The sequence below is a fragment of the Paraburkholderia sp. AV2 genome (assembly GCF_054968425.1).
Genome location: NZ_JBANLK010000044.1, coordinates 1 through 54,774 on the forward strand (window position 1 = coordinate 1; position 54,774 = coordinate 54,774).

The window sequence follows — 54,774 nt, forward strand, 5'->3', positions numbered from 1 at the left end:
CAGGTTGCGTTACGGGTTAACAGCCCCTACGAACTCTTTTTGAAACCGTTTCTAAAGGCCTGGCGAACGGCCCCTGTGGCGGGACCCGGCTCAATCGTTGCGAATTTGACGACCGGGAGTGCGTGCACAGTGTCAAATACCGGATTGCCAAATCTGCCAATCAGTTACCTGTGCTGGCGCAGACGTTGATTCCTTGCGTCGAAGCAGAAAGCAGGCACCGCAGCTCCTGGCCTGAATGGTTTGAGGCAGAAGATGCGACGTCAAAGCGCTAAATCGAACCCCGGAGAATGATGGCTGGCCAGACGACCTTCGCGATGCCGAAAGTGATCAGCGGCCGAAAGCGCTTCTCGAACGGTCATCCAATCTGCTTTTTTGAGTGGCTGTTGGTGGCCGACTACTGCGCGACACAGTGCGGACGGCGACCCGAACTGGCCACGTAGTTTAGCGACATGGCGCGCCGCGCTCAGAGGAAGTTCCTGATCAGCATCGTCACCCACCGCCAGGCACCGCCGCAGCCGGCGGCCCGGCAGCGTGCATCGGGATCCGCCAGAAGGCGGCCATTGGCGTCGCTCACCGAACTCGAGTTGCGCAGGAAGTACGCCACGCTGTCTTGCAAGGGATCGAGCCCGTCTTCAGGGATATCTATCCACAGGCCGTTTTCGGTATTCAAGTGAGCCGACAGCGAATCGAAATTGAAACTGCCGAGATAATATCGATGGCCGTCGATGAGGACCAGCTTGGCGTGCATCATGCGGTTGTCCCGGTCGGAATATTCGCGCACCTCGATCCCGGCATTCACCAGGCCGGGCAGATCGTCGGCATAGGCGCGCCCGACTGCGGGGAATTCCTGCGTGATGCTCGCCAGCGAAGCGCTCACCAGGATCACGTGGACACCTTCGCGCTGCTTGCGCTCAAGCGTCTCGCGCAATTCCGGCACCAGGATCACGTAGGGGTTGATGATCAGGATCTCGTGCTGTGCCGTATCGAACGCTTGTAGCATGTCCTGCAACGTGCCTGGCGAGCGCTTGTCGGGCCAGTCGTGGACATAGTGCAGGCGCTCGCAGGCGATCGGCATCCAGGCGGGATCGAAAGCCGCCCCGGGAGCGGGCGGAGCGTCGGGATCGTTGGGCGTATCGGAGGCAGTGGGTGTATCGATAGCGGCCGGGTCTGGCGCCTCGGCTTCAGCATCGAGCGGAGCCAGCAGCCATTCGCGCCAATAATGGATGCGCGCCGGGTCCAGCGTCGCATAACCCTGTGAGTCGCGATAAGGACTTTCGACTTTGAGGAATTTTTCCGGCTCGGGACGAACCACTTCCGGGCTATTCCAGAACAGGGCGAAATGCTGGTACATGGCGTGCAGGGAGGAAGCGTCCTGGCCGGGGTCGCCCGACACCATCAGATCGCGCTCGCTAAGCCAGTTGCGGAAGCTCGCATCCCAGATCGAGGTACTGCCGATCACGGCCGTGTCGCCAACCAGGAACAGCTTGTCGTGCATGCGATGCGAAATCTCGACGAGATCGGATCGTGGATGGAAGATTCGGAGTTCGATGCCGGGAGCCACCTCGTGCAGGGCGACGATGAGCTCGTCCTCGAACGGGTAGTGCGGCTCGGGGCCGATGCCGTCGATCAGCAGCTTGACCGGCACGCCTCGGCGCGCGGCCTCGACCAGATGACGCAACAGCAGGCCGCCGGTCTGATCGATTTCGAAGATGTAGGCGAGGATGCGGATCTGCTCGGTAGGCGTGGCACGGTCGACCAGCGCAATCCGCGACTGCATCAACTGACCGTCGTCAAGACTGGCGACCAGGTCGACACATTGCGCGTGGCCTGGCTGAGAAGAGGCAAATACGCATGCCAGAATGAGCGCGAGGCTTCTTGTTGTGGTCATGATGTGGCGAACTGATTCGATGTGTCTCCGGCCCTACGTCCTTGAAGGTCTGGAAGGCTTTGTCGCGTTAGCGCGGTGAAGTAGCCCGCTGTTTGAAGAGAAGGTGAACAGAACGGCGAGCCCGAGATAGTTACCGTGGACAAGAGCGGCGCGAATCTGGCTGCACATTGAGCACTCAGTGGACAGGACATCGGCGCAGTTGAAAGCATGGCTTTCCAGAATGTCCGATTGTCGCCGATCTATGAGCACTGTTCCAACGACCGCTCTGGGCCAAACTCAGAAGTCAGCACACGGCGTACGATTTCCTGTTACTTCGCGACTCCCCTCAAGTTAATTTTCAACCAGTTCGGAATCGCTGGTGGAAGATGTGCACCCGCGTCACATGCGCTCGAATAGTTTGTGCCGGGCGGAAAACCGATCTCATTTATTTCGGTTAGTTCACCATCTTCCTTGAGCCCCCGCGCCAGCATCCACTGGACGTACAGATCACCGATGCGCGTCGCAGGACCGATAATCCCCCGAGCCTGCAACCAGGTCGTCATTCGTTGTGCTTCTCCCGGCGCTGCATTAAGCGATATCGCGGGATCAACGAAATAAATATGGTTATCGCTCATCAGGTTGTATTGGCTCTGATCGCCTGAAGCTCATTTTCATCTCAGGCGATTGGTTATCGGGTTGAGGTTCTGTCGGTTTTTCGCCTGTTGATGGGCTGGATTGTTAGCAATTCAGATGGTTATGTCGAATGTCGCTTGTTGGCGCCGACTACAACCTGTCCGCAATCGTTCCCCTCAGAAATCCGCAAAGAGCCTAAAAAAACGGGGCGCACCGCAGTGCGCCCCGTATCGTTCTTGCCAGGTTCTTGCCCGACCCAGGCAGTGCTTATGCCTTCTTGCCCGCTTCCACCTTCCAGACCCAGTTCGCCGGATCCGCGACCTTGCCGCGCTGGATGCCGGTCAACAGCGTGCGGATGCGGCGCGTGACTTCGCCTTCGCCGCCGTCGCCAATGGTGAACTCGCCGCCCGCGTGACGCACCTGGCCGATGGCCGTGACCACGGCCGCCGTGCCGCACGCGAAGCTTTCCTTCACCCGGCCGCTGGCAGCGCCTTCACGCCACGCATCGAACGCGACCGGCGCTTCCTTGACCTCGATACCTTCCTTGCGGGCCAGCTCGATGATCGAAGCGCGCGTGATCCCCGGCAGAATCGTGCCCGAGAGCGGCGGCGTGACGAGCGAGCCGTCGTCCATCGCGAAGAACACGTTCATGCCGCCCAGTTCTTCGATCCAGCGGTGCTCGGCCGCGTCGAGGAAGACCACCTGGTCGCAGCCCTTGGCCGTTGCCTCGGTCTGCGCGATCAGGCTGGCCGCGTAGTTGCCGCCGCACTTGGCCGCACCCGTGCCGCCGGGCGCCGCGCGCGTGTACTGATCCGACACCCACACGGTCACTGCCGACTTGCCCGACTTGAAGTACGGGCCGACCGGACACGCGATCACGCAGAAGATGTATTCCGACGAGGCGCGCACGCCGAGGAAGCTCTCGTTCGCGAACATGAACGGGCGGATGTAGAGGCTGCCGTCGCCGCCGGGCACCCAGGCCTGGTCGATGCCGACCAGCGCGTCGATGGCCTGCATGAAAAGCTCCTCAGGCAGTTCCGCCATCGACATGCGGGCGGCCGAGGCGCGGAAGCGCTTCGCGTTTTCCTGCGGGCGGAACAGGGCGATCGAGCCGTCTTCGCGGCGATACGCCTTCATGCCTTCGAAGATTTCCTGGGCGTAATGGAGCACGGCGCAGGCCGGGTCGATCTGGAACGGGCGGCGCGCCTCGACCTTGGCGTCGTGCCAGCCTTGCCCTTCGCTCCAGCGGATCGTGACCATGTGGTCGGTGAAGACCCGGCCGAACACCGGGCTTTCGAGGCGCGCGGCGATCTGGTCGGCGGGCGTGGGGTTGGGATGCTGTTCGACGGCGAATTGCAGGCGACTGCTAGTGCTCATGTTTCTCGGTCTCGCGGTTGTTGATTGCGGTTGTCTGCGTATTTTCGGTCTTTTTTCGGGTTTGGTGCAGATTTTCCGGCAGGCGGGCGCTCGGCCATCTCACGGCGGCGTGCAAGTCCGAAAAAGTATGGTGACGTGGGGTTTCTTCATACATGCCGGTCATAGCATACCTTTAAGGTATTAAAAGCAGCTAGCAAAAGTATTGGACGCTGTCAAGGCCGGCGCGTATAAAACCACTCCATGAACTTCACACACGCAGTTTCCGCCATGACTTCAGTGACGATTGAACGTATCGAAACCTGTCTCGTCGATCTGCCGACGATCCGCCCCCACAAGCTTTCGGTCGCCACGATGCATGGGCAAACCCTGATGCTCGTGAAGGTGTATTGCAGCGATGGCGTCGTCGGCATCGGCGAGGGCACCACGATCGCAGGTCTCGCCTACGGTCCGGAAAGCCCCGAATCGATGAAGCTCGCGATCGACGCCTACTTCGCGCCGGCCATGATCGGCGAGGACGCCACCCGTATCCAGGCGTTGATGGCGCACCTCGGCAAGCTCGTAAAGGTCAACCACTTCGCGAAGAGCGCGCTCGAAACCGCGCTGCTCGACGCGCAAGGCAAGCGCCTTGGCGTGCCGGTGAGCGAATTGCTGGGCGGGCGCCGCCGCGAGCGTCTGCCGGTGGCCTGGACGCTGGCTTCGGGCGACACGTCCCAAGACATCGCCGAAGCCGAAGCGATGCTCGAAGCGCGGCGGCACAACGTCTTCAAGCTGAAGATCGGCGCGAAGGAACTCAAGACCGACATTCGCCACGTTGCCGAAATCAAGAAGGCGGTTGGCGAGCGCGCCGCGGTGCGCGTGGACGTCAACATGGCCTGGAGCGAGACGCAGGCAGCATGGGCCATTCCGGCGCTGGCCGAGGCCGGCTGCGAACTGGTCGAACAGCCGGTGGCCTCCGCGGCGGCGCTGGCGCGACTGACAGGCCGCTTCCCGGTCGCGCTGATGGCCGACGAAATCCTGCAGGGCCCGGAAAGCGCCTTCGAGATTGCGAAGAACCACGGCGCCGACGTGTTCGCGATCAAGATCGAACAAAACGGCGGGCTTTTTGCCGCGCAGCGCGTGGCCGCGATTGCCGATGCGGCAGGTATCGAACTCTATGGCGGCACGATGCTCGAAGGCGCGTTCAGCACGATTGCCTCGGCGCATCTGTTCGCCAGTTTCGCCAACCTGCAGTGGGGCACCGAATTGTTCGGACCGCTACTGATTACCGAACAGATCCTGACCCGCCCGCTGGATTACCGCGACTTCGAACTGACCGTGCCGAACGGGCCGGGTCTCGGCATCGAACTGGACGAAGCCCGGGTCAAGCGTTTCACCCGCGACGGGCTCATCAAGGTTACCCGGTAATACCGGCAACAAAAAAAGGAAGTTGACGATGCTTTACCACGTACGAATGGATGTGCATCTCCCGAACGACCTCTCCGCGGATGCCGCAGACGAGATCAAGGTGCGCGAGAAGGCCTATTCGCAGGCGCTGCAAAAGAGCGGCAAGTGGCGCCATATCTGGCGCCTCGCGGGCGAGTACGCCAACTACAGCATTTTCGACGTGGAGAGCAACGCCGAACTGCACGACATCCTGACGGGTTTGCCGCTGTTCCCGTACATGAAGATTTTGGTGACGCCGCTGTGTCGTCATCCGTCGTCGATTCGTGACGACGACGTTTGAACCCGAGAGCCGTGTGCTTTCGGGAGCAAGTGCGTCCCGAGTCGTTTTTCCCCCGAGAACTATGTGGAGACAGTAATCATGAACGCCAAAGTATTCGACACCCAGGAAGTGCAGGACCTGCTGAAGGCCGCGACCAACGTCGACGGCAAGGATGGCAACGCACGCTTCAAGCAGATTCTCAATCGCCTGCTGAACGATCTGTTCAAGGCGATCGATGACCTCGACATCACGCCCGACGAAGTCTGGGCCGGTGTGAACTATCTGAACAAGCTCGGCCAGGACGGGGAAGCGGCGCTGCTCGCCGCCGGCCTCGGTCTGGAAAAGTACCTCGACATTCGCATGGACGCCGCGGACAAGGCGGCCGGTCTCGACGGCGGCACGCCGCGCACGATCGAAGGCCCGCTCTATGTGGCCGGTGCCACGGTGCGCGACGGCGTAGCGAAGATCGACATTAATCCCGACGCCGATGCCGGCCCGCTCGTGATTCACGGCACGGTCACCGGCACGGACGGCAAGCCCGTTGCCGGCGCCGTGGTGGAATGCTGGCACGCCAATTCGAAGGGCTTTTATTCGCACTTCGACCCGACCGGCGCGCAAAGCGATTTCAACCTGCGCGGCGCAGTCAAGACCGACGCGAACGGCAAGTACGAGTTCCGCACGCTCATGCCGGTGGGCTACGGCTGCCCCCCGCAGGGCTCGACCCAGCGGCTGCTGAACGAGATCGCCCGCCACGGCAACCGTCCGGCGCACGTGCACTTCTTCGTGACGAGCGACGATCACCGCAAGCTGACCACGCAGTTCAACATCGAAGGCGATCCACTGATTTGGGACGACTTCGCCTACGCCACCCGCGAGGAACTGATTCCGCCCGTTACCGAGAAGACGGGTGGCGCGGCGCTGGGCCTCAAGGGCGACATCTATAAGGACATCGAATTCAACTTCGCCCTGACGCCGCTGGTCCAGGGCAAGGACAACCAGATCGTCCATCGCCTGCGCGCCGAAGCCACGGCGTAACAGTCCGACACGGCGGCGGTGCGGGGTCGCACCGCCGCCTGTCAAATCCCCCAAGACCCGTTCGACACCGATGCAGGCCATGCCTGCAGGGGCCGGTGCGCGCATAGGGAGAGGAACCATGTCCGTCATTCACGACCAAGCCAACGAACTCGATCATCTGCTCGCCACGGCGGTGCAGGACGACAAAGAGGCCGGTGTATTCCGTTGCCGTCGCGATATCTTCACCAACACCGATTTGTTCGAACTGGAGATGAAACACATCTTCGAGAGCAACTGGGTGTACCTGGCGCACGAAAGCCAGATTCCGAACAACAACGACTACTACACCACGTGGATCGGTCGCCAGCCGGTGGTCATCACGCGCGACAAGAACGGCGAGCTGCACGCGGTCATCAATGCTTGCGCGCACAAGGGGGCGATGTTGTGCCGGCGCAAGCACGGCAACAAGGGCAGCTTCACCTGCCCGTTCCACGGCTGGACCTTCTCCAACACCGGCAAGCTGCTCAAGGTGAAGGACGAGAATACGACCGAGTATCCCGTGCAGTTCAACACGCATGGCTCGCACGACCTGAAAAAGGTCGCCCGCTTCGAGAACTATCGCGGCTTTCTGTTCGGCTGTCTCAATGCGGACGCCGCGCCGCTGGAAGACTACCTGGGCGAAGCGCGGGTGATCATCGACCAGATCGTCGACCAGGCGCCGAACGGGCTGGAAGTGCTGCGCGGCAACTCCTCGTACGTGTATGACGGCAACTGGAAGATGCAGATGGAGAACGGCTGCGACGGCTACCACGTCAGTACCGTGCACTGGAATTACGCCGCGACGATGGGCCGGCGCAAGGAAGACGGCACGCAGGCCGTGGACGCGAACAGTTGGAGCAAGTCGGTGGCGGGCGTCTACGGTTTCGACCACGGGCACATTCTGTTGTGGACGCAAACGATGAATCCGGAGGTGCGTCCGGTGTATCGGCAGCGCGACGAAATTCGGGCTCGCGTGGGCGAAGTGAAGGCGGATTTCATCGTCAACCAGACGCGCAACCTCTGTGTGTATCCGAACGTGTTCCTGATGGATCAGTTCAGCACGCAGATTCGCGTGGTGCGGCCGATCAGCGTGGACAAGACCGAAGTCACCATCTTCTGCTTCGCCCCGAAGGGCGAGAGTGCCGACGATCGCGCGATTCGCGTGCGCCAGTACGAGGACTTCTTCAACGTTTCGGGCATGGGCACTGCCGACGACCTGGAAGAGTTCCGCGCCTGCCAGTCCGGTTATGCCGGCATCACGGCGATGTGGAACGATCTGTCGCGCGGCGCGCCGTTGTGGGTGGAAGGCGCGGACGCCAACGCGCAGAAGATGGGCCTCAAGCCGCTCATTTCGGGCGAGCGCAGCGAGGACGAAGGGCTCTTCGTGTGCCAGCACGAATACTGGGTGCGCACGATGCGCGAGGCGCTGAAGAAGGACCGCGAGGAGGTGGTGGCATGAGCTTCGATTATCCAACCATCTGCGCGGCGCTGTACCGCGAAGCGCGCCTGCTCGACGATCGCCAGTGGGACGAATGGCTGGCCTGCTACGCCCAGGACGTCACGTACTGGATGCCGGCATGGGACGACGACGACCAGTTGACCGACGATCACGAGAGCCAGATCTCGCTGATGTACTACCCCGACCGGGGCGGGCTGGAAGATCGCGTTTTTCGCATCAAGACCGAGCGCAGCGGCGCGTCGACGCCCGAGCCGCGCACGAGCCACAACGTCACGAACGTGGAAGTGCTGGCCGAACGCGGCGACGAAGTGGATGTGCGCTACAACTTCCATACGCTCAGCCACCGCTACCGGACGAACGATCACTTCTTCGGAACGATGTTCGTCACGTTGCGCCGGGCCGGCGACGATTTGCTGATTGCCTGCAAGAAGATCGTGCTGAAGAACGACTATATCCGGCAGGTACTCGACGTCTATCACGTTTGACGTCGAACGTTATATCCCTGAAGGGAGTTGGAGGAGGTTCCATGTCCAGTTACAAGATTGCGCTGAACTTCGAGGACGGCGTAACGCGTTTCATCGAATGCAAGGCAGGCGAGAAGGTTCTCGACGCCGCATTTCGTGCCCGGATCAATTTGCCGATGGATTGCTCCGACGGCGTGTGCGGCACCTGCAAGTGCCGCGCCGAAAGCGGGCGTTACGACCTGGGCGACGACTATATCGAAGACGCGTTGACCGAGGACGAGAAGGACAGCGGCCTCGTGCTGACGTGCCAGATGGTGCCGCAGAGCGACTGCGTGATTGCCGTGCCGGCGGCTTCCGCCGTGTGCAAGACCGGACAGAGCAAGTTCGGCGCGAGCGTGGCGAAAGTCGAGCCGCACAACGACGCGGCCATCGTGCTCGAACTGGATGTGAAGGCGAATGCGCCGGTCTTTCTGCCGGGTCAGTACGTCAATATCGACGTACCGGGCAGCGGCCAGCATCGTTCGTATTCCTTCTCTTCTGCGCCGGGCGAATCGCGGGTCAGCTTTCTGATCAAGAAGATTCCTGGTGGCGTGATGAGCGGCTGGCTCGAATCGGCGCAGCCGGGCGACAAGCTCGATCTGACCGGGCCGCTCGGCAGTTTCTATCTGCGCGACGTGCAGCGGCCGCTGCTGTTTCTCGCGGGCGGCACGGGGCTTGCCCCGTTCCTTTCGATGCTCGAGGTGCTGGCGCGCGACGGCTCGCAGCAGAAGGTGCATCTGATCTACGGCGTGACGCGCGACCTCGATCTCGTGCAGGTCGAGGCGATCGAGGCGTACATGGCGAAGCTGCCGGGTTTCAGCTACGCCACCGTGGTGGCCGACGCGGCTTCGAGCCATCCGCGCAAGGGCTGGGTGACGCAGCACATTCCGGCCGATGCCCTGAACGACGGCGACGTCGACGTTTATCTGTGCGGGCCGCCGCCCATGGTCGACGCCGTGCGCAAGCATTTCGACGACGAAGGCGTGAAGCCCAACAGCTTCCACTACGAGAAGTTCACCCCCAACGTTGCACCGAAGGCGGCATGACCATGCAACGATTCTCAGGCAAGGTCATGGTCGTCACCGGCGCGGCCCAGGGCATCGGTCGCGGCGTGGCGCTGCGCGCGGCGGCGGAAGGCGCCAGAGTGCTGCTGGTCGATCGCGCCGATTTCGTCTCCGAAGTGGCGGCCGAGGCGGGAAGCATGGAAACGGCGGCGGATACGGCGGCGAATGCGGCGAGTTTCGTTGCCGACCTCGAAACCTACGAAGGCGCGGCAGCGGCGATGGCGTTCGCCGTGCAGCGATTCGGCGGTATCGATATCCTGATCAACGGCGTGGGCGGGGCGATACGCATGCGTCCCTTTGCGGCGTTCGAGCCGGCCCAGATCGACGCCGAAATCCGCCGTTCGCTGATGCCCACGCTTTACACGTGCCATGCCGTGCTGCCGCATCTGCTGGCGCGCGGGGGCGGAACCATCGTCAATATTTCGTCGAACGCCACGCGCGGCATTCGTCGCGTGCCGTACTCGGCGGCCAAGGGCGGCGTCAATGCGCTCACGCAGTCGCTGGCGATGGAATACGCGGAGCACAATATTCGCGTGGTTGCCACCGCGCCGGGCGGCACCAGCGCCCCCCCGCGGCGCGTGCCGCGCAATGCGGCCGGCGACAGCGAGCAGGAGAAGGCCTGGATGGGCGAAGCGGTGCAGCAGGTCACCGAATCGACCTTTTTCAAGCGCTATGGCAGCATCGACGAACAGGTCGCACCCATCCTGTTCCTCGCGTCGGACGAGGCCGGCTATATCACCGGGTCGGTATTGCCGGTGGCAGGCGGCGACACGGGTTGATTCGCGATCGAGTGTTGAGGAGCCGAGACTTGTCTAAAGAAATGCGTAGCGAAGCGGCACGTGAAGTCGTTTCCATGTTGCCGAACCGCGCCCGTGATCTGGCGCGGCTGCAGACCCTGGCCGGTCGCGCCGAACCTACGGTGACCGTGATCGGCAAATACAATCACGGCAAGAGCCGTCTGCTCAACGAACTGATCGGGCGTGACACGTTCGCCGTGGCCGACAGGCGCGAGACGATGCAACTGGCCGGCAGCGTGCACCAGGGCGTGCGCTGGCTGGATGCGCCGGGGCTGGACGCGGACGTCGGTAGCGGCGACGATCGGCACGCCTTGCAGGCGGCGTGGCTGGAGTCGGATATCCGCCTTTTCGTGCATGCCGCGAAGGAGGGCGAACTGGACACGCGGGAGCTGTCGCTGCTGAAAGCGCTGCACGTGGACAGCGCGCGGACGCAGCGACAAACCTTGTTCGTGCTTTCGCAGGCCGACCAGTTGGCCGACGACGTCGAACTGGCCAAGGTGGGCGACGCCATTGGCGCACAAGTGCCGGGCTTGACGCTGAACGTCGTGTCCTCTACGCGCCATCGCAAGGGGCTGGAAGGCAACAGGAAATTACTGCTGGAAAAGAGCGGCATTCCGGATTTACGCGTGGCACTGGCGGCGGCGCTTGCCAGCGTGCCGAACGCGCGTGCGCATGAAACCGCGTTGCTGTTCGGCGAGATTCGCGCAGAACTGCAAGCGCTTCGTGCCGGGCGGGAAGCTGCGCTTGAGGCTTTGTGCCGGACACAGCGAGAGCAACGGCAGGATTTCGATCAGGGTCTCGATGCTGTCGTCGAAAAGGTAGGCGGCACCATTGGCGCAATGCTCGATGCGCTTGGCACGGATCATGCCGCCGTACCGGATTCCGCAAGGGACGCCTATGCGATCACGGCGGGTAAGCTCGAACGCGCGCAGATCCAGATTGTCTACTCGCGTGCCTGCATCGAGATCGACGCCTTTCTGGCCGGGCACGGGGTCGTCGGCCTGCCGCAGGCGCAGCAAACGGCGGCGCGCAGCCTGAACTCGGTGATGGTTGCCGTCATGGGCGTGTCCGTGAAGTTCCGCAAGGACTTGCGCAGGATGTTCTGCGAAGCATCGGGGCGGCAACGCATGCAGCGCGAGTTCACCCAGTATTTCGAAGTGTCGGCGGACAGACAGACCCTGGCCACACGGATCGTGGATATCGAGTCGATCATTGCCGCCCTGGACAAGGCTTTGGCCGCATTGGCAACGCTGGAGGCGGTTGCATGAAAACCGACGTGAGCCACGAACAGCGCTTGATCGACGAGATCGATTCGTTCGAGTTCATTGCAAAGGATGTCGAAGGAATCCTGCAATCGCTGAACGATTGGCTCGCGCGGCTGAATGCGGATCTTCATGGCAGTCTGCTGACGTGCTCGGGTTTCAAGGAGCAGGGCGTGCTGGCGCGTCAAGCCGGGGCCATCAACGCCGTGGTGCGGAACGCCATGCAGGTGTGGTCGCGACAACGGGCCAGCATGGAAGCGGTGCACGCGCTCGCCGATACCTTCGACGACAAAGTCTTGCTGCTGGTGTTCGGCAAATTCAATGCCGGCAAGAGCTCGTTCTGCAATTTGCTTGCCGATCGTTTCGCGGCGCACGGCAGGACTGTCGAGTATTTCCACGTCGAAGCCGGGCGTATCGTGGAGACGCCCAAACGCTTCAGGAAAGGCGCGACCGAAACCACAGCGCGGCTGCAAGGCGTGCGTCTGGGCGAAAAGCTCGTGCTGCTGGACACGCCGGGTCTGCATTCGGTGACGCCGGAAAACGCGGCGCTGACGCAGCGCTTTACCGAAAGTGCGGACGGCGTGCTCTGGCTGACCAGTTCCACCTCGCCCGGGCAGGTCCAGGAACTGGACGAACTGGGCCGCGAACTGCATCGGAACAAGCCGCTGCTGCCGGTCGTGACTCGCAGCGACCTGTACGAGGAAGACGAGGTGGACGGCGAGATACGTAAAGACTTGCGCAACAAGACCGCGCAGAATCGGGCCGAACAGGAAGCGGACATCAAGACCCGGGCGGAACAGAAACTGCTGGCAATGGGCGTGGATGCCGCGCTGCTGGGCGCGCCGGTTTCGATTTCCGCGCTCATGGCACGCCAGCAGGGGCAAACGCCGGCGGCGATGAACGAGGCTGGGTTCGAGAGGCTCTATGCCGCGCTGCTCGCCATCGCCGAGCCCACGCTGGTCTACAAGCGGCGCAAGGTGGCCGAAGTCGTGCTGCACCATCTGGAAGAGCAGGTGCTGGGTAGGTTGCACCATGAGGTGCTGCCTTTGCTGGCGGACTTGAAGGTAGCATTGCGGGACGCACTCGAATGGATCGAGCGACAACGGGAGCCGATTGCCGCCGCCGTGTGGCGCGGCGTGATGCCGGCGCTGCCCGGGTTGCTGGAAAAGCATTCGGTCACGCGCGATGTGGGCGCGATCCGTAACAGCTTGTCGCAAGCGATCCTCCAGACGTTTTCGCGCGAAGCGAACAAACAACTGACTGATCACGCGATTGCGCCCACAGCCTCGCTTGCACAGATCGAACTGGCCGATGGCGCGGAGTTCGAGGATATCGTAATCGACTCTCCGGGAGAGGCTGGCAACCTGCGTCAGATCGTGGGTGTCGCCTACGAGCGTCTGTATGGGGCGATGGAGGTGGCGATTCGCCATAGCCTGCAGCGCCTTGGCGATGAGGCCGCCGAACAATGCCGCGTTTCGACGAGGCAGCTAGTCGATCAGGCAGGGCGCCTGGAGGACGCTTTGGCGCTCCACGAACGAGACCTCTTCGATCTCAAGGGCGATTTGCGGCGCGAGTCCGCATGAGTCCACACGGTCCCGCAGGCGTGGCGAGAGGTTCGGTCGATAAAGCAATGAGTTAAACTATTTTTCCGAACCGGACCTGATACCAGGACGAGAAGCAGGACGAAATCTCACCGTCATGAACATCGAACTGCGACACCTGCGCTACTTCGTGGCGGTAGCCGAAGAGCGCAACTTCACGCGTGCCGCCCAGCGCCTGCATATTGCCCAGCCGCCGCTCTCGCGCCAGATCCAGCAGCTCGAAGAGGTGCTCGGGGTGCAGCTCTTCGAGCGCAATTCGCGACCGCTCAAGCTTACCGATACGGGCCGCTTCTTCTATTCGCACGCCATCCAGTTGCTCGCGCAGAGCGCCGAGCTCGAATCGATGACGCGGCGCGTGGGCCAGATTGAGCGCAATCTTTCTATCGGCTATGTCGGCTCGACGCTCTACGGCATGCTGCCGAAGATCATCCGCCGCTTTCGTCAGGAGAACCGCGCCGTCGAGATGAGCTTGCACGAAATGACCACGATGGAGCAGATCAAGGCGCTCAAGGAAGGCCGCATCGACGTGGGCTTCGGGCGACTCCGGCTGGAAGACCCCAGCATCCGTCGCGTCGTGCTGCGCGAGGAGCGCATGATCGTGGCGCTGCCGCTGGGGCATCCGCTCATCGAAGCCAAACCGGTGCTCTCGCTTACCGACCTCCTCGGCGAAACGCTCATCATCTTCCCGAAGGCGCCGCGCCCGAGCTACGCGGACCAGGTGCTGGCCGCCTTTCACGACCGCTCGCTCAAGCCACATCGCATCTACGAAACGCGCGAACTGCAGATCGCGCTCGGACTCGTCGCGGCGGGCGAAGGCATTTCGATCGTGCCGAGCAGCGTGCACGGCCTCAAGCGCGACGACATCTTCTACAAGGAACTGGACGATCCCAGGCTCGTTTCGCTGATCATCATGAGCATGCGGCTGCTCGACGAGTCCGAGGACGTCACGCGCATGCTCCACCTCATCTACGAACTCTACGACGAAGAGGGGATGGCCTACATGGCCTCCGCGGAGCCCGGCGGGCAGGCAGCCGGACCGGATTGCGCCGACCCAGGTAGTTGAAATTTTCAACTACTTTGACTATAGTGCCCAGCATCGCCGGTTCAGCCCGCCGCGCAACGGGAGCTTGCGCTTGTCCACCGCCTCGTACGCCGATTTCCTCACCTTCCGGCTCGACCTCACGAGCGCGCTCCTGTGCGAGCGCGCTAACGCCGTTTACCGCGAGCGCTGGGACCTCGACGTGCGCGCGCTGCGCGTGCTGCGCATCGTTTGCGGCGAACCCGGCATCTCGCCCAAGGCCGTCTCGCAACAGGCGCTGATCGAAAAGACGCTGCTGTCGAAAACGCTTGCCGAGCTGGAGGCGCGTGGATTGATTGGCCGCGACACGCATCACGAGGACCGCCGCCGCGTCGCGATTCGTGCGACGCCCAAGGGTGCCAGAATAGCGCGAGACTCGGCGCAGGCCGGGGCCGAGCTCGAAGCCGAACTGGCCGTGGCGCTCACCGTGACGGAACGCAGGACGCTCGACCGTTTGCTCGAAAAGCTGTCGGGCAGCCTGCTCGGCGGCAAGGCGCAGGCGTAGCCGGGTTCCCCCGTTCCAGCCCGGTATGCGCACGCCCGAATCGTCATTACGTCAGCATGTATGCCTGCATTTGAGCGGGCATCGAAAGGAGTCTCCCATGTCCTCTCAAATCGAAACCCGGCTGCCGGAAACCGCCGCGCCCGCCATCGACGCACTTTTGCCCGAGCCCGAAGCGATCTGCAAAGAGCGGGGTCATGCCGGCGAGGCCGCCGCGTGAACGCAGACCTGAGCGCGCACGTGAGCGCGCACGTGAGCGCGCATATGAACGCTCACACGGCATACACGGCGCTCGATCTGATCGGCACGTTCGCCTTCGCCATCTCGGGCGCCGTGGCCGCGCGGCAGCGCCGCCTCGACCTGTTCGGCATCATCGTCGTGACCTTCATGGTGGCCTGCGGCGGCGGTATCCTGCGCGACGTCTGCATTGGAGCGATTCCGCCCGCGGGGCTCTCGAACTGGGCTTATCTCGGCGTAACGCTGCTGGCGGCGGTGCTGACCATCGCGGCCTATCCGCAAGTGCGGCGCTTGCGCCACCCGGTGCTGTTCTTCGATGCGATCGGGCTCGGTCTTTTCGCGGTGGCCGGCGCGCAGAAAACGTGGATCTGGACCGACAGCGCGGAAACCGCCATTGCGCTCGGCATGGTGAGCGCGGTGGGCGGCGGCGTGCTGCGCGATATTCTGCTTTCGCGCGTGCCTGCGATTCTCGAACGCGAAATCTATGCGTCGGCCGCGCTGCTCGGCGCGTCGTTGCAGGTAGGGCTCACGTACCTTGGCTGGTCGTCGTTCTGGACGCCGTGGGTGGCCACCATCGCATGCGTGCTGCTACGCCTCGCCTCGCTGCATTACGGCTGGCGTTTGCCCGTGTTCCATCTGCGCGAATCCGCGAAGCCGCGCGGGGCGCCCGCAGTGCCTGCGGCGTCGACCCGATCCGCCACGGACGAGCGGCGCGACGCGTCGCGGTGAGGCGCGGTGGGGCGCGGGTGAGCCGCCAGGTCTCCTGCCCGTGTACGATGGCGCTTTCTGTTCAGGAGACGGCAAACGATGAACAAAATTGGGCATCTCGAAGTCCCGGGCTTTCCCGGTTCGGCGGCGCGGCGCGTGTGGCTCAAAGGCGTGAGCGCCATGGCGGCAGCGTCGGCCATGGGCACCTTTGCGGGTACGCAGCCGGCACGCGCGGCCAGTCAGTCCGCCGCGCCCACGCAGGCGGCGCAGGACGGCAACGCGCTCTTCGCCTATGTGGGCACGTACACGCCACATGGGCTCGGCATCCATCGCTTTCGCGTGGACCGCGCGACGGGCAAGCTCGAAGCGCTGCCGGCCGTGCAGGGTATCGAGAACCCGAGTGCGCTCGCCATCGACCCGCAACAACGCTTTCTCTTCAGCGTGAGCGAGGTGAAGAACTACAACGGCACGACGAACGGCTCGGTCAGCTCATATGCTATCGAACCGGGCACGGGCGAGCTGCGCCTGATCAGCACCGTCAACTCGCAGGGTGCCGGGCCGGTCTATCTGAGCCTGCATCCCAACGGCCGCTTCCTGCTGGTGGCGAACTACGTGAGCGGCAGCGTGGCCGTGCTCCCGTTGGGCGGTGACGGCGCGCTGGGCGACGCGGTTTCCATACAGGCCCCGCAGGCGCCGGCGGGCGCGGAGCATGCGGCCGAAGGCGTGCCGGGCAGCTTTGCGATCAGCGATCACGATGGCCCGCATGCGCACACCATCGTGTCCTCGCCGGATGGCCGTTTCGCGATCTCGACCGACCTTGGCGTCGATCGTACCTATGTCTGGAAGTTCGACGAGGCGAGCGGTGCGCTCACGCCGAACGATCCGCCGTTCGTCGCGGCGTCGGCCGGCGCGGGGCCGCGGCACGTCGCGTTTCATCCGAACGGGCGCTTCATGTACGAAGTCACGGAAGAGGCGTCTACGCTCGTCTGCTACGGCTACGATGCGGCGCACGGCACGCTCACGCAGCTTCAGTCGGTGTCGACGCTGCCGGCGGGCTACGAGGGTACGAGTTTCGCATCGGAAATCGTGCTCTCGCACGACGCCCGCTTCATCTATGTCGCCAACCGGCTGCACGACACGATCGCGCAGTTCGGCATCGGCGCGGACGGGCACGTGCACTGGATCGGCGAGATCCCTACGGGCGGCGACTATCCGCGCGTGATCCGCTTCGACCCGTCAGGGCGTTTCCTTTATTCGCTGAACCAGCGCAGCGACCACATTGCGATCTTCGCGGCCGACAAGGCGAGCGGCAAACTGCACTTCACCGGCAACTACGTGGCGGTTGGCAGTCCTTCGGATATCGCGTTCGCATCGGCGTGAGCGGATCCGCGGCTTTGCCGCGGACGAAAAAAACCGCACACGTGAAAAGCGTGTGCGGCTCGTGTCTGGTGCGACAGATCCGGCGCCTGGCCGCACCGCGTCATCAGAAGATGTTGCGCAGACCGATTGCGACGGCGGTCTGGTTGTTGCGACCCGGGTAGTCGATCGTGTAGGCGCCCGTGCCGTGCGTGAAGTCGACGGTGCCGTAGACTTCGGTGCGCTTGGAGAGCGAGTACTCGGCGAGCAGCGTGGCCGAGTAGTTGATACCTACGCCGAGCGTCGTGTCGCCGGGCATGACCGCGTTGCGGGCGTGGCCGTAGTAGCCGGCGGCCGTGAGCGCCAGCGGCGCCGTGACCTGCCATTGCGTGCCGACGTAGAAGTTGTCGTCGATACGGTTCGGGCTGAGGAGGCTCGACGTCGACGAGAGAACCTGCGAGGTGGCGAGGCCGCTCTGCTGCTCGTAGATGTCGGTGCCGCCGGTCTGATCCTGATAGTGCAGCCAGCCTGCCAGCAGCTTCATCGACGGGAGCACCGCGTAGACGGCGCCCACGTTCAGGGCGTTGAACTTCTTGCCGTTCACGTCGTTCTGCTGGAAGCCCACGAGCGTCTGCAGCGCGCCGACGTCGTACTCTGCCGTGAACGCGTACATCTCGTTCGTGCCGACGCTGCCCGCTACGCCGCCAAAGCCATACATGGCTTCGATCTGCAGGCCGCCGATCGTGTTCTTGTACTTGACCGAGTTGCTCTGGAACAGGTACGGGCCGATCGGGTTGTACGCCCAACTGTCCTGCCAGTAGTCGGCAACGGTGAGCGGGTCGAACGTGTTGCCCATCGCCTCGAAGAACGGCGTCTGCTGGTAACCGAAGGTCACCGTACCGTAGACATTGTTCGACAGACCTACGTAAGCGTTACGCGAGAAGAGCGGGGCACCGGGGGGCAGTGCGCCGTTGAAGAGGTTGAACTGGTTCTCCAACTTGAAGATCGCCTGCGTGCCGTCGCCCAGATCCTCGGACCCCTTCAAGCCGAAGCGGCTCGGCGTTTCCACGCCCTGGACCATCGAAGTGAGGCCGTCATTCTGCGGGTTGGCGTTCGTCTGGTAACGGATGGCCGTATCGACCAGGCCGTAAAGCGTAACCGAGCTTTGCGCGAAAGCCGACTGGGCCGAGAGGGCCAGCAGAGCGGCGCCGAGCGCTGCAGTAGTCTTTTTCATGAGAGTCCCCGACATTGTTTGACCGGCGGCGCGCACAGCGGGCGCCGCTATTACAGTTCAATCAGGCCGCTGGTTAATTCCAGCGACTGAACGGTCGGGATGATATTTCCATTCATTAAATTTCAATAATGAATTTGCAACGGTGTCGCCCCGTTGCAACATGCGGTTGACTCCCGATATCGGAACCGGCCAACCCCGACGAAGCGCCCGAGGGGCGGGCTTTCAGCTTGTTTTCAATATGTTTGCGCAACCCGGCCTGGATGGATCCTGGGGAGCGTGAATGGAAGTTTGGGTAACTTTCATTTAACCAATATTTCATGAAAGTGTTGTGTAAGGTGTGCCGGTTTCACGGCAACCGGGCCTGACGTCACGAAGGCGTTGCGGCTCTGGTTTCGGCGACTTGCGGCGCGCACTGGCCGCGGGCCCACAGAACCAGATCGCGCTTGGTTCGCACGCCGAGCTTGGCGAACGCGCGCTGCACGTACGACTCGGCCGAGGTTTGCCGCACGCCCAGGATCTTCGCCGTTTCGGGCGCGGTGCGTCCCGCGATCAGGTGGCGGCAGCTTTCGTATTCCCGTTTCGAGAGCCGGATGTCTTCGCTCGCAAGGCGCGCGTCGAACAGCACGAGCGAATCGGTTTCGCTCATCGCGTTGGCGGTCCGCTTGACGGCCGCCGTGGACACATGCAGTTCCAGCAGCGGAAACAGAAAATCGCCGAGATGCCGGAAGTGATTGAGCTCGGCCAGCGAAAACTGCGGCTGGTCATCGCGGCGCACGATCGCGAGCGAGTACTGCGTGTGGCGCGTGCTTTTCGTGAGCACGCACTCCTGGGCGATATGGCTGGGCTCGAAGATCAGCTCGCGAAACTCGCCGGCGGGCAGCTTGCTCATGTCGCGGACCACGAGATGCGTGCCCGTCGTGCTGCGTATGCCGGCGCACGAAATGAGGCAGGCCGACCGATTCGATGACCTCGCCCAGCGCCTTGATCGGCACGTTCAGGTGCCGGCTGTTTTGATTGAAAGGGTCGACGTTAAGCAGCATGGTGTCCCCCGTTGCTTCGGTCACCAACCTTATCAGATCACCTTTCTGCGCAGCGACGGCTCGTACGCGAAGGCGAACGACCTGCTGGGTACGCAGTTATCTATTCGTTCTGAGTCGATGGGGGATGCAAGCGGGCCGGCCGCAACAGTTGCCGCACCCATGAGCCCGCTCACGCGGGCTCATGTCGTTGCCGTTATGCCTGCACGAATGCGAGCAGATCGGCATTCAGGACTGCTGCATTAACCGTCAGCATGCCGTGCGAAAAACCGGGGTACGTCTTCAGCGTTCCGTTTTTCAACAGCTTGATCGACTTCAGCGCCGCGTCGGCGATCGGTACGATCTGATCGTCTTCTCCATGCAGGACCAGCGTCGGGACCGTGATGGTCTGGAGATCTTCCGTCTGATCCGTTTCCGAGAAGGCCTTGATGCCCTCATAGTGCGCCTTCGCACTCCCCATCATGCCTTGCCGCCACCAGTTCTGGATCACGCCTTGATGGACCGCCGCGCCGGGACGGTTGAAGCCGTAGAAAGGGCCGGCGGGGACATCAACGAAGAACTGGGCGCGATTGTCGGCAAGCGCCTTGCGGAAACCGTCGAAGACCTCGATCGGGAGACCTTCCGGATTGGCCCCGGTCTTGAGCATGAGCGGAGGCACGGCGCTCACGAGCACGGCCTTGGCGACGCGTCCGCTGGGCTGCCCGTGTCTCGCCACATAACGAGCCACCTCGCCGCCGCCCGTTGAGTGGCCGATATGCACCGCGTTATGCAGATTGAGCGCTTCCACGACGGCAAAGGCGTCGGCAGCGTAGTGGTCCATGTCATGTCCATCCGGGACCTGCGAGGACCGGCCATGACCGCGCCGGTCATGCGCGATGACGCGATAGCCTTTCTGGACGAAAAAGAGCAACTGTGCGTCCCAATCGTCGGAAGATAGTGGCCAACCGTGATGGAAGACGATGGGCTGGGCGTCCTTCGGACCCCAGTCCTTGTAGAAGATTTCGACATTGTCCTTCGTCATAACGTACGGCATGGTCATGCTCCTTTGACGTTATCCGGGCGATCGCCGGTCAGCAGGATCCGGCGCCCGGGTGACAGAAGTTACCGCTTCGGCGAGCAGTCGCCGAAAGCGAACGGTACTGCGAACGAAACAAAGCGATGGGAAGACCAACATCGTGACGGAACGGGACGGGACCACCCGTTCGAAATCATCCTAACAGTTCAGCAAAGAAAGCTATTCGCAGCGGACACTCGCGCTTTCTCATTCCTTGCCGGCCTGCGCTGCGGCTTGCTCGATCAGCTTCGCGACTTCGGCCGGATGCGACATGTAGGCCACGTGGCTGGAGTTGATCTCGACCGTCTTGCTGCCTGCTCGCTGGGTCATGAAACGCTCCAGATCGGGGTTGATCGCGCGGTCTGCGGTTGCCACCACAGCCCAGCTAGGCTTCGTTCTCCATGCGGCGTGCGTGATCGGAACGCCGAACGATTGCGCGGCCGGGGTCACCTGCGAGATGGCCATGAAGCTCGCTTCGGCGGCGGGCAGGTCGGCGGCGAAATCCTGGTGGAAATCGGCCGGATCGATGTACAGATGGCCGTCGGCAGTCGCCTTGATGGCCTTGGTGGCGGGCGGCATCTTTTTGGCCAGTTCGAGCGGGGTTTCGCCCGTGTCGGGCTGGAACGCGGCCACGTAGACGAGACCCGCGACCTTGTCGTCGTTGCCGGCCTCGGTCACGACCGCGCCGCCGTAGCTGTGGCCGACGAGGATGCTCGGGCCGTCCTGCGCATCGATCACGCGGGTGGTTGCCTTCACGTCGTCGTCGAACGAGGTTTCCGGCTCCTGTACCACGGAGACCTTGTACCCGTCGCGCGTGAGGATCTTCGAGACGGCCTGCCAGCCCGAGCCGTCGGCGAAATATCCGTGGACGAGGACGACGTTCCTGATGGGCGCGGCCGTGGCGGCTTGCGAGCCGAGGGCGGCGGCGGAAAGGGCAACGGCGGCGGCGATGCGGGTTACGTATGAGGAAAGCTTCATTTTCATGCTCCTGGGGATGAGGTAAGGGAGACATCGGCAGGACAGTCCCTGTTCGATGAAAACATCCTACTAGTAGGATGGCTGATGCGCAAGAAAAATTTCGGAGCTGGAAATCGATCTCCGCTCCGCGTACACTGTCGATTAATCAACCGACTAGATGGTAGGCTAAATGACGGCAACGGGAGACCTTACGGCAAACAGGATCATTGCGGCTGGACGGCAACTCATCATGCGTCGCGGCTATAACGGGTTCAGTTATGCCGATGTCGCAGAGGCGATCGACATTCGCAAGGCGAGCATTCACCACCACTTTCCCGCTAAAACCGATCTCGTGATCGCGGTGCTGAACGAGTGGCAGGAAGCATTTGAGGCCGACGTGGAGGCACTTCAGGCCAGCGGCGCCGACGCTATTGCCCAACTGCGGGCTTACGTCGGCCATTGGGAACGCTGCATTGCTGACGATTCGGCTCCGTTCTGCGTGGCGGGCATGCTTGGCGCCGAACTGCCTTCATTGCCGGAGGACGTGGCGCAAGGGGTGAAAGCGTTCTTCGATAGCCTGACTGCGTGGCTCGAACAGGTGCTTGAATCGGGTGTGAAGAGCGATCTCGTCAAGCTGGATTCGTCGGTTTACACCGAGGCCGCGACGCTCGTGTCGCTGGTTTATGGTGCCATGCTGGCTGCAAGGGCTTATGGTAGCGTCGCGCTATTCAAGGATGTCACCGGGGGGGCAGTGGAAAGGCTGGTGAAGCCGCGCAAACGCGCGCGAACCGGCTGATTGCCGACGAACGGGGGGGCGTATTCGTTCTTTTCTCCTCAATCCGTCTTCAACTTCGCCCACAGGCGGTTCTGCAGCCGCGTGAGTTCCGCCGTCATCGGCTTGCTCACGAACATCTTGCGGTATTCTTCGGGCGGCGGGAACACTGCCGGGTCGGCCAGCACGTCCGGGCGCACGAGTGCCTTCGCGGCCGGTACCGCAGTCGGATACGAGGTAGTGTTCGTCAGATTGGCGGCTTCCTGATTCGAGATCACGAAGTTGATGAACTTCATCGCGTTCCCGGGATGCGGCGCATCTTTGGGAATCGCCATCATGTCGAACCACATCGCCGTGCCTTCGTCGGGAATCACGTACTTGATGTGGTAGGGTTTCTTCGCCGCTTCCGCGGCGATTCGCGCCGAGTTCACGTCGCCCGACCAGCCAGGCGCAAGGCAGATGTCGCCGCCCGCGAGGTCGTTGATATAGCTCGCGCTGTTGAACTGCGTGATGTACGGACGGATGCTCTTCAGCAGTTCGTAGGCTGCCTGGTAGTCCGCAGGATTGTTCGTGTTGGGATCTTTCTTCAGATAGACGAGCGCCATGCCGCCCGCTGCCGATCATCCAGACCGGTGTGACGCGCGTGCTCGTAGACGAACCCGGCGGAACCCCGACGAACGTCTCGACCTCCTCACGATGCTCGAAGCCTATACGATCAACGCGGCCTATGCCCTGCGTTTCGAGGACTGCACCGGATCGCTCGAACCGGGCAAGGATGCGAGCTTCACGAGACTCGACCGCAATCCGCTGCTGTACCCTGTCGAGCAGTTGACGCAGATGCGGATTGTGGAGACGTGCTTTCGCGGCGAGGTCGTCCATGCGGCGCCGGACCGGTCGAACGGCACGGCGTCGAACACGCCGACGGCCGTCGCGAACGGCTGATTCCCTGAGCGGCCCGTCGTGGCAGCTACGGACCACTCCGGGCCAGCCGCCTTCATCGCATGTCTTCGAGGAACTCGGTGATCGAGTCGCGGTTCGGGGTGAGGCCTCTCAACTGGAGCAGCGCTCCGGCATTGCCCCGGTGGTAGGTGCCGTGCAGGCATACATGCAGGATGATCTCGCCCCGGCGCAGGCGCGCCGGCTTGCCGCTCGTAAAGACGAACTCGATGGGCTCTTCGAACGCGTGCTCCGCGAGGCCGTCCACGTAGTGCGCGTACCAGTCGTCGACCTCGCGTGCGCTGTCCGCCAGGGCTTCGAGCCTGGGCATGGCTTCCGACCGCGGTGCCCGATACGCATGCGGTTGCCCTTGCAGGTGGTGCTGGAAGATTCGGTCTACTACATGGATATGGTCGAGAATGCGTAGCATGATCGAGGCATCGTCGCTGCCAAGCCGGTCGAAGTTCTGGCTGAGGGTATCGTAGAGGCCACGATCGGCCCATTGCTTGATGGCGATAAGCTGGGAATAAGGCTGACAGGACATGGAGTGGCTCCAGACAGGGTGTTCCGTTGAGATTCGCATTGCCAGATGCATAATACGAGCAACGGCTCGTCTTACCTACTCGCATTGGGAGCGCAGGGCATGGCGCGAAAACCGCTCACGAAACCGAGGAAACACGCTTCCCAGGAGCGATCGCGCGCAACGGTCGACGCGCTGGTCGAAGCAACTGCTCGCATTCTGGTGAGGGACGGCTTCGACAAGATCAGCACCAACCGTATTGCCGAACGGGCGGGCGTGAGCGTGGGCTCGCTCTACCAGTACTTCCCCGGCAAGGAGGCGCTCATTGCCGCCGTGGTGGAGCGCCACCGGCAAGACCTCATGCAGGTCGTGCGCGGCGCGCTCGCCCAGGCCGCGGCACTGCCGATGGAGCAGGCCGTGCGTGCGCTCGTTGCGGCGGCGATCGAGGCGCACCGCGTCGATCCCGCGCTGCATCGCGTGCTGGCTGAACAACTGCCGCGCACACAGAGGACCGAAAACACGGAGGTCCTGAGCGGCGAGACCTACGCCTTGTTCAGGTCTTATCTGGAAACGCATCGCGCCGAATTTCGCGCCGTCGATCTGGAACTCGCGTCGTTCGTCTGCGTGACTTCCATTGAAGCACTAACGCACACGGCGGTCATTCACCATCCCGACAGCTTGCCCGACGAGGCGTTCGACGCACTCGTCGACGAGGCCACGCGGCTCGTCGTCCGCTATCTGCAGTAGCCGGAGCGGCATGTGGCTTGCCGTTCGGCTTGACATGAATATTCCTTACGAGGTATATACTCATTATGGAATCTGCTTTTGCCATCATCGCCGAGCCTAGCCGCCGCGCCATCCTGAGCCTGCTTGCAGGCGCCGAGTGCTCGGTTGGGGATATCGAGGACGCCTTGAATCTCCCGCAGCCCTCGGTTTCGAAGCATCTGCGCGTGCTGCGCGAGGCCGGATTCGTAGAGTCGCGTGTCGACGCGCAGCGGCGGCTGTACCGGATCAAGCCGGAACCGCTGATGGAGATCGATACCTGGCTTGCCCAGTTCCGCCAGTATTGGGAGGCGCACGTCGACGCGCTCGAACGCCATCTCGACCAACTGGATCCCGCACCCCGCACGAGGAGGAAGAAACGATGAGCAACCGTGATGCGTACAGGCCGGGCCCGGCGGCCGGCGCCGAAGTCAGAAAGGATGGGGAGAAGTGGACCCTGGTGGTGGTTCGCGAACTGCGCCACGCACCGGAGAAAGTCTGGCAGGCGCTGACCGACCCGGTCAGCCTGCGCGAATGGGCGCCGTTCGATGCCAGCCGGAGTCTGGCCGCCGTCGGTCCGGTTACGCTGTCGACGGTGGGCATGCCCACGCCGCACGTTTCGGAGACCCAGGTGACGCGCGCCGAAGCGCCGCGGCTCTTGCAGTACCGCTGGGGCGACAATGACATGCGCTGGGAGCTCGAGCCGCTCGGCGACGGCACGCGGCTCACCCTCTGGCATAACATCGACCGGAATTTCATCGCCATGGGCGCGGCGGGCTGGCAGATCTGTTTCGACGTGCTGGAGCGCTTCGTTGCCGGCGAGCCGATCGGGCGCATCGTGGGTGCGGAGGCGATGAAGTTCGACTGGCCGCGCCTGAACACGGAGTACACGCAGCAGTTTGGTCAGCAGTTTGGTCTCTAGGCGCGGCGCAGACCCATCAGTCGGGAGAACTACATGAAGCAGACGAATTCCGGGGGGAGCCAGGCGGCGTCGCAATGGATCGACGAGCGGATCGCCGAGCTTGGCGACTGGCGCGGCGCCACGCTGGGCAGAATGCGCCGGCTCATCAAGGAGGCCGTCCCGGACGTCGTGGAAGAGTGGAAGTGGCGCGGCACGCCCGTCTGGTCGCACGGCGGGATTCTCTGCACCGGCGAGTCGTACAAGGCGGTCGTGAAGCTGACTTTTGCCAGGGGCGCAGCGTTGCCGGATCCGGCCGGGCTCTTCAACTCCAGTCTCGACGGCAACGTCAGACGCGCGATCGATATTCGCGAGGGCGAAGAGGTCGACGCGCAGGCGTTCAAGACGCTGATACTGGCCGCGGCGGCGCTCAACGCGTCTGGCAAGAAGGCGAAGCAAACGCCGGCGAAGTAGGCCGCCGCATCGCTAATCGGATCGCCGGGTTCCTTTTCACTGGGCGGCACGTGTGCAGGCGCTGGCCTCGCGCGGCGGCGGAAGCGTCGCCTCCGGCAGCGTTTGCAGCGCGCCGTCCGTGACGAAGGGCACGATGTCGTGGGCGGCAATGTTCGCAGCGGTCTGCCGCGCGCATTCGGCGTCGCCCGGCGCGCAATAGTCGATCGAGATGACGGGCAGGCCGTATTGCGTCCGCACGGTTTGCGCCATGCCCAGCAGCCAGTTTCTATCTGCCTCGGGCACGGGAACGTAGCGCGATTGTGCCTGGTTCCAGCCGCTATAGAGCGATTCGAACGCAACGGCGGTCACCTCGCCGTGTATCTGCGGCAGCAGTTCGAAACCGCGATTCAGGATCAGTTGCGCGGCCGGGTGGCTTGCCTTGATGGCGCGGATCACGCGCACGATGCCGTCGCGCTGGCGCGCGCGTTCGGCGTCCGTGGCGGTCACGAGCTGATACGAGTCCAGTGTGTCGAGAAAGAAGCCGCGATAGCCGCGCGCCCATAATGGATCGATGACGTGGCGCACGAAGAAGGCCGGCCAGCCGGCACGGCTTTGATCGACCACGCGCGACCCCCAGCTCTCGTTATGGCCCAGCAGCCAGTCTTTCGGCAGCGCCGCATAGTACGGCCGTTGGGCCGTGATCTCGCCGACGCTCGCATACGCGAACCACTGCGTGCACGGCAGCGCATGATCGCGCGGGAGAAAGCCGCTGTCCGGCTCGAGCACGGCAATGTCGTAGCGGGCGAGCAGTTCGGTGGGCGGCGTCGTGCCGTAGTAGAGCGCCACGCTCGGCGCGGGAGCGTTCGTGTCCGCCGCGCGGGTCGCGGGCGCCGCGCACAAGGCGCACAGGGCGGCTGCGAGCAGGCGCGCGCCACGCGTGAGGAAGCCCGGGGAGCGTCGCGAGCGGGCTTGCGGCGCCGTGCGCCCGGAGGTCTTATGCATGGAGGGTTCCGCGCATCAGGAAGGAAGAAAGGGCCACCAGCATACCGTGTTGAGCGCCGAGGTCGCCACCGACGGGTTCAATCCGGCCGCGAGACTCGCGTTCCAGTCGCTTTGCGCGGCGCTCGTTTGCGTGCAGTCCGTCATGTAGTCGAGCGAGCCCGTGAAGAACGCGCTGCGCGGCAAGCCGGCTTCGACGCTGCGCCAGGTTTGCAGCTCCTGCACCTGGCCGGTGTCCACTGCCGGTGCGAAGACCTGCTCGCCGAAGTCGCCGTCCACGAGCATCGGGAACGCGATGCCACCGCTTGTGCCGCTCAGCGCCGTGACGGGCGCATGGTTGAGCACGATCGGCGCGTCGGGAAAATCGTTGCGCAGCCGCGCGACGAGGTCGAGGCCGCCTTGCGCGCAAGTCGCGTCGCAGGGTCCGTCGGTCGCGCCGGCGCCGTGGCCGACGATCTCGAAGTTATCGAGCATCAGGCCGTCCACGCCGGTCGCCATCAGTTGCGGCGCGACGTAGTCGGCGATCAGGTGCTGATAGTCGCTGTTGGCGGGGTTCATCCAGTATTCGCTGTAGCCCGCCATCTTGCCGAGCTGCGCGGCCGTGTTCGCCGAGCACGAGAGGAAGCCCGCCGGCGCGCTGCTCCAGTAGGTCCGCCATGTTTCGCATGCGCCGAAGTTCAGGTAGCTCAGGACGGTGGCGCCGTTGCTCCTGAGCGTGGCGATCTGCGCGGGCGTGACGGCCGGGCTGCCGTTGGCCGGATCCGCATCCACGACGATGAGCTTGAACGTCGATGCCATGCGCGCGAGGTCTGCCTGGGATCCCGAACCGTAGTACACCACCCAAGCCCCTTGCGGGTTCAGATTGCGCGAGGCGGCAATCGTCACGTTCGTCGAGCCGTTGATGGCAACGGCCGGTTGCGGGCTCGACGCGCCGCTGGCCGGCGACGCGGCCGATCCCGAGGCGCCGCCGCCGCCACCGCAAGCGGCGAGGAGTGCCGCGCAGGCGAGCGCGGCTGCGCGGCTGCGCAGCGAGTTCGTGTCACCGGTTTTCATTGCAGCATGTAGGTTTCGTATTCGAGCGCGGCGAACTTGGCGTCGAGCGTGCGGACCGCGACGATCGTCGCGATCAGAAGGGCCAGCGCGAAACCGTAGCCGTACGCGGCCGGTCCGAGACGGATCGAGAGTGCGGTGAAGAGCGCATTGAGCGCGACGAAGAGGCCGGTGAGCCTCAGGCCGTCGCGGCGCGTGTCCAGATAGAACATCACGTTGAGCAGGCCGAGGAACAGCACCTGCAAGCTGGCGGCGATGACGTCGACGAGCAGCAGCGGCAGGTACAGCGACGAGATGCGCAGGACGCCCAGCAGCGCGGCGCCGAACGCCAGCATCAGCAAGACCACGACGATCTGGACCTTGACGATTTCCGCGAGACCGGTGCGGACGCTGCGCACCATCATGTCGCGCATCGCGTTGATGCGCTGCAGGGTCGCGCCCGTGCGCACGGCGTCGTAGAACGCGTCGTAGTAGCCGGCGAAATCGGCCTCGATGCGCACGAGGAAGGCGGCCATGGCCGGCATCACGCACACGTAGGCGAGAAACACGGGAATGTCGTAGATGACCGAGGCATGGAACCAGCCGATCACGCGCGTGCCGGTGACGTCCGAGAACCAGAAGATGAACTTGTCGATCCAGACGCCGAGATTGAACATGATCCCGACGCAGGCCAGGCTCGGATAGACGTAGCGGCGGTCGAACATCTCGAATGCGATGTAGCGCGAACCCGGGTATTGCCGGTGCACGATCGTCGAAAGGCACAGGAAAAGAATGGCATGACCGGCGACGAAGCCGCCAAGCAGACCTTCGAGCCCATGGCGATTGAGCCCGAGTGCGAGCCCGACCACCGCGGTGTAGCCGATGGCGAACGACACCAGGATTTGCCGGTACTGCTTGACGCTCGAAAGAAAGATCACGGCGATCCAGATGTTGCTCACGATCACGAAGCCGCCGATCATCAGCAGCCGGTAGGCGAGCGGCGTCTGGCCGAAGCCGAAGCTCATCGCGAGGGTGCCGAGCACGCCGGACATTGCCGTGCAGGCGAGCTGGACCGCGCGGTAGTTCGGCAGCACGAGGTCGTCGCGGCGCTCGTAGAGCCGGTCCGAGACGAAGCGTGTGAAGGAGAGCTGCAGCGGGCCCGTGACGATCAGGCTGCAGGCGATCATATAGGTCACCGATACCTGAAACTCCGTGATGAGCACGCTCGGTATCACGATAGCGAAGCTCAGCATGCCGATGATCAGGATGCCGAAGCACGAGAGGATCATCGGGCCCGAGCTGATGAGGCCGGCGTAGAAGTAGGCGCGCGCAACCCCCGTCAGCGTGTCGCGGCGCATCAGTTTGCGCAGTTCGAATCCAATGCCGGCCATCAGCGACTCCGGTTGAAGGCCGCGCGCAGCGCGGCGAGGGCGCCGCCGCGCGCTTTTCCGTGAACCGGGCAGCCGCCCGCGGGGCCGGCCGCACCGGGCGCGGCGCCGTCGCGTGGGCGGTCCGGCTGCGCGTTCGCGCGGGCGTAGATCGCCTCATAACGCTCGATCATCTGGCTGCGCCGGTAGTAGCGCTGCGCGCGCTGCGTGGCGGCGCGTTGCGCGGCGAGCCAGCGCGGCTCGTCGTTCAGCAGCGCGATGGCCTCGCTCGCGAACGCCGCCGGATTGGCGATCTGCACGACCGCGCCGGCCACGCCGAGCTCGCGGTCTTCGGGCTGGCCGCCTTCGATGAGCTCGCGGCACGCGCCCACGTCGGTCGTGATCGCGGGCACGCCGGCGGCGAATCCTTCCAGCACCACGAGCGGCAGGGCCTCGCTGATCGAACTCAGCGCGACCAGGTCGACCTGGGGCAGCATCTCGTCCATGCGCTGGAAGCCGAGGAACTTCAGGTTGCGCTGCAGGCCGAGGCTTTCCGCCAGCGCGCGGCATTCGCGTACGTATGCTGGATCTTCGTCCTCGGGGCCGATGATCCAGCCTTCGATGTCGGGCATCGTGCGGGCGGCAATGAAGATCGCGCGGATGAAGGTCTTGATGTCCTTGATCGGCACCACGCGGCCGATCAGCGCGACCACGCGGCGCGCTCGCGCGGGACGCCGCGCGGCGAGCGGCATCAGCGTTTCCACGTCGATGCCGTTAGGGATCGTGCGCGTGAGCTCGGCGCGCGCGCCGTCGACAATCTGGCGCTGGCGGTTGCCTTCGTAGAGCGCGACGATCTCGTCGGCAGCGTCGTAGGCGAGGCGCCCGAGCGCTTCGAAAAAGCGCAGCCACAGGTCGCGGAAGTAGCTCACGTCCGAGACGTCGCGTTCGAACACGCCGCGGTTGTCGCGTATCCAGCGGCTTTGCAGCAGGTCGATCTTGCGCTCCTTCGTGTAGATGCCGTGCTCGCTCACGATGAGCGGGCGGCCCGTGCGATGGTGCAGCAGCGCGCCCAGATAACCGGCATAGCCCGTCGATACCGTGTGGTAGATGCGCGCCCGCACGGTGCGCTCGGCCACGCGGGCGAGCTGCCAGAGCGGCTGGTGCATGTTGCGCACGGTCCAGAAGTAGTCCGTGAACGAGGGGTCCGTGCAGCGCTCGCGGTATTGCTGCTCGATGTACTCCCAGGCTTCGCGGCTGTACAGGAACTGCTCGGCCGAAAGACTTCCGCCTTCCCCGAGCATCCCGATCAGTTCGACCATCATCGAGCCGATTTCCGGCTGGCGGTCGCGGCCGCGCAGCATCTCGTGGAAGGCGGCGGAGCGGGCAAAGGCTTCGTGGTCGCCGGGTACGGCGCGATGATGCGGCATCGCGTCGGCAAACGACGCTTCGTAGAGATAGTGGTCCTCGAAGTGCACGACATTGTCGGGCAGCGCATAGGCGGCCTTCGTGTAGTCCTCCCTGCGCCCGCCGATGAAAACGATGGCGAACTGCCGCTGCGGGTAGGCGCGGATCATCTCGTTGACCCAGCTCGATACGCCGCCGCGCACATAGGGGAAGGTGCCTTCCAGCAGCAGGCAGACGTCGGCTTCTTCGGCGCGGCGAGTGAGCGTTGTGTTCATCGTGTCCAGTAATCGATCACGGGTTTGAGCGCCGGCGTGCCGGCGTGCCGCGCGAGTTCGCCGACGATCGCGGCGGCTTCGGCGTCGCGGCGTTGCCGGAAGGCCGCCTCGGCGAGCCAGGGCAGGAGGCGCTCGCGCGGGAAGCTGAGTTCGCGCGCACGTTCGAGCAGCGGCGTGGCTTCGTCGGCCCGGTCGCGGGCTAGCGCGAGGCGCGCGAGCAGCAGGCAGAGCGCGGCGTCGCGGTCGCCTTGCGCGAGCGCTTGCGCCTTGCGCGCATGCATTTCGGCCTCGGCGATCGCATGGTGATAGACGTCGCCCTGCGCGAGCCGCTGGTAGACGAGCTCGAAATGCAGTTCGGCGAGCTGGCGGTGCAGCGCCTGCTGTTCCGCTTCGGTGCCGGCGCGCGTGAGCGCGTCGCGGCACGCGAAAATCTGGTTCACGATTTCGTTTTCGGCCTGGTCGAGCATGCCGTAGGCGAGGAGGCGCAAGTCGTCGACGGGGTCGGCGAGCAGATCGCGCAGCAGCGTGCCCGTGGTTCGCGTCGGCAGTTGCTGGATCGAAACGAGCGCGGCGAGGCGGTCGCCCGTGGCCGCGTGGCGGTTTGCAAGGCGCGCCTGCACGCGCGCGCCGGCGGCGTGCGAGACGCGCGAGACGAGATGGGAGACGAACTCGGGCCGTCCCACCACGTCGATCTCGCGCAATGCGCGCGCGATGGCGAGCCGGGTGCCGACGCGGCTCGCGAGCACTTCGAGCAGGCCGCCCACGCAGGGCGCGAAGAAACACAGCGCCCAGAGATGGGCGAGGGCGGCGCGGCGCGGCTCCTGCTGCTCGGCGGGCATCAAGCGGCGGAACAGGATCGCTTCGGCCGCCGCTGCCAGGGCCTGCAGCACGAGAAAGCACGCCAGCGGTTCGAGGCCCGCGAACGGATGAAACGCGCTCCACAGCGCCGCGCCTTGCAGCAGCGCGGCAAACGGCAGGGCGAGGAGGATCGCGGCCGCGTCACTCATGGTTCGTTACCCGCTGCAGCAGTTCCGCGAGATTGGTCTTGCCCGAGGCGCCCGTCACGTGCAGCGTGTGCACGCCGATGCGCGCGCGATCGAAGTCGGTGTCGAACTGGTTGCGCAGGTTCGTCTCGATGCGGGCGAGATAACCCGCGACGCCGGTGGCATCGGCAAGCGGCATCAGGTTCACGAGCACCGAGCGCTTCGAGGTCTGCAGCGGCCAGGCGAGGTCCGCCGAACGCCCGCGGCGCAGCACGTGCTCGAACAGCGAGTCGTGCTCTTCGTCGCGCGGGAACGACAGGGCCACCACGGACGACTCGATACCGCTCCTCTGGTGCAACTGCACGAGGCGGCCGTATTCGAGACCGAAATCGCTCGGGCAGCCGGGCACGGCGTCCATGAGATCGTGCGTCGCGCGAGCATATTCGAGGCCGTCGCCGTAGTAGCCGAGCAGGACGAACAGCAGTTGCAGGTTGTCGTGGTTGAGCGAGAGAAACGGCATGCGCTGGACCACCAGCAGCGCGCGTGTTTCGCCGCTGGCCGAGATCAGCGGCGCGCAGGCGATGTATTGGCTGCCGACGCCGAGTATGTCCGCCGATTTCAGGTGCGCGAGCTGGCCGCTTGCGAGGGCGAGCGTGACGAGTGGATCGGCGGCGTCGAGTTCGAAGGGCTCGCCCACCGTCGCGAGCGGCTCGGCCGCGAGCTTGCCGGTGTTGACCGCATAGAGCGCCGCTACCTCGATCTGGCAGGCCCGCGCAACGAATTCGATAAGCCGCGCCGTGCCCGGCAGCCGGGTTGCCGCATCGGCGGCGTCGGCGGCATTGCCGGCCGAAAGCTGGCGGAGCTCGTTGATCGAGTCGCGCAGCGTGGTCGGGCGCGTGAGCAGGTCGCGCTCCAGCCGCTCGTGCGAGAGCCGCAGCAGGTAGTGGTTGTCGGTGAGTGCCGTGAGGCGTTCGTTGAGGTAGTCGTTGACCGAATTGGCGCGGTCGGCGCGCACGTTCCAGGTGTCGGCGAAGTGGCCCGCGAGGATCACGAGCACCCCGCCGCCCACGAAGAACGGCGTGGGCCACGGCGTGCCCGTGGGGTAGGCGAGTGTCCAGACCAGTGCCAGCAGCACGCCCGAGCCGAGACCGGCAATCACGCCGTAGCGCAGCGCGATGAGGGTCGGCACGAGCCACAGCCAGGGAAAGCCGCTTTTCAGCAGGAGCGGATCGGCGCGGTCGAAGAACCAGGCGAGCGCGAGCGCCACGATCGTGATGAGCGCGGTCTCGGCCCACGCGAAGCGCGAGCGCATGACCGGCGCGAGCACATTGCGCAGCCAGCCGGGGTCGCTGTGGGGCCGCTCGTAGACGTGCCGCCGGCCGCTGCCTTCGCGCGAGGCCGGATCGCGGCCGCTATTGGTCTGGATTTCCATCGCGATCTCGCTTGAGGCGTGTTCAGCCGTGTGCGGCCAGCGGCGCGAGCAGCTTGCCGACCAGGCTTTGTGCCGTGCTGCCGAGGCCCGAGCGGCTCCAGCCCGTGCGCGAGCCCGTCGCGCTCCAGACCACGCGGCCCGAGGGCAGCTCGCGCAGCTCGAACGAGAGCGTGACGACGGGTTCGCCGTCCACGCCCACCTTGTAGCGCCACTCCTCCACCGCGCCGGTCAGCACGTATTTCGCGTGCTGGCCGCGGGCCCAGTCGAGGCCCTGTTCGAGGTTCGGCTGCGTGGAGGCGTCGAAGCTCGCGCCGTTGTCGGCGCTTGCCATCGTCGCCACGCTCGCGTAGCCGAGCGTGCGCAGCGTATTCGCCGCTACGGCCTGGGCGGAGCGTCCCGCGTCGGGCGTTTCGGTGAAGTTCGCGAGCGGCAGCACGGCCACGCCGTTCGATGCCGCGAGCGCCGGCGCCGGCGTCGAATCGACGCTGGCGCAGGCGCTCAGGGCCAGCATGCCGGCGGCGGCCAGCATCAGCCCCCAGCTTCTGCGGATGCGCTCGATTGCATTCATGTCTGCTCTTCCTTTCCGGTTCGTTGAGTGTCGGGATCGGCACGCCCCGAGGCGCACCGTCTTGCGTCGTGAAGTCAATACAGCCAGCGATAGCGTGCGCCGATCATCGTGAGCTGCGAGCCGTTTTGCGCGAGATGCTCGTGCTCGAAGTAAATCGCTGCATGGTCGCCGCCAAATACCGATCCCGCAATGCCGACGTCGGCGTTCAGGCCCCAGCCCTGGACCGTGTCGTGCACGATGCCGAGGTCGAGATAGGGCCGCCAGGCGTGCGTGTAGCGTTCGGCGAGATCGTTGCCGAAGCCCACGTACGCGCCGAACTGCGTGTAGCTGTTCGGCATGAAGGTCGCGGCGGTGATCGGGCTCTCGTCGGCCGGCACGAGCCGCGCAAGCAGGGCGTCCGGCTGGCCGCTGTTGTTGTAGCCGCCGTGCGCAGCCACGAAGCGCAGCGTGTAGTCCGGGTACTCGGTGCGGATCTTGTAGTCCACTTCCGCCTGCTGAACGCCACCCGTGCCGATGAGATTGCGCGCCTGGCTGTAGAAGCGGTCGGCTTCGAGGCTCGCGTTGAACGACCAGCGCGGGTCGATCTGCCACAGAAGATTGCCCGTTACGAGATCCTTCATGCCGCCGACAAAGAGCGTCTGCGTTTCGTCCGCGTCCGCGTTGCGCGCGATCGAGCCCGACAGCGTGACGGGCGAGCCGTTGCCCGTCGACCCGTCGAGGCGGAACGTGTAGAACGAATCCATCCCGTCGCGCCGCCCGAAGCTGGCGTTCACGGTCGAATCGTTGGTCTGGCGGCGCAGGAAGAACGACGCCTGGCGGTCCACGGGATCGACGTTGACGAGCTGCGTCGTGTCGGCGGTGCGCTGCCAGCGCTGGATGCCGAGCAGGCCGATCAGGTAGTGATCCGTGAGCTTGAGGCTGGCCGTGATGGTCTGCTGCACGTAGTCGAGCGGGTGCTCGATATAGTTTTCGATCGAGGTGCCGATCGACTGGTCCCAGAACAGCGACGTTTCGACGAGGCGTTCGTGCAACTGGTCGTCGTACGGCGCGCCGTCGAGGCCCGCGAACGCATGCGCTTGCGCGGCGCCCTGGCGGTCGACGAAATTCTCGGCGTCGATGCGGCTGTAGAGCGTCGGCGCGGTGCTGCGCGAGTCGAGAATCTGCGTGATCTGCTGGGCGTCTTCCTCGGCCAGCGCGATCGTGAGCTGCTCGTTGCGCTGGCTGGAGAGATCGGTCGCGTAGCGGCGCGAGAGCCAGCGTTTGGCCACGTCGTTGCGCTCGAGCGAGAGCGCCCACGCAACGGCGACGTCGCGCGCGACCGAGCGGCGGAGCTTGCGGTACTGCGCGTCGCGCTCCTGCGGCGCGGGCAGCGCATCCACGCCGGGCGCGTTGCCGAGCAGGCTGTGCCCCGATGCATCGTCGGGCGCGCGGGTGTCGGAGGCGGTCAGCGCGGCGAGAAGATGGGCGGCGGTGTCACCGTTCTCCAGCATCTGCGCCAGCATCGCGCGGCGCCCCTGCAGTTGCTCCTTCGCTTCCCATTCGTTGCGTGCGGGCATGGCGAGGGGCTTCGTGCCGGGCCTGGCGCCAGGCTTGCCCGCGTTCCCCGAAGTCTCGTGCAGCAGCGCGATCCAGACGCGCCGCCGCATCGACCACGCGAGCGCCGTGTGCCCGGCCATTTCCTGCGCGTCGGCATAGGTGAGCAGCCACAGGGGATCGTTGCCGCTCGTGACGGCCTGCCGGCGCAGATAGGCGAGGGCGGCCTCCGGGCGGTTCAGTTGCATTTCGCCGGCGGCGTACGGTCCCCACAGCATTTCGTCGTCGAGCGAGCGGTCGCGCCAGCGGTTGAGCGCCGCGCGTAGCTCGTCCTCGGTGCCCGCGTCGACCACCATCCACAGATACGCGGCGATCGTATCGGCGTTCGTTCCCGGCATCGCGACGGCCCGGCGCAGGTCGGCGAGCGCGGCATCGAGGCGGCCGATCTGACGCTCGTACTCGGCGCGCGCGGCGAGGAAGCCCCCGTCGCGCTCGGCGTTGGCGAGCTGCTCCGGCGTGAGCGAGGCCAGCAGCGCGCCGGTCTCGTCGAGGGCGTGCGCGGCGAGGTAATAGTTGATCGCGTCGCGCAGCGGCTGGACCTCGCCCGTCTTGCGGAACTGGCGCGTGGCGGTGCGCGCGGCGTCGATCGGATAAGGCTCGTAGAAGAAGGTCATCGTGACGAGGTCCTCCGGCTCGGTGCCGGGGTTCGTCAGCAGATGCCGGTAGGCGCGGTCGGTGTCCGCGTCGTCCTGCAGCAGGCGCGCGAGCTGGCCGTAGGTGCGCCAGTAGAGCGTGTCGGTATCGCTCGCATAGGGCTCGGCGCGCTTGAGGGCGGCGAGCGCCTCCGCGTAGCTGCCGCGCTGATAGAGCAGATTCGCGCAGCGCTCGGCGTATTCGGTGTTGCGTGGCGAGGCCAGCGCCAGCTTCTGGTAGGTCGCGAGCGCCTGATCGTAGTTGCCGTTGCGTTGCGAAAGCCACGCGTAGCGGCGCAGCATTTCCTCCGTGCGCGCGCCGGTCGCGCGTGCCTTCAGGAACGCGAGGCCGTCGTTGGGGCGGCCGAGTCGTTCGTAGGCGGCCATCACGTCGTCGACGAGCTTGAGGTTGTCGGGCGCGGCGTCCGACGCGTGCACGAGCGACTGCACGTAGGCGTCGTCGTCGTCGAGCATCGGCGCGATGCGCTGGACGTTGCGCCAGGCTTCGGGGTCGTCGGTCGCTTTCGCGTAGGCGAGCCACGACTGCAGCGCGGCCATCGGCTCGTTGTGCCATTCCTGCACTTGCGCGAGACGCTTGCGCCACTCGGGTGCGGCGCCCGGGCGCTGCGCCTGTTTGGCCGCGATCGTTTCGGCGTTCGAAAGATCGTTCGCTTCGAGAAAGGATTGATAGAGCGTGAGCGCGAGCTTGTCGTCCGCGGACTGGGTGCGGGTTGTGCCGGCGGGGCTCGCTGCGGCGGGTACCGACGCAGCGACGCGCAGGAGCCGCACAGGCCGCGCCGACGCAACACCGGTTTCGACGAGCGGGCCGAATGAGCCGAATGGGGCGACCGCGGCGCGCTTCGCACGCACGCGCTCGAAGCGCTCGATGCCGGGTAGCCGCAACCACTTCGCGTGCTGCGGCGCACGGTCTGCGGGCACGTTGGTGGCGACATGTGCTGCGGCGAGCCGTATCGCGCCGGCCTCGGGCGTGCGCTGCGTGACGAACGGCATGAGCGCGCGCGCGTAGCGCTGGACGAGTTCGGGGCGATTCGCGGCCCGCGCCAGTTCGAGCATGACTTCGAGCGTCGCGCGGTCCCCGGAGAGAACGCCCAGATGCGCGCCGCCCTGCGCGAGCGCGTCGTCGAGCAGATTGCCGGCCTGCAGCGCGCGCACGGCGGCGATGAAGTTGCGCCGGGTGTCGTCGCGCGTCGTGGCCATGGCCTGCGCGGCGAAGTAGCCCGCTGCTGCCGCGCGATAGTCGCCCGTCGCCAGATACAGGCTTGCGGCCTCGCGCTGCCAGTGCTGGCGGCGCTCGGGGTCCACGGCGATGAGCCGCTCGTTGTAGCGCGCGGCGATGCCCGGCGCGTTCACGGCGAGAGCCTGTTTCGAGAGCCATTGCAACTGGCTGGCGTCCTGCGTTTCGGCGACCATCGCGCCGAGCAGCGCCTGGGTCCTGGCCGTGTGCGTTGCGCGCTCCGGCGAGCCGGGCCTGGCTGCGAAGGTCTTGATCAGCTCGCAGCGCAGTTGCAGGGAGTCGGCCGCGCGGCGCTGTTCGGGCGTGCCGAGCGCGGCGAGCCGCGCGGCGATTACCTCTGCGTCGTCGAGCCGGCCGAGCCCGAGGTATTGCTCGCCCAGCGCTTTCAGATAGACCGGGTCCGCGGGCTCGCTGCGCAGCCACGCTTCGAGGTAGGCGGTGTTCAGTTCGTTCGGCGTCGTATCTTCGACCACGCGCGAGCGCAGGTGTGCCGCGCCGTAGACGCCGCTCAAGGCGGCCACGAGCGCGAGCGTCGTCGCGGCGAGCGCCAGCGGCGAGGCAATGCGGGGCCGGTCACTGGCCACAGTTCACCTCGACCGGCTGGTAGGTCACTTCGACGCCCGGCACGGCCGGCACGACGATGTGCAGCGTGTCGCCCTGGCGCTGCGTGGTGAGCGCGCGGCCACCGCTGCTCGCGCGGCATTGTCCGGCGTGCGCCACGTCGATGAACGGCTGGTAGTAGCTGCCGAATTCGAAGCGCAGGCCGCGCGCGGTGCGCTCGAAATCGCGCACGAAGCCGTTGGCTTCGGCGAGGTAGGGCAGCGTGCCGTTCGGGTCGGGCTGTGCGAGCGTGAAGCGCGCGCTGCCGCCGTCGAAATGAATGTAGGTGCCGTCGGGGCCCGACGAGTAGCCCGTCACGCCGGAGGCGTCGGCGAGGCGCGGGACCTCGTTGCCGTTCCAGTGCAGTTCGCTCACGCTGCCGTTGCCGCGCACGAGCCAGCCGTCGCCGTCGCGGGCGACCGCGAAGTGATGCCAGTCGAGCACGATGCGCTCGTAGTCGGTCACCTGCACGGGCAGCACCGGTTGCGCGAGCACAGTGCTCATGATCGTGTCGAGCGAGCGCAGCGACGCGAGCTTGGTGCCGCTGTACATGTGGTAGTAGATGTCGATCGGCTTGAAGCGCAGCGGCTTGTCGGTCATCTCGAAGGTCTGCAGCACCTGATCGAAGCCGTAGAACGGGCCTTGCCAGTCGTTCGTGTAGACGTTTTCATCCTGGTTCGGCGCGAGGACCTGGTAAGCGCCGGGCCCCTTGTCGATGCCGATGGGCGCGATGTTCGTCCAACTGTTGTTGCCGCGCGTGATGACGGTGTCGCCGCCGTTGAAGTTGTAGACGCCGGCATCGTAGGTGCGCTTCACCGCGACGGCGGGCGGCATGCAGTCGCCCGACCATTGCAGGACGAGCACCTTCTTGCCCGGCGGCGCGAGACGCGTGTTGATGTACTTGATCGAACCGAAGATCTCCCGGTCCAGATTGAAGTGGTAGCCGGGAATGTTCAGCGAGAACGCGGAGTCCGAGCCGCCGCGATCGGTGCGCGAGCCGTCCTTGCCGTTCACCTCTTCCCAGATGAACGGGTGCGAGTAGGTGTGCGTGCCGATCTCCACGTAGGGCAGCGCGAACATCTTGCGCGCGATGGCTTCGAGGCGCGGCGAAATCGCCGGATACAGGCCGTCCGGACCGACCTCGCCCTCGATGACCGAGAGCAGGGTCGGCACGGGGTAGCGCGTCCAGATACGCTCGTAGAGCGCTTCGCCCGAGTAGTCGGGACCGGGGAACTCGGCGCGCGAGGCGAAGCCGTCGCCGTCCACGTGCGTCATGAAGAGGCGTCGCCCGTTTTGCGTGGTGGTGCTCGGTCCCGGCAGCGCGGCAAGGCGCAGGGTCGCCTTCAGGAAGCTGATGGGCTGGATCACCCAGCGCTCCTGGTCGATGCCGCTCAGGGATACTTCGGTGTACTGATTCAATGCGAAGCCGCCCCACGGCATTACGCCGACAGCATCTACGCGTGTGCCGTTCGCATCGATACCGAGGAGCGAGCGGCCCGAGCCCGCGACGCGCACGGATGGCAGGTCGCGCGGGTCCGGCTTCGGCATCGTCTCGAAGCCGACCATGGGGTCCTGGGTGACGATGGACAGCGGCCCCGTTAACTGGCCGCTTACGGAGGCAAGGCCCGGGAGCTCGCTCGAATCGCCGGCGCTAAATCCGAACTGGCCGAGAAAAGCGATTGGCACGTGCGCGGCGGTCACGCGCCGGATCCAGCGGCGCCAGGACATCTGATCGGCAACGTCGCCGTGCTCGATCCACACGACGACGCCGGCGTAGCGGTCGGGCGTCACGTTCGCCGGCAGCGGGCCCGAGATGTCCGCGTACTGGACGTCGTAGCCCAGGTAATTGAGCGGCGTGGCGAGCACGCGTACGCCCGGTGTCAGGTCGAGCTGGTCTCCGGTCTCGCGGTCCTGCACGACCAGCACCTTGCGCGGCATTACCTCGATGCGGCCGATCCCGACTACGTCCTGATCCGGATCCGTCACGTAGGCGTCGAGCCCGGCGGCCAGCGCCTGCTGGGCGGTGTGGCGCGCGCATGCCCGGTCGGTGGCGTCGCAGTATTCGAGCGTGACGACCGGCACGCCGGTCTCGCGCGTGAGCGCCTTGGCCGCTTCGAGCGCACCTGCCGGGCTGGCGGCCGGCGTGGCGTCCGCCGTCGCGCCAGCAGCAAGGGGCTCGGTGAAGAACGGGCCGGCGAGCACGGCGTAGACGTCTTTGGCGTGGGCGCGCGCCGCGTTCAGCGCGTCGGCGCCGCCGAGCACGATGGCGGCATCCGGGTGGGCCGCGCGAATCGCGTCGAGCGCGGCGATGGCCACAGGCGTATCGAGCACGAAGCCGCGGAAGCCGCGCTGCCAGAGCGGCGCGATTTCCTGTTCGACGAAGGCGTCGGCGCGCTCGCCGGGCTGCGCGGTCGTGCGCGCCAGGTAGATCGTATGAGCGAGGGGGCGTGAGGCAGGATCGAAGCTGCGCGCCGGATCGAGTACCACGGCGTCGAATGCCTGCAGCCTATCCATCGGCGGATCGTCGCCGTCGAACGTGGCGAGATTGACGTGGCGTGCCGAGGCCGTCGCCGTGCTGGTGGAGAGAGGGAGCGTCGAAATGGCCGAGCTGGCTGCCGTTGCCGCTGCCGTCGTCGCGGCGGCGGGAGGCGACCCCCAGGCCGCATGAGAACACGCGCTGGCGGCGAGGCACGCAACCAGAATGCGTTTTATCTCAAAAATACCCGGCAACCGGCCCGCGAGTCGCGCGCGCAGCGCGATCTTATGTACAAGACTTGCCAACTTTCCACACCCGGTAAGAATTTAGTCGGCGGAGAACACTTCAGCGCGCGTAAATCGGTCGGTGGGATTATTGAATTCCGACGAGGCGTAGCCCGGTGCGCGGTGCGGTTGACTCCCTCTTTAGGAGGCGCAAGGTAACATAAATATGTAGAAAGTCAAAGGCATGTTAAATGTATTTTTCTATTTTAACGTTTTACATGTTGTTTTAGATCGACATTGGAGGCGGTTTTAAAAACGAACGGTTGGACTTTCTTTGGAGTGCGGTCTTTGCAGGGCTGGCGTATGGGGCGGTCAAGTCAGGAAGATGATGATGCATCGAGTTATCGGCTGGCAAAAAAATTGTAGTCAATAAATCTGGCCCTTTGCATGCGAAAGATCTTGACAAAAATGGCAATGGGGCGGGGTTAACCAGTGTCGTGCCCGGTTTCCCCTTGTTTTTCGCATAAAGGGTAAATACGGATTTTGGTCTTGTGAATTTGACGGCATTCACGCCCGGAGAAGCCGCGAAACCTCTGACCGCTTTGCAGTCGCAGGTGAAACGCCGGTGATGCGTCAGAATTTTTTGAGGAAGGCCTGCGGCGCCGATGGGCAGAGGGCAGACGGAGAGGAGCGGCTACCCGCTAACGCTTCATGCCGAGCAAAATCGCCGTCATGGTCATTACACGGTCACGGAATGGTTGCCGCGCGAAGTGAAGCAGCCGCGCGCGGGGTTCTGCTGCGGCGCATCAGCCATCTCGTCGTCGCGGCTGCTGTGACTCATGACCTGACGGTGGTAACGCGAAATGTCGACGACTTCGCCAGTACAGATACCCGCGTGCTAACCCTCTTCAAAGGGTAGCGTCGGAGAGGGGCAACCGGAAAGCGCATCACCTTCTTTCAGGCTTGGTCCCTGTTGCCTTACGCCGTCGCCTGGCAGCGCCCGATGCCCGCTCGTCAGGCAAATCCACACAGGTCCTGAAAAGCAGTTCCCGCACCCAGCGATGCCCCGCGTCGTGATGCCTACGCTCATGCCACACCGCATATTTCGTGAATCCCGGTATGTCGAGCGGCGGCTCGAACTGCACGAGGCCATCGGCATGCGAGGTCAGCCGGCCAGGCACCACGGCGATCAGGTCGCTCTGGCGCAGGATCTCGGGCAATACAAGAAAGCTCGTCACCGAAAGGGTAACGCGCCGCGCGCGCCCGAGCCGGGCCAACGCTTCGTCGGTTACCCCTTCGAAGCTGCCACCTGTGTAGGACACCAAAGCATGGTCCAGCGCGCAGAACCGGTCCAGCGTGAGCCGGCCTTTCGCGGCGCCGGGATGATCCGCACGCATGATGCAGATGTAGCGTTCCTCGAAGAGGCGCCGCGCGTGCAGATCCGCCGCGGTACTTTCCAGCGTGACCAGCGCCAGGTCGATCTCGCCGCGTTCCAGTTGCGCGTGCAGTCGCGCGTCCTGAACGGGCAGCACGGCAACGCGAATGCCGGGCGCCTCGCGTCGGAGCACCGAAAGAAAAGGCGCGACGACGGCGCGCAGCGCGTAGTCGGTGGCGGCGATGGTCAGCACCATGCTGGCAGTGACGGGATTGAACGCGGCCGGCCGCAGCAAGCCCTCGATTTCGCTCAGGATCTGCTTGACGGGGACCGCCAGTTCCAGCGCGCGAGCGGTCGGCACGATGCCGCGCTGGGTGCGCACGAACAGCGGATCGCCGAAGCGCTCTCGCAGGCGCGTAAGCATGCCGCTTACGGCAGGCTGGGTCAGCGAGAGCCGCGCCGCCGCGCGTGTGACATTGCGTTCGTCGAGCAGGGCATCCAGCGCCTTGAGGAGATTCAGGTCCATTGTCCTGATATCACTGTTCATGATGACAAAAATAGATATTCGCGATTAGATTTATTTCAGCATAACGCCCATCATGAGCGGTGTCCATCAAGGAGCTGGCGAATGAAAATGAACGCAATCCTCTGGCCCGAGGGCTATGTGCCGGGCTTTACCGACAACTACGCTTCGAACGAAGTGATCGTGGCGGGCCTGAGCGCGGCCGACGTCTGGCCGCTGCTGGGCGCGCCGTCGAGCTGGCCTGCTTACTACGCGAATTCGGCGAACGTCCGCTTTTACGATGGTAAAGGCCTCGAGCTGGAAAATGGCGCACGCTTTTACTTCGAGACCTTCGGATTCCCGGTGGAGGCACAGTGCAACGAATACGTTCCGCCGGCCGGCGGCCAGCCGGGTCGCGTGGCCTGGCACGGCTGGGCGGGCGAGGAAGGTGCCGAAGCGCGTCTCGACGTGCACCACGCGTGGCTCGTGGAGGATCTCGACGGCGGGCGCGTGCGCATCCTCACGCAGGAGACCCAGAAGGGCAAGCCGGCGCAGGAACTGCACAAGACCAAACCGAACCCGATGATCAACGGTCATCAGGACTGGCTGGACGGGCTCGTCGCGGCGGCCCGCAAGGAGAAGGAGAATCAATCATGAAGGCCATCGTCGTCAAGGCGCCGGGCGGTCTCGATCGCCTGGAAGTTCGCGATCTGCCCGACCCGGGGCAGCCCGGCGCAGGTGAGATTCGCGTCGCACTGCACGCCACTTCGCTGAATTTCCACGACCTGCTGGTCGCCAACGGCAGCATCCCGGCCGCCGACGGCCGCGTGCCGATGGCCGACGGCGCCGGCGTGGTTGAGGCCGTGGGCGCCGGGGTCACGGAGTTTCAGCCCGGCGATCGTGTGGTGTCCTGCTTTTTTCCGCAGTGGCCGGCCGGGCCTGCGTTCGACGCCGTGGGCAGTTTCGCCGGTACACCCGGCGATGGTATCGACGGCTACGCCGCGCAGTACGCGGTGCGGCCGGCCAGTGCTTTTACTCACGCTCCGCGCGGCTGGAGCCACGCGGAAGCGGCGACGATCACGACTGCCGGACTCACCGCCTGGCGCGCGCTGGTGGGCGACGCTCAGTTGAAGGCGGGCGATGTCGTGTTGACCCGCGGCACGGGCGGCGTTTCGATCATGGCGTTGCAGATCGCGAAAGCGATGGGCGCGCAGGTCACCGTCACGTCCTCGTCCGACGACAAGCTCGAACGCGCTCGCGCATTGGGGGCCGACCACGGCATCAACTACCGCCAGCACGCCGACTGGGCAAGGTCGTGGCCGAATGGTGAGCGCGATTCGGTTCGCCTTGCGTCGAGGTGTCTGCGTCGAGTCTAATGGAACGTCGACAGCTTGAGGCAAGGAGAAACCGATGGACGAACGCGAGGCCGTGCGCAACGCGGCGCCTGGCACGGCCGCACTACCGCAGCCGGTGTTGCAGAAGCTCGACGGCGACCATCTTGCAGCGAGCCTCGGCGAGGCGATTCGTCTTTCGACGCTCGGCCCCGATGGCTGGCCGCATGCGGCCCAACTGAGTGTCGGCGAGATGCTGGCCGTGGGGCCGGCCGAGCTGCTCGTTGCGATCTGGCCGCAGTCGAATACGGCCCGGAATTTGCAGCGCGATGGGCGGTTGACGCTGTCGCTCGCTCACGACGGCGCGCTGCTGGAGATACGCGGCCGCGCGAGCGTCGCGGCGGAGCATCAGACGGCGCTCGATCTCACCGTGTTCCGGGTGGCGATCGAGGCAGTCGACGAGCATCGCGCGAAATACGCAGAGGTACTAAGCGGCGTGACGTTCCGCCTGCACGAGCCGGAGAGGGTGCTCGCGCGCTGGCGCGAGCAGATCGCGATGCTGCGCGGCTTTGCCTGAGCGAGGCTTGCCCATACCGCCGACGCGGCGATTGCGAACTCTTTCACGCGGTATCGATTCTGTTTATGGGAGACCGTGCGCGCGGGTGGATCGCGGGCATGTTCGTACGCTTTCGCCGCTAGCCGCGACCAGCCTTGTCCCGCAAGGCGCGGCGCCCTGCGCGGGAGGCATCGCGCGTGCCGTTCCAGGCCACGGACGGCCCCCGCGACAGCCCTGATTTCTGGTTAACCCCGTATAGCCGGACCGCTGGCCGGCTCCCTATCTTCATGTTCGATCTGTCGCGACCGCTCGCCAGGGCGGCGCGAACGCCAAAGGATGGTTCATGATTATCGATATCCACGGTCACTACACGACAGCGCCCAAGGCGCTGGAGGCCTGGCGGAACCGCCAGGTCGCGGGCATTACCCATCCGGCCGAAATGCCCCGGGCTTCCGAACTGAAGATCGGCGACGACGAGCTGCGCGAATCGATCGAGCAGAATCAGTTGCGCCTCATGCGCGAGCGCGGTCTCGACCTCACGGTGTTCAGCCCGCGCGCGAGCTTCATGGCGCATCACATCGGCGACTTCGAGGTGTCGAGCACCTGGGCCGCGATCTGCAACGAACTGTGCTACCGCGTGAGCCAGTTGTTTCCGCAGCATTTCATTCCGGCCGCGATGCTGCCGCAGAGTCCCGGCGTGGACGTCGCCACCTGCATTCCCGAGCTCGTGAAGTGCGTGGAGCAGTACGGCAACGTGGCGCTCAACCTCAATCCCGACCCGTCGGGTGGGCACTGGACGAGCCCGCCGCTCTCCGACCGCTATTGGTATCCGCTCTACGAGAAGATGGTGGAGTACGACATCCCGGCGATGGTGCACGTGAGCACGAGCTGCAACGCGTGTTTCCACACCACGGGCGCGCACTACCTGAACGCGGACACGACGGCGTTCATGCAATGCCTCACGTCGGACCTGTTCCGCGATTTTCCCACGCTCAGGTTCGTGATCCCGCATGGCGGCGGCGCCGTGCCGTACCACTGGGGTCGTTTCCGTGGTCTTGCGCAGGAGCTGAAGAAGCCGCTGCTCGAAACGCATCTGCTGAACAACCTCTTCTTCGATACCTGCGTCTATCACCAGCCGGGCATCGATCTGCTGACCAAAGTGATTCCTGCCGACAACATCCTGTTCGCGAGCGAAATGATAGGCGCCGTGCGCGGTATCGATCCGCAAACGGGACACTATTTCGACGATACGAAGCGCTATATTGAGGCATCCGAAATGAATCCCGATCAGCGCTACAAGATTTACGAAGGCAACGCGCGGCGCGTGTATCCGCGCCTTGATGCCGCGCTCAAGGCACAAGGACGCTGACCATGTACGAACTCGGAGTCGTTTATCGCAACATCGCGCGCGCGGACAGCCGTGCCGCTGATGGGCTCGGCGCGCTCGGCAGCGCGACCGTGCACGAAGCCATGGGCCGCACGGGCCTCATGAAGCCGTATATGCGGCCCATCTACGCCGGCGCGCACGCGTGGGGCACGGCGGTCACGGTGCTGCTGCATCCCGGCGACAACTGGATGCTGCACGTGGCGGCCGAACAGATCCGCCCCGGCGACGTGGTGGTGGCGGGCGTCACGGCGGATTGCACCGACGGCTACTTCGGTGATCTGCTCGCCACGAGCTTCAAGGCGCGCGGCGCGCGGGCACTCGTCATCGACGGCGGCGTGCGCGACGTGAGCGTCTTGCAGCACATGGACTTCCCGGTGTGGAGCAAGGCGATTTCGGCCAAAGGGACGATCAAGGCGACGCTCGGCTCGGTGAACATTCCGGTGGTCTGCGCGGGCGCGCTCGTGCACCCGGGCGACGTGATCGTGGCCGATAGCGACGGCGTGGCGGTCGTGCCCGCCGCGAAGGCGCTGGATACGCTGGACAAGGCCAGCGCGCGCGAGGCGCTGGAGGAAGAGAAGCGCGCGAAGCTGGCCTCGGGCGTGCTTGGCCTCGACATGTACAAGATGCGTGAGCCGCTCGAAAAGCTGGGCCTGCGCTACATCGACTGAGGGCGGCAATCATGGCACGGCAGCCCTCGCTCATGGGTATTTCGTCGATGGCGACGCGTCTCGTTCTGGCGGATTTCGTCGAGGCCTGGCGCTCGCGATTCGCCGGAAACGAGGCAACGGCTCCGTACATCGAGTCGGTGGGCGGCGTGGAAGCGGCGCGCCGCGTAGCGGAAGGCGAGCCGTTCGATTTCGTGGTGCTTGCCGACGATGCGCTCGCGCGTCTGGGTACGCAAAGGCACGTCGACCTGGGCACGCGGGTCGAGGTGGCGCGCTCGGGCGTGGCGATCGCCGTGCCGGCCGGCGCGCCGGCCGTTGTGCCACTTCCCGCCCTGCACGACGAGGACGCCGTGCGCCGCGCAGTGCGGGAGGCTCGTCGCATCGGCTATTCGACGGGACCGAGCGGCGCGCATCTCGCGACGCTGCTCGATCGCTGGGGCATGGCGAAGACCGTTGCCGATCGCCTCGTGCAGGCGCCGCCGGGGGTGCCGGTGGCCTCGCTGCTCGCACGCGGCGAGGTGGACCTGGGTTTTCAGCAGTTCAGCGAACTCGTCAACGTTCCGGGTGTGCAGATTGCCGGCGCGCTGCCGGACGACATCCAGCTCGTGACCGTGTTTGCCGCCGCGTGCACCGCCGCAACTTCGCAGCGCGCGGCCGTGCAGGCTTTCCTTGACTTTGTCGGCGCACCGCAAGGCGACGGGATCCGGCAGCGCCACGGCATGGAGGCGCCTGTGCGCGCCTGAAGCGGTTGGGATTGGAAAAGCGTATGCCGCTTCGGTGGCGGATCTCACTACAAAGAGAGAGGAGACAACAGATGTCGACCAGCAAGACGATTGATATCAAGGCGTTCATCGACGAACGCCCCATTTCGGCCTGGCAGTGGCTATTGGTGGCGCTGTGCTTTCTTGCCGTGACGGCGGACGGGATGGACGTGGCCATCATGGGATTCGTGGCGCCTTCCGTCATTCACGAGTGGGCCATTTCGCGGCCGGCGTTCGGGCTCGTCATGAGCACCGCGCCCATTGGCCTCGTGATCGGCGCGCTGACCGCGGGTCCGGCTTCGGACCGCATCGGCCGCAAATGGGTGCTCGTGGCTTCCGTGTTTTTGTTCGGTGTCTTTACGATCCTCACTGCGTTCACGCAGTCGCCGGCATCGATGGCCCTGCTGCGGATTCTGAGCGGCATCGGCCTGGGCGCGGCCATGCCCAATTCGACGACGCTGCTCTCGGAGTACTCGCCGCAACGCAAGCGCGCACTCCTCATCACGATTATGTTCACGGGCTTCAATCTGGGCTCGGCCTTGATCGGGTTTGCCGCCGGCTGGCTCATTCCGGCGCACGGCTGGCGCGCCGTGCTGATTTTCGGGGGTGCCGTGCCGCTTGCGCTCGTGCCGCTGCAGATCTGGCTGCTGCCCGAGTCGGCGCGTCTTCTCGCCGTGCGCGGCGCTTCGCCGGTGCGCATTGGCGCGGTTCTCGGCCGGGTCACGGGGGCGCGCTTCAACGGCAACGAGACCTTCGTTTCGAACGAACCGCCGCTGCCCACCCGCAAGCCCATTGGCGTGCTGTTCTCGCACGGCTACGGGGTGATGACGATCGCCCTGTGGGTAACGTATTTCATGGGACTGCTCGTCATCTATCTGCTGACCGGCTGGCTGCCCACGCTGATCAAGGACGCGGGCCTTTCCGTGACCGTGGCGGCCAACGTGACGGCCATGTTCCAGATTGGCGGGACGATCGGCGCGGTGCTCGTGGGCTGGGTCATGGACAAGGCGCGCCCCGCGCGCGTCATCAGCCTCGCGTACGTTGGCGGCGGAATCTGCGTGCTGGTGCTCGGTGCGATGGGGGCGTTGTCCTCGTCACTCGCACTGCTCGTGTTCGCGGCCGGCTTCTGCATGAGCGGCGCGCAAACGGGCCTCAACGCCTACGCGCCAGGACGCTACCCGACTGTCGCGCGTGCGACGGGGGTTAGCTGGATGCTGGGCATGGGCCGCTTCGGCAGCATTTTCGGCTCCGCCATCGGCGGCGCGCTGCTGGGACTTGGCTGGCAATTCGGCGCCGTGCTCGGGATGCTTGCCGTGCCGGCCGTCCTCGCGGCCATCGGCATACTCGTTTCGCAACGCACAGTGAGTGCGGAGCCGGCGGCGCAAATGCGCGCCGCGCAGTGAGCGCTGTGACCGGGCCGCTACGGGATGCTACGTGAGGGCGCGCGCCCTGCGGCGTTTGCGCTCCGGCTGTTCCGGCACACTGGCGCGCTCGCTCAACAGGTCGATCACCTTGCGGCGTAGCCAGATGCTGGCCTGATCCTGTTCGCTGCTGCGATGCCAGTACAGATGCCATTCGAGCCGCGGGAGCCCGAATGGCAATTCCAGAATTCGCGCGTCGTGCCGTTGCAGAAGCTGGACCGGCGCGGTCAGCGCGAGATCGGTGCGCAGCGCCACGAGCGGTGCCACCATGTAGTGCTGCACGCGCATCTGGATGCGTCGCGCCTTGCCGAGTTTCTTCAGCTCCGCATCCACGAACCCGCTTCCCTGGCGGCGGCTCGACACCTGGATATGGCCGAGCGCCAGGTAGTCGTCGAGGCTCAGCGTGTCGCCCGCGAACGGGTGGTCGTGGCGCAGCAGGCAGGCGTAACGGTCGCTTCCTAGCGGCAGCGTATGCAACTGCGGGTCGTCGATCAGCGGCACGTCGATGGCAAAATCGATCTTGCCGGTCGCGAGCGCAGTGGACAGTTCGCTGCGCGGCGTGAAATAGCATTCGAGGCTCATGCCCGGCGCCTGTTGCTGAAGCAGTTCGCCGAGTGCGGGCAGCAAAATCGCTTCCGTCAAATCCGGCATGCTCAGACGAAAGGTGCGCTCCGAAGTGGCCGGCACAAAGACGTCGCCTTCGGTCGCGCTGGCCTCCAGCAATTGCAGCGCCTCGCGCACGCGGCCGATGATGTTTTCGGTGAGCGGCGTGGGCACCATGCCGGACGGCGTGCTCACGAAGAGCGGATCGTTGAACGCCTTGCGCATGCGGGCCAGCGCATTGCTGACCGCGGGCTGGGTGATGAAAAGCGCCTCTGCGGCGCGGGTCAGATTGCGCTTTTCGTAGATCGACTCGAATACGACGAACAGGTTCAGATCCAGCTTCGGTGAACGCATCTCACTGCCTCCGTTTGCCCGCCATCATAAACGAGAGGTGTCGTGGCGATGCGTCCGGCCGGATCGTTGCCGCTCAGTGCTTCAGTCGCGCGGCGGGATGTTGAGGTAGGCCGCCGTCGAGCCGAGCCGCTCCTTGCCCCCGCCGATCTCCATGCGGGCGATGGCCTGGAGGTGGACTTCGTCCGGGCCGTCGGCGAAGCGCAGGGCGCGGCCCCAGGTCCAATGATCGGCGAGCGGCGTGTCGGGGCTCAGGCCCATGGCGCCGAACACCTGCATCGCGCGGTCGCAGACCGTGGTGTGGACCTGCGGAATCAATGCCTTGATCATCGAAATTTCTTTGCGCGCCGCTTTCGCGCCCACTTCGTCCAGGAGCCATGCCGTTTTCAGCACGAGCAGCCGGGCCTGCTCGATTTCGATGCGCGACTTCGCAATCCATTCGCCCACCGTGCCGTGCTGATGCAGATACTTGCCGAACGCCTTGCGCTCCTGGGCACGCTCGATCATCAGTTCGAGCGCCAGTTCCGCCGCACCGATCGAGCGCATGCAGTGGTGAATGCGTCCCGGCCCGAGCCGTGCCTGCGCGAGCGCGAAGCCGCTGCCTTCTTCGCCGAGCAGATTCGATGCGGGCACGCGGACGTTCCTGAACGTCACCTCACAATGGCCTTCCGGGGAAACGTGATTCATGACCGGAATATTGCGCACGATCGTCACGCCCGGGGTGTTCGCCGGCACGAGAATCATGCTCTGCTGATGGTGGCTTTCGGCATCGGGGTCGGTCTTCCCCATGACGATGAAGAGCTTGCAGTTCGGATGCGCCGCATTCGTGATGAACCACTTGCGGCCATTGATCACATAGTCGTCGTTGTCGCGCCGGATCGACGTCGTGATGTTCGTGGCGTCGGAAGAGGGGACGTCCGGCTCGGTCATCGCGAAGGCCGAGCGGATCTTGCCTTCCAGCAGCGGTACGAGCCACTGATCGCGTTGCGCGGGCGTTGCGAACATGTGCAGCAGTTCCATGTTGCCGGTATCGGGCGCGTTGCAGTTGAACACCTCGGGTGCCCAGGAGATCCGGCCCATGACTTCGGCGAGCGGGGCATATTCGAGGTTCGTGAGGCGCGTGCCCGACTCGTCGTCCTTCAGGTGCGGCAGGAAGAGGTTCCACAGGCCTTCGGCTTTGGCGATGGCCTTGAGGTCTTCCATGAACGATACGGGATAGTGCCCCGCGTGTACCTCTTCGAGCCATTGCCGGTGGCGCGGCACGATATGTTCGTCCATGAAGCCGCGCACGCGGCGTAGCAGGTCTTCAACCTTGGGGCTATAAGCGAAATTCATGTCGGGTTCCTTCCTTGCGGAGTACTAGATCGTCAGGCCACCGTCGACGACGATGCATTCGCCGTTCGTGTAGCTCGACGCATCGGAGACGAGATAGAGCACGGTGCCGGCCATCTCGCGCGGTTCGCCATGGCGGCGCAGCGGGATCTCGCTGATCCAGCGTTCGTAGATCTCCTTGTTCTCGAACAGCGCACCAGCGAACTTCGTTTTCGTGAGGCCAGGCAACAGCGCATTGACCCGGATGCCGAACGGTCCGCACTCCTTCGCGAATGCCCTGGTCATGTTGACGACCGCGGCTTTTGTGATCGAGTAGATGCCCTGCATGTCGCCGGGCTGCAGCGCGTTGACCGAGGCCGTATTGACGATGGCGCCGCCGCCCTGCGCCTTCATCATCCTGCCGGCTTCCACCGACATGAAGAAGTAGCCGCGCACGTTCACTTCGACGGTCTTGTTGTAGGCGGAGAGGTCCGTGTCGAGGATATGGCCGAAGTAGGGGTTGGCCGCCGCGTTGTTGACGAGAATGTCGAGGCGGCCATGCTTTTCGCGGATATGGGCGAAGATGGCCGCGATGTCTTCCATGCGGCCGACGTGGCATGCGAAGGCTTCGGCGCTCTTGCCGTTTGCGCGCAGGCTTGCGGCAACCGCTTCGCAGTCGTCGAGCTTGCGGCTCGAGACGATCACATGAGCGCCTTGTTCGGCCAGCAGCGTTGCGATGGCTTCGCCGATACCGCGACTGGCGCCGGTCACGAGGGCGATTTTGCCCGTGAGGTCAAAGAGGTTCGTGCTCAATGTCGTTTCCCTAGTTCGGGTTGAATGGCTTGGTGTGTCAGGCGAGCAGGTCCGCGGCGAGCCTGGCGAGCGGCTCGACCATCCCGCCCACCTCGTGAGCATCGGTGCTCGAAGCGTTGCCCTGCATGGCGCGCGCCTTTACGCCCTGGGCAATCGAGGCAAGCCGGAAGAAACTGAACGCCAGATAGAAGTTCCAGTTGGCGATGCCGGGCAGGCAGCATAGTTCGCAGTACTGCGCAACGATCTCGTCTTCCTCGGGAATACCGAGTGCGGCGCGGTCCTGACCGCGCAGTCCCATGATGTGCCCCTTCGAAGGCAAACGCAGGCACATGCAGAAGTAGGCGAGGTCCGCGAGCGGATTGCCCAGCGTCGAGAGTTCCCAATCGAGCACCGCGCGTACGCGCGGCGCGTCGCTGGCGAAGACGAGGTTATCGATGCGGAAGTCGCCGTGCACGAGGGCAGGGCGCTGGCCGTCGGGAGGGCAATGCGCCGGCAGCCAGTCGATCAGCGCTTCCATCGACGCCAGGCGCTCCGTCTCGGCGGCCCGGTATTGCCGCGTCCAGAGCTCGATCTGACGCTGGAAATAGTTGCCGGGACGCCCGTAATCGGCGAGATCCACAGCGTCGATATCGACGTTATGCAGCGCAGCGAGCGTCGCGACGATCGACGCGTAATAGTCGCGCCGCGCTTCGCGGTCTACCTCGGGAAGCGCCGGGCTCCAGAAGATGCGTCCTTCTTCGTAGCTCATCAGATAGAACATGCTGCCGATCACTGCGCGGTCCTCGCACAGATGCACGGCCTGGGCGACCGGCACCGGCGTGGGTGCGAGCGCTTTGAGCACGCGGAATTCACGATCGACGGCGTGCGCCGACTTGAGCAACTCACCGGGCGGCTGGCGGCGCAGCACATAACGGCCGCCGGGAGTGTCGAGCAGAAAGGTCGGGTTGGACTGGCCGCCCGCGAACTTCGTTGCGCGGACCGGACCGCGAAAGCCGGGAAGGTGCTGTTGCAGATACGGCGTGAGCCGCTCGACGTCGAGCGGGAGGCTGGAGTGTTCGCTGGTCATGGACTTCACTGCGGGATTTCGCTGCATGTCGGGTGAACGACGGGGGATCAACCGTAGGTCTGGAACTCGCGGCGTTGCGGGTCATCGAGGTGCGAAACGACATTGAAGCTCGACAACTGAAACGTTTCGCGGTTGAAGAAGCAATGGGTGACGCTGCTATTGCGGATCTGCATGTTCAGCGCGATGGCCGTCGCGGCCGGCGCGTGCAGGATCTGCTGCGTCAGCGCGCCGATTACGCCGCCCGACGTGATCGCCAGTACGCGCTGGGCGTCGCTCTGCTGGATCGCCGCGCGCGCGTCGGCCACGCGCTGCTGGAAGGCTTGCCACGTTTCGGGCACGCGTGCATCGAGCGCACCTTCGGCCCATAAATGGAGGACCTGGCGCAGGGCCTTGAAGAAACCGCGCGGATTACCGTTGACGGCCTCGGCGAGGCTGCGATGTTCGTCGCCGAGGGCGCGAAAGAGCGCGTGGAAATCGTATTCGTCCAGCCCCGGATGAATGTCGCATGCCGCGGGCAGGCCGGGCAGCGCATGCCGGATCGCATCGAGCGTCTGCGCGTGGCGCCGCAGCGTGCCGCTGACGATCCGGTCGAAGCGAATGCCGTTGCGGGCAAAGTGCTCGCCGAGCCAGACGCATTGCTGCTCGCCTGGGGTCGAAAGCTGGTCGTAGTTGTCGGCGCCGAGCGACGCTTGCCCGTGCCGCACCAGATAGAGTTCCGCCATCGCAAAGTCCGCCGGAAAAAGGATTGAGCCAGCATAGCGATGGCGCGGGTATTGATGAAGTTTATTTTTTTAATATGCTGGCATTCATCGTAATGATGATTGTCATAAGCGCAATTTCATCGGCAAGCCGGTTATGACGAGAAATGGTTTGTCAGACACGGTGACTGCCCGCAATATCTGGGGGTACGAAACCCTTACTACATACGGCAAGGCGAGTGCTCTCCGCGTCGTTCGCTCATCATGGATCTTCTGGTTTTCAAGCTCGTCGTTACCCCGCTGTTGCTGCTGGCCGCAAGTCTTGCCGTTCGCCGCTGGGGCGAAGCGGTGGGCGGATTGCTGGTGGGCCTGCCGCTCACTTCGGGGCCGATCTCCGTGTTTCTGGCGCTGGAGCATGGGCCTGCGTTTGCCGCGCAGGCCACGGCGGGGTCGCTCGTCGCCACGGCTGCACAAGCGGCCTTTTGCCTTGCCTATTGCCGGCTGGCGATCCGGGGATGGTCCGTGGCCCTTGCCGGCGCCTGCGCGACGTTTGCCGTCGTGGCCATCCTCCTGCAACGCAGTGCGCTACCGGAAACGGGCCTGTTCGCGGTTGCCATTCTTGCCGCCGCCCTCGCGCTCAGTCTCATTCCCCACAAGGCCGGCAAAAGCGGCCGGCTCGATCCGCCGTGGTGGGATTTGCCCTCGCGCATGGTGCTCATCGCCACGCTCGTGGTCAGCGTCACGATGATTGCGTCTTATGTCGGTCCTGAAGCGAGCGGCGTGCTGGCGTCGTTCCCGTTCATGGCCATCATTCTGGCGGTCTTCGCCCATCGCATGATCGGTCAAGCCGCTGCGCAGCAATTGATGCGCGGCATGGTGGCGGGGCTGCTGGGCTTTGCTGCGTTCTTCTATGTCCTGAGCCTGGCGTTGCCGCGCGTGAACCTGCCGGTTGCGTACGGCAGCGCGATTCTTTGCACGCTCGTGATCCAGGCGGTCTCGTTCTACCGGATGCGCGTTCCGGTCACTTTGCCCGCGGATTAGTCTCGCGCGGGCGCCATGGCTGGACTGGGCGCCCTTAAATCGCGTATCGCGATCGGACTCGCCATGAAGCGGGCATGTCAGACCTTCTGCGCGGGAAGCGGCGGTAGTATGGCGCGCGAAAGCATATGGCGTTTTCCCCTGTTCATCGTCAAAACTGCCCCATGACCTGGAACCCCAGTGTCACGCGGGCGGTATCGAACCCGTCCGGCTTGTAGATCGGCGTGCCCGCGAAGA

At 64.8% G+C, this 54,774-nt stretch carries 51 protein-coding genes and 1 pseudogene; 28 read left to right on the top strand and 24 right to left on the bottom strand.

All coding sequences use genetic code 11. The annotated features are described in order from the left end of the window. The first annotated feature begins 59 nt into the window (after positions 1 to 59). On the top strand, positions 60 to 272 hold the full coding sequence (locus tag V8683_RS24465; RefSeq protein ID WP_411193563.1) for a methylenetetrahydrofolate reductase C-terminal domain-containing protein: 213 nt from the start codon (positions 60 to 62) through the stop codon (positions 270 to 272). 191 nt (positions 273 to 463) lie between these two features. Here V8683_RS24465 and V8683_RS24470 read toward each other — a convergent pair whose 3' ends face one another. The 3 genes from V8683_RS24470 to V8683_RS24480 form a co-directional block, all read right to left on the bottom strand. Further along, on the bottom strand, positions 464 to 1,888 hold the full coding sequence (locus tag V8683_RS24470) for a phospholipase D-like domain-containing protein (RefSeq protein ID WP_411193180.1): 1,425 nt from the start codon (positions 1,886 to 1,888) through the stop codon (positions 464 to 466). 308 nt (positions 1,889 to 2,196) lie between these two features. Then, a complete protein-coding gene (locus V8683_RS24475) occupies positions 2,197 to 2,502 on the bottom strand; it encodes a hypothetical protein (protein ID WP_411193179.1) in 306 nt (101 codons plus the stop codon). 265 nt (positions 2,503 to 2,767) lie between these two features. Continuing rightward, complete coding sequence (locus V8683_RS24480; protein ID WP_411193178.1) at positions 2,768 to 3,877, bottom strand: branched-chain amino acid aminotransferase; 1,110 nt, start codon at positions 3,875 to 3,877, stop codon at positions 2,768 to 2,770. 267 nt (positions 3,878 to 4,144) lie between these two features. Here V8683_RS24480 and V8683_RS24485 point away from each other — a divergent pair, with 267 nt between their 5' ends. The 13 genes from V8683_RS24485 (at position 4,145) to V8683_RS24545 (ending at position 17,223) form a co-directional block, all read left to right on the top strand. Next, positions 4,145 to 5,281, top strand: coding sequence for a muconate/chloromuconate family cycloisomerase (locus tag V8683_RS24485; RefSeq protein WP_411193177.1), 1,137 nt, complete (start codon positions 4,145 to 4,147; stop codon positions 5,279 to 5,281). A 28-nt stretch (positions 5,282 to 5,309) separates the two neighbouring features. Then, the gene (catC, locus tag V8683_RS24490; protein WP_411193176.1) at positions 5,310 to 5,600 is read left to right on the top strand and encodes a muconolactone Delta-isomerase; all 291 of its coding nucleotides are present in this window, start codon (positions 5,310 to 5,312) and stop codon (positions 5,598 to 5,600) included. Positions 5,601 to 5,678: 78 nt separating this feature from the next. Then, the gene (gene catA / locus V8683_RS24495) at positions 5,679 to 6,614 is read left to right on the top strand and encodes a catechol 1,2-dioxygenase (protein ID WP_411193175.1); all 936 of its coding nucleotides are present in this window, start codon (positions 5,679 to 5,681) and stop codon (positions 6,612 to 6,614) included. A gap of 118 nt (positions 6,615 to 6,732) precedes the next feature. Beyond that, positions 6,733 to 8,091 (top strand): Rieske 2Fe-2S domain-containing protein, encoded by a 1,359-nt coding sequence (locus tag V8683_RS24500; protein WP_411193174.1) that lies wholly within the window; start codon positions 6,733 to 6,735, stop codon positions 8,089 to 8,091. Further along, positions 8,088 to 8,576: a benzoate 1,2-dioxygenase small subunit gene (gene benB, locus V8683_RS24505; protein WP_411193173.1), complete on the top strand. Its 489-nt coding sequence runs from the start codon at positions 8,088 to 8,090 to the stop codon at positions 8,574 to 8,576. The genes V8683_RS24500 and benB overlap by 4 nt, the downstream gene beginning before the upstream one ends. A 41-nt stretch (positions 8,577 to 8,617) precedes the next feature. Next, a complete protein-coding gene (benC, locus tag V8683_RS24510) occupies positions 8,618 to 9,640 on the top strand; it encodes a benzoate 1,2-dioxygenase electron transfer component BenC (RefSeq protein ID WP_411193172.1) in 1,023 nt (340 codons plus the stop codon). Beyond that, positions 9,637 to 10,437: a benzoate diol dehydrogenase BenD gene (gene benD / locus V8683_RS24515; protein ID WP_411193171.1), complete on the top strand. Its 801-nt coding sequence runs from the start codon at positions 9,637 to 9,639 to the stop codon at positions 10,435 to 10,437. Before benC ends, benD begins: the two co-directional genes overlap by 4 nt. Before the next feature lie 29 nt (positions 10,438 to 10,466). Further along, positions 10,467 to 11,723 carry a GTPase gene (locus V8683_RS24520; protein WP_411193170.1) on the top strand — a complete coding sequence of 419 codons (1,257 nt, stop codon included), beginning with the start codon at positions 10,467 to 10,469 and terminating at the stop codon, positions 11,721 to 11,723. Further along, positions 11,720 to 13,300 (top strand): dynamin family protein, encoded by a 1,581-nt coding sequence (locus V8683_RS24525; protein WP_411193169.1) that lies wholly within the window; start codon positions 11,720 to 11,722, stop codon positions 13,298 to 13,300. Before V8683_RS24520 ends, V8683_RS24525 begins: the two co-directional genes overlap by 4 nt. A 121-nt stretch (positions 13,301 to 13,421) precedes the next feature. Continuing rightward, positions 13,422 to 14,381, top strand: a complete 960-nt coding sequence (locus V8683_RS24530; protein WP_411193561.1) for a LysR family transcriptional regulator — start codon at positions 13,422 to 13,424, stop codon at positions 14,379 to 14,381. Positions 14,382 to 14,451: 70 nt separating this feature from the next. After that, positions 14,452 to 14,901, top strand: coding sequence for a MarR family winged helix-turn-helix transcriptional regulator (locus tag V8683_RS24535; RefSeq protein WP_411193168.1), 450 nt, complete (start codon positions 14,452 to 14,454; stop codon positions 14,899 to 14,901). A 261-nt stretch (positions 14,902 to 15,162) separates the two neighbouring features. Then, positions 15,163 to 15,864: a trimeric intracellular cation channel family protein gene (locus V8683_RS24540; protein ID WP_411193559.1), complete on the top strand. Its 702-nt coding sequence runs from the start codon at positions 15,163 to 15,165 to the stop codon at positions 15,862 to 15,864. A 78-nt stretch (positions 15,865 to 15,942) separates the two neighbouring features. Beyond that, on the top strand, positions 15,943 to 17,223 hold the full coding sequence (locus V8683_RS24545) for a lactonase family protein (protein WP_411193167.1): 1,281 nt from the start codon (positions 15,943 to 15,945) through the stop codon (positions 17,221 to 17,223). Between the two features lie 103 nt (positions 17,224 to 17,326). On the opposite strand, the gene V8683_RS24550 is transcribed toward V8683_RS24545, so the two are convergent. The 4 genes from V8683_RS24550 to V8683_RS24565 form a co-directional block, all read right to left on the bottom strand. After that, a complete protein-coding gene (locus V8683_RS24550) occupies positions 17,327 to 18,433 on the bottom strand; it encodes a porin (protein ID WP_411193166.1) in 1,107 nt (368 codons plus the stop codon). A gap of 367 nt (positions 18,434 to 18,800) precedes the next feature. Continuing rightward, positions 18,801 to 19,322: a response regulator transcription factor gene (locus V8683_RS24555; protein ID WP_411193165.1), complete on the bottom strand. Its 522-nt coding sequence runs from the start codon at positions 19,320 to 19,322 to the stop codon at positions 18,801 to 18,803. Between the two features lie 344 nt (positions 19,323 to 19,666). After that, positions 19,667 to 20,503: an alpha/beta fold hydrolase gene (locus V8683_RS24560; RefSeq protein WP_411193164.1), complete on the bottom strand. Its 837-nt coding sequence runs from the start codon at positions 20,501 to 20,503 to the stop codon at positions 19,667 to 19,669. 228 nt (positions 20,504 to 20,731) lie between these two features. After that, a complete protein-coding gene (locus tag V8683_RS24565) occupies positions 20,732 to 21,502 on the bottom strand; it encodes an alpha/beta fold hydrolase (RefSeq protein WP_411193163.1) in 771 nt (256 codons plus the stop codon). 169 nt (positions 21,503 to 21,671) lie between these two features. On the opposite strand from V8683_RS24565, the gene V8683_RS24570 reads away from it, so the two are divergent. Continuing rightward, complete coding sequence (locus tag V8683_RS24570) at positions 21,672 to 22,277, top strand: TetR/AcrR family transcriptional regulator (RefSeq protein ID WP_411193162.1); 606 nt, start codon at positions 21,672 to 21,674, stop codon at positions 22,275 to 22,277. Between the two features lie 38 nt (positions 22,278 to 22,315). Here the strand turns inward: V8683_RS24570 and V8683_RS24575 are convergent, their stop codons facing one another. Then, a complete protein-coding gene (locus tag V8683_RS24575) occupies positions 22,316 to 22,858 on the bottom strand; it encodes an extracellular solute-binding protein (protein ID WP_411193161.1) in 543 nt (180 codons plus the stop codon). 91 nt (positions 22,859 to 22,949) lie between these two features. Here V8683_RS24575 and V8683_RS24580 point away from each other — a divergent pair, with 91 nt between their 5' ends. After that, complete coding sequence (locus V8683_RS24580) at positions 22,950 to 23,195, top strand: amidohydrolase family protein (protein ID WP_411193160.1); 246 nt, start codon at positions 22,950 to 22,952, stop codon at positions 23,193 to 23,195. Between the two features lie 52 nt (positions 23,196 to 23,247). On the opposite strand, the gene V8683_RS24585 is transcribed toward V8683_RS24580, so the two are convergent. After that, the gene (locus tag V8683_RS24585; protein WP_411193159.1) at positions 23,248 to 23,733 is read right to left on the bottom strand and encodes a DinB family protein; all 486 of its coding nucleotides are present in this window, start codon (positions 23,731 to 23,733) and stop codon (positions 23,248 to 23,250) included. A 99-nt stretch (positions 23,734 to 23,832) separates the two neighbouring features. Between V8683_RS24585 and V8683_RS24590 the strand changes: the two genes are divergently transcribed. From V8683_RS24590 to V8683_RS24605, 4 genes are all read left to right on the top strand, one after another. Next, positions 23,833 to 24,456, top strand: coding sequence for a TetR/AcrR family transcriptional regulator (locus V8683_RS24590; protein ID WP_411193158.1), 624 nt, complete (start codon positions 23,833 to 23,835; stop codon positions 24,454 to 24,456). 65 nt (positions 24,457 to 24,521) lie between these two features. After that, entirely contained in the window at positions 24,522 to 24,857 is a 336-nt protein-coding gene (locus V8683_RS24595; RefSeq protein ID WP_411193157.1) for an ArsR/SmtB family transcription factor, read from the top strand. Next, positions 24,854 to 25,393: an SRPBCC family protein gene (locus tag V8683_RS24600; protein WP_411193156.1), complete on the top strand. Its 540-nt coding sequence runs from the start codon at positions 24,854 to 24,856 to the stop codon at positions 25,391 to 25,393. The genes V8683_RS24595 and V8683_RS24600 overlap by 4 nt, the downstream gene beginning before the upstream one ends. A gap of 33 nt (positions 25,394 to 25,426) precedes the next feature. Further along, entirely contained in the window at positions 25,427 to 25,843 is a 417-nt protein-coding gene (locus V8683_RS24605; protein ID WP_411193155.1) for a DUF1801 domain-containing protein, read from the top strand. Between the two features lie 36 nt (positions 25,844 to 25,879). On the opposite strand, the gene V8683_RS24610 is transcribed toward V8683_RS24605, so the two are convergent. From V8683_RS24610 to V8683_RS24655, 10 genes are all read right to left on the bottom strand, one after another. Further along, the gene (locus tag V8683_RS24610) at positions 25,880 to 26,824 is read right to left on the bottom strand and encodes an endo alpha-1,4 polygalactosaminidase (protein WP_411193154.1); all 945 of its coding nucleotides are present in this window, start codon (positions 26,822 to 26,824) and stop codon (positions 25,880 to 25,882) included. Positions 26,825 to 26,839: 15 nt separating this feature from the next. Then, entirely contained in the window at positions 26,840 to 27,874 is a 1,035-nt protein-coding gene (locus V8683_RS24615; protein WP_411193153.1) for an endo alpha-1,4 polygalactosaminidase, read from the bottom strand. Beyond that, positions 27,871 to 29,241, bottom strand: a complete 1,371-nt coding sequence (gene pelG, locus V8683_RS24620) for an exopolysaccharide Pel transporter PelG (protein WP_411193152.1) — start codon at positions 29,239 to 29,241, stop codon at positions 27,871 to 27,873. Before pelG ends, V8683_RS24615 begins: the two co-directional genes overlap by 4 nt. Further along, entirely contained in the window at positions 29,241 to 30,896 is a 1,656-nt protein-coding gene (gene pelF / locus V8683_RS24625; protein ID WP_411193151.1) for a GT4 family glycosyltransferase PelF, read from the bottom strand. Before pelF ends, pelG begins: the two co-directional genes overlap by 1 nt. Continuing rightward, positions 30,893 to 31,903, bottom strand: a complete 1,011-nt coding sequence (locus V8683_RS24630; RefSeq protein ID WP_411193150.1) for a hypothetical protein — start codon at positions 31,901 to 31,903, stop codon at positions 30,893 to 30,895. Before V8683_RS24630 ends, pelF begins: the two co-directional genes overlap by 4 nt. Then, positions 31,896 to 33,311 (bottom strand): PelD GGDEF domain-containing protein, encoded by a 1,416-nt coding sequence (locus tag V8683_RS24635; RefSeq protein ID WP_411193149.1) that lies wholly within the window; start codon positions 33,309 to 33,311, stop codon positions 31,896 to 31,898. The genes V8683_RS24630 and V8683_RS24635 overlap by 8 nt, the downstream gene beginning before the upstream one ends. A 22-nt stretch (positions 33,312 to 33,333) precedes the next feature. After that, positions 33,334 to 33,879: a penicillin-binding protein activator LpoB gene (locus V8683_RS24640; protein WP_411193148.1), complete on the bottom strand. Its 546-nt coding sequence runs from the start codon at positions 33,877 to 33,879 to the stop codon at positions 33,334 to 33,336. Positions 33,880 to 33,953: 74 nt separating this feature from the next. Further along, entirely contained in the window at positions 33,954 to 37,943 is a 3,990-nt protein-coding gene (locus tag V8683_RS24645; RefSeq protein WP_411193147.1) for a tetratricopeptide repeat protein, read from the bottom strand. Beyond that, complete coding sequence (locus V8683_RS24650; RefSeq protein ID WP_411193146.1) at positions 37,933 to 40,740, bottom strand: polysaccharide deacetylase family protein; 2,808 nt, start codon at positions 40,738 to 40,740, stop codon at positions 37,933 to 37,935. Before V8683_RS24650 ends, V8683_RS24645 begins: the two co-directional genes overlap by 11 nt. 866 nt (positions 40,741 to 41,606) lie before the next feature. After that, complete coding sequence (locus tag V8683_RS24655) at positions 41,607 to 42,581, bottom strand: LysR family transcriptional regulator (RefSeq protein ID WP_411193145.1); 975 nt, start codon at positions 42,579 to 42,581, stop codon at positions 41,607 to 41,609. A gap of 81 nt (positions 42,582 to 42,662) precedes the next feature. Between V8683_RS24655 and V8683_RS24660 the strand changes: the two genes are divergently transcribed. From V8683_RS24660 to V8683_RS24690, 7 genes and pseudogenes are all read left to right on the top strand, one after another. After that, positions 42,663 to 43,193 (top strand): SRPBCC family protein, encoded by a 531-nt coding sequence (locus tag V8683_RS24660; RefSeq protein ID WP_411193144.1) that lies wholly within the window; start codon positions 42,663 to 42,665, stop codon positions 43,191 to 43,193. Beyond that, positions 43,190 to 43,846: pseudogene (locus V8683_RS24665) on the top strand (zinc-dependent alcohol dehydrogenase family protein); the annotation flags it as partial. The gene V8683_RS24660 and the pseudogene V8683_RS24665, both read left to right, overlap by 4 nt. A gap of 100 nt (positions 43,847 to 43,946) precedes the next feature. Continuing rightward, positions 43,947 to 44,444 (top strand): pyridoxamine 5'-phosphate oxidase family protein, encoded by a 498-nt coding sequence (locus V8683_RS24670; RefSeq protein WP_411193143.1) that lies wholly within the window; start codon positions 43,947 to 43,949, stop codon positions 44,442 to 44,444. Positions 44,445 to 44,766: 322 nt separating this feature from the next. Then, a complete protein-coding gene (locus V8683_RS24675; protein ID WP_411193142.1) occupies positions 44,767 to 45,792 on the top strand; it encodes an amidohydrolase family protein in 1,026 nt (341 codons plus the stop codon). Positions 45,793 to 45,794: 2 nt separating this feature from the next. Further along, the gene (gene ligK, locus V8683_RS24680) at positions 45,795 to 46,478 is read left to right on the top strand and encodes a 4-carboxy-4-hydroxy-2-oxoadipate aldolase/oxaloacetate decarboxylase (RefSeq protein ID WP_411193141.1); all 684 of its coding nucleotides are present in this window, start codon (positions 45,795 to 45,797) and stop codon (positions 46,476 to 46,478) included. An 11-nt stretch (positions 46,479 to 46,489) separates the two neighbouring features. Beyond that, positions 46,490 to 47,218, top strand: coding sequence for a substrate-binding domain-containing protein (locus tag V8683_RS24685; RefSeq protein WP_411193140.1), 729 nt, complete (start codon positions 46,490 to 46,492; stop codon positions 47,216 to 47,218). Positions 47,219 to 47,289: 71 nt separating this feature from the next. Then, positions 47,290 to 48,639: an MFS transporter gene (locus V8683_RS24690; RefSeq protein WP_411193139.1), complete on the top strand. Its 1,350-nt coding sequence runs from the start codon at positions 47,290 to 47,292 to the stop codon at positions 48,637 to 48,639. Between the two features lie 27 nt (positions 48,640 to 48,666). Here the strand turns inward: V8683_RS24690 and V8683_RS24695 are convergent, their stop codons facing one another. From V8683_RS24695 to V8683_RS24715, 5 genes are all read right to left on the bottom strand, one after another. Further along, on the bottom strand, positions 48,667 to 49,614 hold the full coding sequence (locus V8683_RS24695; RefSeq protein WP_411193138.1) for a LysR family transcriptional regulator: 948 nt from the start codon (positions 49,612 to 49,614) through the stop codon (positions 48,667 to 48,669). A gap of 81 nt (positions 49,615 to 49,695) precedes the next feature. Then, positions 49,696 to 50,946, bottom strand: coding sequence for an acyl-CoA dehydrogenase family protein (locus tag V8683_RS24700; protein WP_411193137.1), 1,251 nt, complete (start codon positions 50,944 to 50,946; stop codon positions 49,696 to 49,698). 24 nt (positions 50,947 to 50,970) lie between these two features. Beyond that, complete coding sequence (locus V8683_RS24705; protein ID WP_411193136.1) at positions 50,971 to 51,735, bottom strand: SDR family oxidoreductase; 765 nt, start codon at positions 51,733 to 51,735, stop codon at positions 50,971 to 50,973. A gap of 37 nt (positions 51,736 to 51,772) precedes the next feature. Then, positions 51,773 to 52,801: a phosphotransferase gene (locus V8683_RS24710; RefSeq protein WP_411193135.1), complete on the bottom strand. Its 1,029-nt coding sequence runs from the start codon at positions 52,799 to 52,801 to the stop codon at positions 51,773 to 51,775. Between the two features lie 47 nt (positions 52,802 to 52,848). Beyond that, entirely contained in the window at positions 52,849 to 53,523 is a 675-nt protein-coding gene (locus tag V8683_RS24715; RefSeq protein ID WP_411193134.1) for a histidine phosphatase family protein, read from the bottom strand. Positions 53,524 to 53,763: 240 nt separating this feature from the next. Between V8683_RS24715 and V8683_RS24720 the strand changes: the two genes are divergently transcribed. Continuing rightward, positions 53,764 to 54,540, top strand: coding sequence for a hypothetical protein (locus V8683_RS24720; protein WP_411193133.1), 777 nt, complete (start codon positions 53,764 to 53,766; stop codon positions 54,538 to 54,540). Positions 54,541 to 54,774: the final 234 nt, after the last annotated feature.

Excerpts from the sequence above, each read along its gene's own strand:
- V8683_RS24550 (WP_411193166.1), bottom strand. The coding sequence starts at position 18,433 with ATGAAAAAGACTACTGCAGCGCTCGGCGCCGCTCTGCTGGCCCTCTCG.
- ligK (WP_411193141.1), top strand. The coding sequence starts at position 45,795 with ATGTACGAACTCGGAGTCGTTTATCGCAACATCGCGCGCGCGGACAGC.
- catC (WP_411193176.1), top strand. The coding sequence starts at position 5,310 with ATGCTTTACCACGTACGAATGGATGTGCATCTCCCGAACGACCTCTCC.
- V8683_RS24560 (WP_411193164.1), bottom strand. The coding sequence starts at position 20,503 with ATGCCGTACGTTATGACGAAGGACAATGTCGAAATCTTCTACAAGGAC.
- pelF (WP_411193151.1), bottom strand. The coding sequence starts at position 30,896 with ATGAACACAACGCTCACTCGCCGCGCCGAAGAAGCCGACGTCTGCCTG.
- V8683_RS24670 (WP_411193143.1), top strand. The coding sequence starts at position 43,947 with ATGGACGAACGCGAGGCCGTGCGCAACGCGGCGCCTGGCACGGCCGCA.
- V8683_RS24720 (WP_411193133.1), top strand. The coding sequence starts at position 53,764 with ATGGATCTTCTGGTTTTCAAGCTCGTCGTTACCCCGCTGTTGCTGCTG.
- V8683_RS24655 (WP_411193145.1), bottom strand. The coding sequence starts at position 42,581 with ATGAACAGTGATATCAGGACAATGGACCTGAATCTCCTCAAGGCGCTG.
- V8683_RS24580 (WP_411193160.1), top strand. The coding sequence starts at position 22,950 with ATGCTCGAAGCCTATACGATCAACGCGGCCTATGCCCTGCGTTTCGAG.
- V8683_RS24630 (WP_411193150.1), bottom strand. The coding sequence starts at position 31,903 with ATGAGTGACGCGGCCGCGATCCTCCTCGCCCTGCCGTTTGCCGCGCTG.
- V8683_RS24470 (WP_411193180.1), bottom strand. The coding sequence starts at position 1,888 with ATGACCACAACAAGAAGCCTCGCGCTCATTCTGGCATGCGTATTTGCC.
- V8683_RS24610 (WP_411193154.1), bottom strand. The coding sequence starts at position 26,824 with ATGCATAAGACCTCCGGGCGCACGGCGCCGCAAGCCCGCTCGCGACGC.
- V8683_RS24695 (WP_411193138.1), bottom strand. The coding sequence starts at position 49,614 with ATGCGTTCACCGAAGCTGGATCTGAACCTGTTCGTCGTATTCGAGTCG.
- V8683_RS24710 (WP_411193135.1), bottom strand. The coding sequence starts at position 52,801 with ATGACCAGCGAACACTCCAGCCTCCCGCTCGACGTCGAGCGGCTCACG.
- V8683_RS24595 (WP_411193157.1), top strand. The coding sequence starts at position 24,522 with ATGGAATCTGCTTTTGCCATCATCGCCGAGCCTAGCCGCCGCGCCATC.
- V8683_RS24590 (WP_411193158.1), top strand. The coding sequence starts at position 23,833 with ATGGCGCGAAAACCGCTCACGAAACCGAGGAAACACGCTTCCCAGGAG.
- benC (WP_411193172.1), top strand. The coding sequence starts at position 8,618 with ATGTCCAGTTACAAGATTGCGCTGAACTTCGAGGACGGCGTAACGCGT.
- V8683_RS24475 (WP_411193179.1), bottom strand. The coding sequence starts at position 2,502 with ATGAGCGATAACCATATTTATTTCGTTGATCCCGCGATATCGCTTAAT.
- V8683_RS24700 (WP_411193137.1), bottom strand. The coding sequence starts at position 50,946 with ATGAATTTCGCTTATAGCCCCAAGGTTGAAGACCTGCTACGCCGCGTG.
- V8683_RS24715 (WP_411193134.1), bottom strand. The coding sequence starts at position 53,523 with ATGGCGGAACTCTATCTGGTGCGGCACGGGCAAGCGTCGCTCGGCGCC.
- V8683_RS24485 (WP_411193177.1), top strand. The coding sequence starts at position 4,145 with ATGACTTCAGTGACGATTGAACGTATCGAAACCTGTCTCGTCGATCTG.
- V8683_RS24540 (WP_411193559.1), top strand. The coding sequence starts at position 15,163 with ATGAACGCTCACACGGCATACACGGCGCTCGATCTGATCGGCACGTTC.
- V8683_RS24685 (WP_411193140.1), top strand. The coding sequence starts at position 46,490 with ATGGCACGGCAGCCCTCGCTCATGGGTATTTCGTCGATGGCGACGCGT.
- V8683_RS24525 (WP_411193169.1), top strand. The coding sequence starts at position 11,720 with ATGAAAACCGACGTGAGCCACGAACAGCGCTTGATCGACGAGATCGAT.
- V8683_RS24675 (WP_411193142.1), top strand. The coding sequence starts at position 44,767 with ATGATTATCGATATCCACGGTCACTACACGACAGCGCCCAAGGCGCTG.
- V8683_RS24545 (WP_411193167.1), top strand. The coding sequence starts at position 15,943 with ATGAACAAAATTGGGCATCTCGAAGTCCCGGGCTTTCCCGGTTCGGCG.
- benB (WP_411193173.1), top strand. The coding sequence starts at position 8,088 with ATGAGCTTCGATTATCCAACCATCTGCGCGGCGCTGTACCGCGAAGCG.
- catA (WP_411193175.1), top strand. The coding sequence starts at position 5,679 with ATGAACGCCAAAGTATTCGACACCCAGGAAGTGCAGGACCTGCTGAAG.
- benD (WP_411193171.1), top strand. The coding sequence starts at position 9,637 with ATGACCATGCAACGATTCTCAGGCAAGGTCATGGTCGTCACCGGCGCG.
- V8683_RS24690 (WP_411193139.1), top strand. The coding sequence starts at position 47,290 with ATGTCGACCAGCAAGACGATTGATATCAAGGCGTTCATCGACGAACGC.
- V8683_RS24605 (WP_411193155.1), top strand. The coding sequence starts at position 25,427 with ATGAAGCAGACGAATTCCGGGGGGAGCCAGGCGGCGTCGCAATGGATC.
- V8683_RS24615 (WP_411193153.1), bottom strand. The coding sequence starts at position 27,874 with ATGAAAACCGGTGACACGAACTCGCTGCGCAGCCGCGCAGCCGCGCTC.
- V8683_RS24635 (WP_411193149.1), bottom strand. The coding sequence starts at position 33,311 with ATGGAAATCCAGACCAATAGCGGCCGCGATCCGGCCTCGCGCGAAGGC.
- V8683_RS24500 (WP_411193174.1), top strand. The coding sequence starts at position 6,733 with ATGTCCGTCATTCACGACCAAGCCAACGAACTCGATCATCTGCTCGCC.
- V8683_RS24555 (WP_411193165.1), bottom strand. The coding sequence starts at position 19,322 with ATGAGCAAGCTGCCCGCCGGCGAGTTTCGCGAGCTGATCTTCGAGCCC.
- pelG (WP_411193152.1), bottom strand. The coding sequence starts at position 29,241 with ATGGCCGGCATTGGATTCGAACTGCGCAAACTGATGCGCCGCGACACG.
- V8683_RS24575 (WP_411193161.1), bottom strand. The coding sequence starts at position 22,858 with ATGGCGCTCGTCTATCTGAAGAAAGATCCCAACACGAACAATCCTGCG.
- V8683_RS24570 (WP_411193162.1), top strand. The coding sequence starts at position 21,672 with ATGACGGCAACGGGAGACCTTACGGCAAACAGGATCATTGCGGCTGGA.
- V8683_RS24565 (WP_411193163.1), bottom strand. The coding sequence starts at position 21,502 with ATGAAGCTTTCCTCATACGTAACCCGCATCGCCGCCGCCGTTGCCCTT.
- V8683_RS24660 (WP_411193144.1), top strand. The coding sequence starts at position 42,663 with ATGAAAATGAACGCAATCCTCTGGCCCGAGGGCTATGTGCCGGGCTTT.
- V8683_RS24600 (WP_411193156.1), top strand. The coding sequence starts at position 24,854 with ATGAGCAACCGTGATGCGTACAGGCCGGGCCCGGCGGCCGGCGCCGAA.
- V8683_RS24640 (WP_411193148.1), bottom strand. The coding sequence starts at position 33,879 with ATGAATGCAATCGAGCGCATCCGCAGAAGCTGGGGGCTGATGCTGGCC.
- V8683_RS24480 (WP_411193178.1), bottom strand. The coding sequence starts at position 3,877 with ATGAGCACTAGCAGTCGCCTGCAATTCGCCGTCGAACAGCATCCCAAC.
- V8683_RS24585 (WP_411193159.1), bottom strand. The coding sequence starts at position 23,733 with ATGTCCTGTCAGCCTTATTCCCAGCTTATCGCCATCAAGCAATGGGCC.